General features: G+C 38.2%; 40 protein-coding genes and 1 rRNA gene. 20 read left to right on the top strand and 21 right to left on the bottom strand.

Features of this window, described 5'->3' with window-relative positions; translation table 11 throughout:
• Window positions 1–154: 154 nt before the first annotated feature.
• A 5S ribosomal RNA gene (gene rrf / locus A7A78_RS08340) occupies window positions 155–263 on the top strand.
• Between the two features lie 99 nt (window positions 264–362).
• Here the strand turns inward: rrf and A7A78_RS08335 are convergent.
• The 14 genes from A7A78_RS08335 to A7A78_RS08270 all read right to left on the bottom strand — a co-directional run bounded on the left by A7A78_RS08335 (window position 363) and on the right by A7A78_RS08270 (window position 17,473).
• On the bottom strand, window positions 363–587 hold the full coding sequence (locus tag A7A78_RS08335) for a DUF6095 family protein (protein WP_068762003.1): 225 nt from the start codon (window positions 585–587) through the stop codon (window positions 363–365).
• Window positions 580–1,395 (bottom strand): N-acetylmuramic acid 6-phosphate etherase, encoded by an 816-nt coding sequence (murQ, locus tag A7A78_RS08330; RefSeq protein ID WP_068762002.1) that lies wholly within the window; start codon window positions 1,393–1,395, stop codon window positions 580–582. The genes A7A78_RS08335 and murQ overlap by 8 nt, the downstream gene beginning before the upstream one ends.
• A 26-nt stretch (window positions 1,396–1,421) precedes the next feature.
• A complete protein-coding gene (locus tag A7A78_RS08325; RefSeq protein WP_068762001.1) occupies window positions 1,422–2,219 on the bottom strand; it encodes a DUF4249 domain-containing protein in 798 nt (265 codons plus the stop codon).
• A 4-nt stretch (window positions 2,220–2,223) separates the two neighbouring features.
• Window positions 2,224–4,584, bottom strand: coding sequence for a TonB-dependent receptor (locus A7A78_RS08320; RefSeq protein ID WP_068762000.1), 2,361 nt, complete (start codon window positions 4,582–4,584; stop codon window positions 2,224–2,226).
• Window positions 4,585–4,648: 64 nt separating this feature from the next.
• Complete coding sequence (locus tag A7A78_RS08315) at window positions 4,649–6,877, bottom strand: NADP-dependent isocitrate dehydrogenase (RefSeq protein ID WP_068761999.1); 2,229 nt, start codon at window positions 6,875–6,877, stop codon at window positions 4,649–4,651.
• 750 nt (window positions 6,878–7,627) lie between these two features.
• Entirely contained in the window at window positions 7,628–7,978 is a 351-nt protein-coding gene (gene rplS, locus A7A78_RS08310) for a 50S ribosomal protein L19 (RefSeq protein WP_068761998.1), read from the bottom strand.
• Window positions 7,979–8,116: 138 nt separating this feature from the next.
• The gene (locus A7A78_RS08305) at window positions 8,117–9,916 is read right to left on the bottom strand and encodes a DUF885 domain-containing protein (protein WP_068761997.1); all 1,800 of its coding nucleotides are present in this window, start codon (window positions 9,914–9,916) and stop codon (window positions 8,117–8,119) included.
• Between the two features lie 119 nt (window positions 9,917–10,035).
• Window positions 10,036–10,473: a hypothetical protein gene (locus tag A7A78_RS08300; RefSeq protein ID WP_068761996.1), complete on the bottom strand. Its 438-nt coding sequence runs from the start codon at window positions 10,471–10,473 to the stop codon at window positions 10,036–10,038.
• A 63-nt stretch (window positions 10,474–10,536) separates the two neighbouring features.
• Window positions 10,537–11,211, bottom strand: a complete 675-nt coding sequence (trmD, locus tag A7A78_RS08295; protein ID WP_068761995.1) for a tRNA (guanosine(37)-N1)-methyltransferase TrmD — start codon at window positions 11,209–11,211, stop codon at window positions 10,537–10,539.
• Window positions 11,211–11,705, bottom strand: coding sequence for a hypothetical protein (locus A7A78_RS08290; RefSeq protein ID WP_068761994.1), 495 nt, complete (start codon window positions 11,703–11,705; stop codon window positions 11,211–11,213). Before A7A78_RS08290 ends, trmD begins: the two co-directional genes overlap by 1 nt.
• Before the next feature lie 45 nt (window positions 11,706–11,750).
• Window positions 11,751–12,926, bottom strand: a complete 1,176-nt coding sequence (locus A7A78_RS08285; protein WP_068761993.1) for a DUF748 domain-containing protein — start codon at window positions 12,924–12,926, stop codon at window positions 11,751–11,753.
• Window positions 12,927–13,049: 123 nt separating this feature from the next.
• A complete protein-coding gene (locus A7A78_RS08280; protein WP_131811120.1) occupies window positions 13,050–14,408 on the bottom strand; it encodes a cadherin repeat domain-containing protein in 1,359 nt (452 codons plus the stop codon).
• An 89-nt stretch (window positions 14,409–14,497) separates the two neighbouring features.
• Complete coding sequence (locus A7A78_RS08275; protein ID WP_068761991.1) at window positions 14,498–15,946, bottom strand: glyceraldehyde-3-phosphate dehydrogenase; 1,449 nt, start codon at window positions 15,944–15,946, stop codon at window positions 14,498–14,500.
• 138 nt (window positions 15,947–16,084) lie between these two features.
• Window positions 16,085–17,473 (bottom strand): S1C family serine protease, encoded by a 1,389-nt coding sequence (locus A7A78_RS08270; RefSeq protein ID WP_068761990.1) that lies wholly within the window; start codon window positions 17,471–17,473, stop codon window positions 16,085–16,087.
• Between the two features lie 376 nt (window positions 17,474–17,849).
• Here A7A78_RS08270 and dapF point away from each other — a divergent pair, with 376 nt between their 5' ends.
• The 4 genes from dapF to A7A78_RS08250 all read left to right on the top strand — a co-directional run bounded on the left by dapF (window position 17,850) and on the right by A7A78_RS08250 (window position 21,024).
• Window positions 17,850–18,623, top strand: coding sequence for a diaminopimelate epimerase (gene dapF / locus A7A78_RS08265; RefSeq protein WP_068761989.1), 774 nt, complete (start codon window positions 17,850–17,852; stop codon window positions 18,621–18,623).
• Window positions 18,620–19,156, top strand: coding sequence for a GNAT family N-acetyltransferase (locus tag A7A78_RS08260; protein ID WP_068761988.1), 537 nt, complete (start codon window positions 18,620–18,622; stop codon window positions 19,154–19,156). Before dapF ends, A7A78_RS08260 begins: the two co-directional genes overlap by 4 nt.
• 26 nt (window positions 19,157–19,182) lie before the next feature.
• The gene (mltG, locus tag A7A78_RS08255) at window positions 19,183–20,226 is read left to right on the top strand and encodes an endolytic transglycosylase MltG (protein WP_068761987.1); all 1,044 of its coding nucleotides are present in this window, start codon (window positions 19,183–19,185) and stop codon (window positions 20,224–20,226) included.
• Window positions 20,227–20,376: 150 nt separating this feature from the next.
• Window positions 20,377–21,024, top strand: a complete 648-nt coding sequence (locus A7A78_RS08250) for a peptidoglycan-binding protein LysM (RefSeq protein ID WP_068761986.1) — start codon at window positions 20,377–20,379, stop codon at window positions 21,022–21,024.
• A 3-nt stretch (window positions 21,025–21,027) separates the two neighbouring features.
• Here the strand turns inward: A7A78_RS08250 and A7A78_RS08245 are convergent, their stop codons facing one another.
• The 4 genes from A7A78_RS08245 to dnaA are packed head-to-tail and all read right to left on the bottom strand — an operon-like array spanning window position 21,028 to window position 25,116.
• Window positions 21,028–21,741 (bottom strand): SAM-dependent methyltransferase, encoded by a 714-nt coding sequence (locus A7A78_RS08245; protein WP_068761985.1) that lies wholly within the window; start codon window positions 21,739–21,741, stop codon window positions 21,028–21,030.
• A 7-nt stretch (window positions 21,742–21,748) separates the two neighbouring features.
• On the bottom strand, window positions 21,749–23,128 hold the full coding sequence (locus A7A78_RS08240; protein WP_068761984.1) for a PQQ-dependent sugar dehydrogenase: 1,380 nt from the start codon (window positions 23,126–23,128) through the stop codon (window positions 21,749–21,751).
• 53 nt (window positions 23,129–23,181) lie between these two features.
• Window positions 23,182–23,634, bottom strand: a complete 453-nt coding sequence (locus A7A78_RS08235; RefSeq protein WP_068761983.1) for a low molecular weight protein-tyrosine-phosphatase — start codon at window positions 23,632–23,634, stop codon at window positions 23,182–23,184.
• A gap of 54 nt (window positions 23,635–23,688) precedes the next feature.
• Entirely contained in the window at window positions 23,689–25,116 is a 1,428-nt protein-coding gene (gene dnaA, locus A7A78_RS08230) for a chromosomal replication initiator protein DnaA (RefSeq protein ID WP_068761982.1), read from the bottom strand.
• A 205-nt stretch (window positions 25,117–25,321) separates the two neighbouring features.
• Between dnaA and A7A78_RS08225 the strand changes: the two genes are divergently transcribed.
• Window positions 25,322–25,717, top strand: coding sequence for an acyl-CoA thioesterase (locus A7A78_RS08225; protein WP_094746082.1), 396 nt, complete (start codon window positions 25,322–25,324; stop codon window positions 25,715–25,717).
• 49 nt (window positions 25,718–25,766) lie between these two features.
• On the opposite strand, the gene A7A78_RS08220 is transcribed toward A7A78_RS08225, so the two are convergent.
• Genes A7A78_RS08220 through ribD form a run of 3 tightly spaced genes read right to left on the bottom strand, consistent with a single transcriptional unit; the run spans window position 25,767 to window position 28,354 of the window.
• Window positions 25,767–26,399 (bottom strand): IMPACT family protein, encoded by a 633-nt coding sequence (locus A7A78_RS08220; protein ID WP_068761980.1) that lies wholly within the window; start codon window positions 26,397–26,399, stop codon window positions 25,767–25,769.
• Between the two features lie 36 nt (window positions 26,400–26,435).
• Window positions 26,436–27,308, bottom strand: a complete 873-nt coding sequence (locus tag A7A78_RS08215) for a DMT family transporter (RefSeq protein WP_068761979.1) — start codon at window positions 27,306–27,308, stop codon at window positions 26,436–26,438.
• Window positions 27,305–28,354, bottom strand: coding sequence for a bifunctional diaminohydroxyphosphoribosylaminopyrimidine deaminase/5-amino-6-(5-phosphoribosylamino)uracil reductase RibD (ribD, locus tag A7A78_RS08210; RefSeq protein ID WP_068761978.1), 1,050 nt, complete (start codon window positions 28,352–28,354; stop codon window positions 27,305–27,307). Before ribD ends, A7A78_RS08215 begins: the two co-directional genes overlap by 4 nt.
• A gap of 28 nt (window positions 28,355–28,382) precedes the next feature.
• On the opposite strand from ribD, the gene A7A78_RS08205 reads away from it, so the two are divergent.
• The 14 genes from A7A78_RS08205 to A7A78_RS08140 all read left to right on the top strand — a co-directional run.
• On the top strand, window positions 28,383–28,868 hold the full coding sequence (locus tag A7A78_RS08205; RefSeq protein WP_068761977.1) for a GNAT family N-acetyltransferase: 486 nt from the start codon (window positions 28,383–28,385) through the stop codon (window positions 28,866–28,868).
• A gap of 96 nt (window positions 28,869–28,964) precedes the next feature.
• A complete protein-coding gene (gene prmC / locus A7A78_RS08200) occupies window positions 28,965–29,813 on the top strand; it encodes a peptide chain release factor N(5)-glutamine methyltransferase (RefSeq protein WP_068761976.1) in 849 nt (282 codons plus the stop codon).
• A gap of 93 nt (window positions 29,814–29,906) precedes the next feature.
• Window positions 29,907–30,497: an LOG family protein gene (locus A7A78_RS08195; protein WP_068761975.1), complete on the top strand. Its 591-nt coding sequence runs from the start codon at window positions 29,907–29,909 to the stop codon at window positions 30,495–30,497.
• A 96-nt stretch (window positions 30,498–30,593) separates the two neighbouring features.
• Window positions 30,594–31,298 (top strand): MIP family channel protein, encoded by a 705-nt coding sequence (locus tag A7A78_RS08190; RefSeq protein WP_068761974.1) that lies wholly within the window; start codon window positions 30,594–30,596, stop codon window positions 31,296–31,298.
• Window positions 31,299–31,380: 82 nt separating this feature from the next.
• On the top strand, window positions 31,381–33,375 hold the full coding sequence (gene ligA, locus A7A78_RS08185; protein WP_068761973.1) for an NAD-dependent DNA ligase LigA: 1,995 nt from the start codon (window positions 31,381–31,383) through the stop codon (window positions 33,373–33,375).
• A gap of 58 nt (window positions 33,376–33,433) precedes the next feature.
• A complete protein-coding gene (locus tag A7A78_RS08180) occupies window positions 33,434–33,952 on the top strand; it encodes a DUF6913 domain-containing protein (RefSeq protein ID WP_068761972.1) in 519 nt (172 codons plus the stop codon).
• Between the two features lies 1 nt (window position 33,953).
• Window positions 33,954–34,829, top strand: coding sequence for a 4-hydroxy-tetrahydrodipicolinate synthase (gene dapA / locus A7A78_RS08175; RefSeq protein ID WP_068761971.1), 876 nt, complete (start codon window positions 33,954–33,956; stop codon window positions 34,827–34,829).
• Window positions 34,830–34,966: 137 nt separating this feature from the next.
• A complete protein-coding gene (locus tag A7A78_RS08170; protein WP_094746084.1) occupies window positions 34,967–35,779 on the top strand; it encodes an outer membrane protein assembly factor BamD in 813 nt (270 codons plus the stop codon).
• Window positions 35,780–35,791: 12 nt separating this feature from the next.
• On the top strand, window positions 35,792–36,121 hold the full coding sequence (locus tag A7A78_RS08165) for a DNA-directed RNA polymerase subunit omega (RefSeq protein ID WP_207489348.1): 330 nt from the start codon (window positions 35,792–35,794) through the stop codon (window positions 36,119–36,121).
• Window positions 36,122–36,190: 69 nt separating this feature from the next.
• Window positions 36,191–37,417 (top strand): bifunctional phosphopantothenoylcysteine decarboxylase/phosphopantothenate--cysteine ligase CoaBC, encoded by a 1,227-nt coding sequence (coaBC, locus tag A7A78_RS08160; RefSeq protein ID WP_068761968.1) that lies wholly within the window; start codon window positions 36,191–36,193, stop codon window positions 37,415–37,417.
• Window positions 37,410–38,300: a type IX secretion system protein PorD gene (gene porD, locus A7A78_RS08155; RefSeq protein ID WP_068761967.1), complete on the top strand. Its 891-nt coding sequence runs from the start codon at window positions 37,410–37,412 to the stop codon at window positions 38,298–38,300. Before coaBC ends, porD begins: the two co-directional genes overlap by 8 nt.
• Window positions 38,301–38,405: 105 nt before the next feature.
• Window positions 38,406–40,058, top strand: coding sequence for a DNA repair protein RecN (gene recN / locus A7A78_RS08150; protein ID WP_068761966.1), 1,653 nt, complete (start codon window positions 38,406–38,408; stop codon window positions 40,056–40,058).
• A 72-nt stretch (window positions 40,059–40,130) separates the two neighbouring features.
• Complete coding sequence (locus A7A78_RS08145; RefSeq protein ID WP_068761965.1) at window positions 40,131–40,949, top strand: enoyl-ACP reductase FabI; 819 nt, start codon at window positions 40,131–40,133, stop codon at window positions 40,947–40,949.
• A 144-nt stretch (window positions 40,950–41,093) separates the two neighbouring features.
• On the top strand, window positions 41,094–43,340 hold a 2,247-nt coding region (locus A7A78_RS08140; RefSeq protein ID WP_131811119.1), incomplete at its 3' end, for a choice-of-anchor J domain-containing protein.

Raw genomic sequence — 43,340 nt, 5'->3', positions numbered from 1 at the left:
CAAACTCTTTTTTTAAGCAAGGTTCAGCTTTTCCCCTATTGTTTGTTTCCCTATGTCAAGATATTTTCCCGGCGGATGCTGGGGGGCATTAGTAGATTAGGAACTTGGATTAGTACAGACTAATCCCTACAACCTGATCCCTAATACCGATAACTAAGGTGGTTATAGCGACGGGGCTCACCTCTTACCTTTCCGAACAGAGAAGTTAAGCCCGTTTGCGCCGATGGTACTGCATCTCGTGGGAGAGTAGGTCGCCGCCTTCCTTTAAAGCCTTCACCATTTATTTGGTGAAGGCTTTTTTTTATGGGATAAAGAGAAATTTTCTAATTAGTCTAAACGGGTAGGGAAAGTATACGGGAAAGTTAAAAGATGGACTTCAAAATAGTATTTATCCCTTTAAAACAAAGATAAATAGCACCTGCACCAGCTATAATTCCAAAGAAAAGAAACACATAAAACATAAACGTTTCTTTATTCAAAAATGAAAGAGTTAATAGATATGGGCTCAAAAAGAGCAAAGGCAATGCGAATGCCATAAATTTTAAACCCTTCTTCAATAAATCAAAATCTGTGTGTTCTTTACCCATTTTGAAAATTGTTTATTGCGTTGCGAACATTTTTATGTTTTTCTAAAAGTACTTGCGCTTCTCTTTCTGAAACATTCAATTCTTCCATAATCATTCGTACACCGCGATCCACAAGTTTGTTGTTGCTCAATTGCATATCAACCATTTTGTTTCCTTTTACTCTTCCCAGTTGAATCATCGCAGTGGTTGATATCATATTCAAAACTAATTTTTGAGCCGTTCCAGCTTTCATTCGCGAACTTCCAGTAACAAATTCGGGTCCAACCGTAACAACGATTGGAAACTTTGCTGTAACCGCCAAAGGGCTTCCTTCATTGCAAGTTATACAACCTGTGAAAATATTGTTTTCATTACATTTCTTAAGTGCTCCAATTACGTAAGGAGTTGTTCCCGAAGCTGCAATGCCAATAACAATATCTTTTTTTGAAATGTTTTCTTTCTGAAGATCTTGCCAACCTTGGTTTTCGGAATCTTCAGCAAACTCTACGGCTTTACGAATGGCGGTGTCGCCACCTGCTATCAAACCGATAACTAAATCGTACGGAACACCAAAAGTTGGCGGACATTCACTGGCATCTACAATTCCCAAACGGCCACTCGTTCCTGCGCCTATGTAAAACAACCTTCCTCCATCCTTTAATTTTTCAACTACTTTTTCGGTAAGTTTTTCAATCTGGGGAAGTGATTTTTCAACAGAAAATGCAACGGTTTTGTCTTCGTTGTTGATGTTTTGAAGCAATTCGGAAACGCTCATTTTTTCCAAATGATTGTATTTTGAATCGGATTCCGTTGTTTTAATAAAAGACATATTCAAATTTACGATTAAAAAAATGGTTATTGAACAGTATAATTAAGTGTAGAGACTTCTGAAACCCTAAAATAGCCCAACGGATAATTATCAGGATTTGTTTCGTTTATAATGTTGCCACGAACGGTTGCTGGCTGTGTTTCAAAAGGACCACCACCGCCTCCAGTTTGTTGTAAAAGGATAAACATAAAGTTATAATACGCTTCACTTACGCCGTAAATATTGAACTGTACTTCGTCAGCGGGCGCTAAATCTTCAACCAAATAATATCCAAAGATGGTATTTCCATCAAAAAACTCATCTTTATAAACGTCTAAAACGTCACCTCTTTCTGAGAGTCCTTCAAAAAAATAAAAGTTTTGTTCGCCTGCTGGATCGGTGAAAAATGCTTTTAGCTCAATATCTTCCCCTGTAAAACCACCATCATCACGCTGTTCAACAAATTCCAAAGGGGAAACAGTGTAAAGCGTTTCCGTGGCTGTATAGGTTTCTTCTTTATAAAGTATAGTCAATTTATATTCTATGTTCAATTGAAGCGCAATGCTTGACACGTAAACGCCGTCTTGGGTATAATTAAAAGGATAAACAATACCATTTTCGTCCGTGACGGTGATTGATGCATCAGTAACAAAAGGAACATCATTATCAAAAAAAGGCGCAGTAGTGGTTAACCTGACTGCTGCACTATTACTGCCATCTTCCCAAACATTCAAATTTGCTTCTACTACCAACCTCGGTGGTGCATCATTAAGCTCAACATCAATTACATCTTCACAGGAAGTAACTATTCCGAAGAAAATCACCAATAAAAATAACTTCTTCATACTCTTAAAATTTAAAATTATAGGTTACCGAAGGGATTATCCCAAAAATGGAAAGCCGAACGGCTTCATTTTGATTAATATCAGTGTTTTCGCGAAACGATACGGAAGCCGCATTTTTACGATTGTAGGCATTGTAAATGCTGAAAACCCATTCACCTTTCCAGCGTTTTGTGCTTTCTGGTTTTGGTGTCCAAGTTGCGGAAAGATCCATACGGTGAAAAGCAGAAAGGCGACTGCTGTTTCGGGCTTCGTAAACCGGAACAACCACACCGTTGTATTCATATTGCCCTTCCGGATAAGTTGTTGGTATTCCTGTTTGGAAAATGAAATTTGCGCCAAAAGACCATTTATTGGTAAGTTCATATTGTCCAGTTACAGAAATATCGTGCGTTTTGTCCCAGGCCGAATTGTACCATTCACCATTGTTTATTCCAGTTTCTATAGGTGTTCTTCCAGGTGTTTTTTGTTCACTTTTTGAAAGGGTATAAGCAATCCAACCTTGCAATTTTCCTGTGTTTTTCTTGAAAAGAACTTCAAGTCCGTAAGCTCTTGCTTCACTTTTCAGCAGAATTTGTTCCACCGCGTCGTTTGCAATTAAATCGGCATCGTCCACATAATCCAAACGATTTTTTACCTTTTTGTAAAAAGTTTCCACTTCGAGGGAATAATTTTTGAAATTTCTGAAATACCCCAATGCCACTTGATCTCCCAACTGTGGTTCAATATATTTTCCGCTCGGCGCATAAATATCAAAAGGCGTCGGGGAAGTGGTGTTGCTGATTAAATGAATGTATTGGATCATCCTGTTATAGCTCGCTTTTATGGAAGAATCGTCATTCAGCAAATAGGAAATTGCAAAGCGCGGCTCCAAATTGGCAAAAGATTTTATTGTTTCACTTCTGCTGAACGAAACGGTATCTATGGGCGTTGCTTTTTGATAAATATCCAAACTTGGATTGTAAATTATCGGGTTGTCGTTTTCGTATAAAAACAGTTGGTCTTGCCCCAAACGGTTGAAAGTAGATAAACGAAGCCCAGCCTGTACCGAGATTTTATCTGAAAGATCTATTTCGGCATCAACGTAAGCTGCGTTTTCCCAAGCGTATTTATCAGTAAGTTTAAAAGAATTGATTCCAGAATCTTCCGTAGTTGGCGTTACATCACCTGGATTGAATTTGTAATAAATACTGTTGATTCCGTAGCGCAAATCTACGTTGTTTGAAATGTAATGCGAAAAATCATACTTCAAATTAAAGTTTCGAATGCCGCTATCAAAATCGAATTCCACAAATTTTAGTTCCAAACCGTAATAATAATCTGAATAAATCAAAGATAGATTCGAAAACAATTTATCTGAAAAAAGATGGTTCCAGCGTAGGTTTAGGGTTGTATTTCCAAAGCTATTCGCGAAGCTATCAGAGATTTCAAAAACATCTCTTCCAAAATAACCGGACAAATAAAGGCGATTATTATCGTTTAGGTTATAACTAAGCTTGGCATTCAAATCATAAAAGTATGCTACATTATCATTGTCGAAAAGAGGCAAAAACAAGTGCGCATAGCTACTTCTTCCTCCAATCAAAAACGATGCTTCGTCCTTTTTTATGGGGCCTTCCAAAAGCAAACGGCTGGCGACCAATCCAATCCCGCCGCTGGCATGATATTCCCGCTTGTTTCCGTCTTTTTGGTAAATATCCAAAACTGAAGAAATTCTTCCACCATAACGGGCCGGAATTCCGCCTTTGTAAAGCGTCAAATCTTTAATGGCATCTGGATTAAAAACCGAAAAGAAACCGAACAAATGCGAAGAATTGTAGAGTGTAGCTTCATCCAACAAAATTAAATTTTGATCAGCAGCGCCACCGCGGACGTTAAAACCGCTGGCGCCCTCGCCCGCACTCGTAACTCCGGGAAGCAGCGTTATTGCTTTGATAACATCAACTTCACCCAAAACCACAGGAATTTTTTTAATGGTTGTGGTGGAAAGTGTGTTGGCGCTCATTTGCGAACTTCGCACATCTAGTCTTTCGTTATCGGTTTCTATCACCACTTCATCCAGACTTTCAGTGTCGGTGGCCAATTCCAAATCTTTTTTTATGTTTTCGGCCAGGGAAATTTGAATTTTTTGTGAAGCAAAACCAATGCTGCTATAAACAATTTCATAATCACCTTTGGGAAGTGTAATGGAATAATAACCGTACTGATTGGTTACTGTCCCCGTTTGCAGGGAAGGGATGATAACATTTACACCAATCAAAGTTTCGCCTGTATCCGCTTCAGAAATTGTGCCGCTGATAGTAAATTTTTCCTGAGCGAAGGTTGTAAAGCTTCCGAGAAAAAGTAGAAAAGTTAGTATTTTTTTCAAATGTTTGATTGTTATATATAAAAAAACCTCCAGCTGTACTGAAGGTTTTAAAACGGTTAGATTATTACTTTATTTCTGAAAGTATGCTATTAAAAGTTTTGCTCGGTCGCATCGCTTCCGAAACCAGCTTATCGGTTGGTTCGTAATAACCACCAATGTTTACTGAATTTCCTTGAACGGCGATCAATTCATTATTTATTTTGGCTTCGTTTTCTTTTAATTCTTTTGCGATTGGAGTGAAGATTTTTTTCAAATCTGCGTCTTTGTCTTGTTTTGCAAGCGCTTCCGCCCAATACATCGCCAAATAGAAGTGGCTTCCGCGGTTGTCCAGTTCCTTTACTTTTCGTGAAGGTGATTTGCTGTTTTCGAGATATTTTTCGGTGGCTTCATCTAAAGCATCACCTAAAACTATAGCTTTTGGATTATCGTATTTTGTGCCTAAATGTTCCAAAGAAACAGCAAGCGCTAAAAATTCACCCAAAGAATCCCATCGAAGATGGTTTTCCTCCAAAAATTGCTCAACGTGTTTAGGAGCAGAACCTCCTGCGCCTGTTTCAAAAAGACCTCCGCCATTCATTAATGGAACGATTGAAAGCATTTTTGCACTCGTGCCCAATTCCAAAATAGGGAAGAGGTCAGTTAAATAGTCACGAAGTACGTTTCCTGTTACAGAGATTGTGTCTTGTCCCGCTTTTACGCGTTCCAAAGTATATTCAGTCGCTTTTTCGGGAGAAAGGATTTTAATTTCAAGTCCTTCAGTATTGTGATTTGGAAGGTATTTATTTACTTTTTTGATGAGTTCGGCATCGTGGGCACGGTTTTCATCCAACCAAAATACAGCTGGATTTCCGGTTGCCCGCGCACGCTCAACTGCAAGCTTTACCCAATCTTGAACAGGTAAATCCTTTACTTGGCACATTCTCCAAATATCTCCTTTTTCAACCTTGTGTTCAATAATCACTTTTCCGGAAGCATCCAAAACCTGAACTTTTCCGTCTGCGGAAATTTCAAAAGTTTTATCGTGGCTTCCGTATTCTTCGGCTTTTTGAGCCATTAAACCTACGTTCGGAACGGTTCCCATTGTGGTTGGGTCAAAGGCTCCGTGTTTCTTGCAGAATTCTATAGTGGCTTCGTAAACACCTGCGTAACTGCTATCAGGTATTACAGCTTTAGTATCGTGAGATTTCCCATCAGGTCCCCACATTTTGCCAGAGTTGCGGATCATTGCAGGCATAGAAGCATCAATAATAACATCACTTGGCACATGTAGATTTGTGATGCCCTTGTCGCTATTCACCATTGCCAAATCTGGATTTTCGGCCATTATTTTTTTAATGTCCTGAAGAATAGCGTCTCTTTCGTCTTCGTTTAATTCGGAAAGTTTGTTCTCCAAATCGCCCAAACCGTTGTTGGCATTAACCCCTAATTTCTTAAAAGTATCGACATATTTTTTGAAAAGATCCTCAAAATAGACTTTCACCGCATACCCAAAAATAATCGGGTCGCTCACCTTCATCATTGTTGCCTTCAAATGAACAGAAAACAATACTTTCTTTTCTTTTGCATCTTTCACTTGTTCTTCCAAAAAGTTTATCAATGCTTTTTTGCTCAATACTGTAGCATCTATGATTTCGTCTTTTAAAACTTTTAAATTATCCTTTAAAACCGTTTTATTTCCATCATTTTCTACTAAAACGATACTCAAAGTATCATCAGCAGCCATCGTCAATGATTTTTCATTGTGAAAGAAATCACCGTGCTGCATTGTGGCAACATGGCTCTTACTATCACTACTCCAAGCGCCCATACTGTGAGGATGTTTTTTAGCGTAATTTTTTACGGCTTTTGGGGCGCGACGGTCGCTGTTTCCTTCACGGAGAACAGGATTTACTGCGCTTCCTTTTACTTTGTCATATTTTGCCTTTATTTCTTTTTCTTCGGAAGTAGTAGCAGTTTCGGGGTAATCTGGAATATTGAACCCTTTCTTTTGAAGTTCTTCAATGGCTTCATTTAACTGCGGAAGGGAGGCGCTAATATTAGGAAGTTTTATGATGTTTGCCTCTGGGGTTTTTGCAAGCTCTCCCAATTCTGCTAGATCATCATTCACCCGTTGTTCTTCTTTAAGAAACTCAGGAAAAACGGCCAATATTCTTGAAGCAAGTGAAATATCACGACTTTCAAGTTTGATGTTTGCAGGTGAAGTAAACGCTTCTACAATAGGTAAAAAAGAATGGGTTGCCAAAGCCGGGGCCTCATCGGTTTTGGTATATATAATTTTGGAAGATTTTGTCATTGAAGTGTTTTTTTGAATAGAATATTTGAAATTTTAAGGAATGCAAATATAGCGATTTGGAAGAGCTTCTGAAAGGAGTTTATAAGTTTAGGAGTTTAAAAGTTGAGGGGGTTGAGGAGTTGAGGGAAATTAAAAAAATAAGTCATTAGTTCAACTCTAAACTTCTCAACCCCTCAACTCATCGAATGAAAAGTATCTAAAACAAGAAAAGCCATATCACTGTATAAATACATTGTGATATGGCTCCTTGTAAAGTAAACTTTTACCGACCAATTCACCGGAGCGAATTCTGGGCAAGTTTATTATACCCTTGCGATCGTTGCTTACTTACACGGGTTCAAAATTTTGTAATTTGCATCTTCCGTGAGGTTAATGCCATTTTCAAAAAACTGACCCAAAAACTTTTTTCAATCTCAATACTAATAATCTAAAGATCGTGAGTACCTCAAGCAATCAAAAAAAGCCTGTAAAGTGTTTTCTTTTTATTTTTTCAAACTTTTAGAGGCTAACCGTCTTGCGAGCGTTAGCTTCATAAGCGATTTGAAAAAATGGTGTAAAAGAACGTTACTTTATTTTATCATCTTGGTTGTTATGCCGTTTTGATAGTGCTAATATAGAACGGAAAATTTGATATGCAATATTTTGTAAGTCTTTAAAAATCCACAGTTTACAAACAAGCGTTGTGAACAATTGTTCATAAAAAAAGCCCTGTAAAAACAGGGCTTTTGATAGTTTTCAACAAAGAATAAACTACATACGTTTTTCTTTGATACGAGCTTTTTTACCTGTAAGACCTCTAAAGTAGTAAATACGAGCTCTACGCACGCTACCTTTTTTGTTGATCTCAATTTTTTGAAGGGCTGGCATGTTAAGTGGGAAGATACGTTCCACACCAACTGTACCGCTCATTTTACGAATTGTAAAAGTTTTGGTAATACCTGTTCCTTTAACTTGGATTACAACACCTCTAAAGAACTGGGTTCTTGTTTTTTCACCTTCACGGATTTCATAGTAAACTGTAATAGTATCACCAGCTCCGAATTCAGGAAATTCTTTCTTTGTTACAAATTCGTCTTGTACAAATTTTATTAACGCTTCCATTTTGTTAATTTGATAAGGTTTAAATTAAAACAACGTTCGCGGTTCTCGCCAGAGGTTGGATTAAGTGGGTGCAAAATTAATCAATTAATCTTATGAAGCAAGGTTTTGTTTCTTTTTTTGCTTCTTAAAGCTTTAGGTTTATTTGGAATCCGTAATCCATTTGTCAATCTTGTTTTCAAGCAATTCCAAAGGAACACAACCCGTTTCCAAAACTTGGTTGTGGAATTCGCCTATTTTGAATTTGTCGCCCAATTCCTTTTCAGCTTTATGGCGAAGTTCCAAAATCTTTAATTGCCCAATTTTATAAGCCAGTGCCTGTCCAGGATTTGCCATATATCTTTCTATTTCGGAAACTATTCCAGCTTCTGGCTCGGCTTCGTTTTCCAAACAATATTGAATGGCTTGTTCGCGTGTCCAGCCTTTGGAGTGCATTCCTGTATCAACAACCAAACGCACGGCACGGTGCATTTCTGCGCCCAACATTCCGAAGTATTGATAGGGATCTGTGTAAAGACCTAATTCTTTTCCGAGTGACTCGCTATAAAGCGCCCAACCTTCGCCGTAACCGCTGTAGAAAAGAGTTTTGCGGAACATTGGCAAGTCGTCATTTTCCTGTGTTAATGAAATTTGATAGTGATGCCCTGGAATGGCTTCGTGCAAAAACAAAGATTCATCACTGTACACATTATATTCTGAAGCATTTGGAATTGGAACATAAAAAATTCCAGGACGCGTACCGTCCAAACTGCCGGGGTTGTACTCGGCACTTGCAGAATTTTCACGGAACTTTTCGGTCTGTTTCACTTCAAAAGCAGTTTTCGGTTTTTTGTCGAAAAGTACTTCCAGCTTTGGTTTCATTGTATCGTAAATAGCATAGAAATGATCAATAATTTGCTGCGGTTCTTTGTACGGCATCAATTCTTTATTGGTACGCACAAAATTGAAGAACGCTTTTAAATCACCTTTAAAGCCAATCTGTTCCTTCACTTTTTCCATTTCTGAAGAGATACGCGCCACTTCGCTTAAACCCAATTGGTGGATTTCATCGGCGGTCATTTCTGTGGTTGTGTACAGTTTTATTTGGTGTTTGTAATATGCTTCTCCATTTGGTGTTTCTGCAATTCCAGTGGTAGCTCTTCCTGCTTTTAAATAATCTCCGGCCATAAAATCGTGAAGGCTTTGATAAGTGGGAACAATTTTTTCGGAAACCATTTTTGAATAGGCTTCGGTAAGTTGTTTTTGGTCTTCTGCAGAAAAGTTTTCAGGAAAGTTTTTTACAGGTGAATAAAATAGATTTTTTTCCAAATTGGGTTCTGTCATTGCTTTTAACTGAGGAACCACTTTTACAATTAACGACTTTGGAAGCACATAACCTGCCGCCATTCCTTCCTTCATTCGGCTTTCTGCAGAATTTAACCAAACCACATACCCATCCAAACGCTTTAGCCAATTGTTGTAATCTTCCACGGTTTTGAAAGGTTGCGCGCTGCTGCCGCTAGCCAATTGCCCCATCATCAAATTAACGGACCACATTTGGTCAATAGGAAAATAGGTGCTGTTTTTGAAAGTGAGCGCTTCAAGGTTTATGTTGCATTCCCACAGCAAAATATCCTTGCTCATCTTTTCGGTTTCGCTTAAATCTGCATCGTTAAATTTTGATGCTTCTTCCTTGTAGTGGGTATAATATTTTTTCAATTCAGAAGTATATTCATCTGAAAGGAAATTTGGGAAACTGTCGTTGTAGCGTGTATCACCCGAAAATGTTGCGTTTAACGGATTTAATTTTAATCCTTCTTGGTAATAATTGTCGAGTATTTTGTTGAAATCTGCGCTCACGTTAGTGTTGGTTTTTGTGTTCTCTTTTTCTTTTGATTCGTTTTTACAGGCAGTGAAAAGAACGACTGCGAGTAGTATTATTATAACATGGTTGGTTTTCATTATATATTGGTTTTGGTTAGTTTAATGTATTTCTATGTAAAATTATTTCTTCGTTCAATGATTAAATTAAAAACTTCTTGCGCATTTTTTATAAATTCTAATCTCCTATTTTGGTCATACTAATGATATTCAATTGCTAAAGTAAATAACTTAAACGAAAAGGGTTTTTCATAATTTATTAAGATTGTACCAACATCATTGGAATATTTTTTCAGAATTGGTTCAGGTAGTGATTTTATTCTATAACTTTTTATGTGTTTACCAAAAAATAGATACTCGACATATATACGTTCGGTTGAAATAGCATAATATGTTTTTGACCTTCTGTATCGGTGTAAAATTAGATGGATAATTCCGCCAAATGCGCTTGCTAATAAAAAGATTATTCCAAAAATTTTAAAAAAAGTAGGTGTATTGTTTGTCCAAACAACGATATTCCAAATTAAAGCAAAAATTAAAGAAAGAAGTCCGGAGAATACAAGAAGAAAAATATGTGTTTTATTTGATTTATTTTTTTCAGGTTGACCAGTCCACAAAACTGTTTCTTCTTCTTTCAAATATTTATCAAACTTACTCTTCAAGATTTACTTTTTAATTTGTGGTGTTTGATTTTTTAGCAACTATTCTAATAAATCCGGCCTACGCTCCTTAGTGCGCTTATAAGCCTGCTTTTCGCGCCATTCTTCAATTTTTCCGGTATTGCCGCTGGTGAGGATTTCTGGAACTGCCCATCCTTTGTATTCCGCAGGGCGTGTATAAACGGGTGGCGCTAATAAATCGTCTTGGAAGGAATCTGTCAGTGCGCTGGTTTCATTTCCCAAAACGCCTGGAATCAAACGTATCACGGCATCACAAACTAAAGCCGCGGCAAGTTCGCCACCGCTTAAAACGAAGTCGCCCACAGAGATTTCACGGGTAATAAAATGATCACGCACACGTTGGTCCACGCCTTTGTAATGCCCGCACAGAATAATAATATTTTCCTTTAGCGAAAGTTCGTTGGCTGTGTGTTGGTTAAAAGTTTTACCATCGGGCGTCATATATATTATTTCGTCATAATCCCTTTCGGCCTTTAGTTCTGAAATACATTTATCAATAGGTTCAATCATCATAACCATTCCGGCGCCACCGCCAAATTGGTAATCGTCAATTTGTTTATAGGCGTTGGTGGACCAATCGCGAAGGTTGTGGGTATTTATTTCCACGAGCCCTTTTTCAATGGCGCGTTTTAAAATTGAAACCTCAAACGGACTTTGAAGCAACTCTGGAAGAACGGTAATTATGTCAATTCGCATTATAGGAATTCTTTTTTCATCTTGCAGCGGTCTATGGAACCTTTGGCGCGTTCCAAAACACCTTTGTCCAAGGTGTCCATGGCGCATTTTTTATAGTAATCTATCGCTTCGTCCAATTTTCCCTGCTGTTCAAACATAATTGCGTATTCGTTGTAAATGGTGGATTTTGTAATCCCGGGAATATTTATGGCAGTGTCCAGCAATTCTTTCAATTCGTCATATTTTCCCAAAGTGGAGAGAAGTACGGAATAGTTGTAATATACGGGCGGATACATAGGGCTTTTTTCCAAACAGAGTTTGTAGAGGGTTTCGCCTTTTTCAAATTCCTTGAATTTTACTTCATACAGATAGCCTAAATGGTTATAGGCTTTCCCAAAGTTTGGGTCCATATCAATTATTTTTTCAAGCTTGTTTGTGGCTTCGTCGAAAAAACCTTCTTTAATGTCTGTATTGGCTTGATTAAGCAGTTCCTCAAGTTTGGTTAGATGGTCCATTTTTAGAAAATTTAGAGTTACAAAAATAGGTAATTCCTGCTGAAACTATCCTTTTTTAGCTTCTCGTTCTTTCTTTCTTTGCTCACGTTTTTCCTCTCTTTCCTTTTTGCGGAGCTCCCGTTTTTGTTCACGGGTAATTTCACCATCCTTAAAGGCGTCCTTAAAGTTAATATCGTCATCTACCTCTCCGGTAAATGCCTTGATCCACGCATTCTTAAATATATTGAAAACAGTGGGCCAGACACCTGCCTCCACATTGTTTAAATCTCCCTCAAAAGGAACTTTGGTTGCTAAAGTATCGGTACCTTGGTTTTTCAGAATAAATTTGAAGAACCCAACGAAACCTTCCCACAAAATTTCAAGAAAACCATCGCCCTCGCCAATTAGTTTGGTATCTGTTAAGAGCGGTTTTACATAGCCAATAAGGTGTCCATCTGCAATGGCGACTTCGCTGTAAACCCCAAATGTCCCTTTGTCAAAATCGATGCCCGCATAATAGTTTGTAAAATCGTTGAGTGCCGTTGCTTCTGCATTTTCCAAGGAAAAGGAAAGATCCATATCTGGAATTTCCTTTACCAAATTCATATTTCCTTCCAATGAAACTTTTCCCTTACCTATTGAAACGCCACTGGCGCGGATGGGCGAGGGGAGAATGCGCTCCTTTTCTACCACATTGCGCAGGTTATCGGCGGTGAGTTCAAGTTTGTCTATTTGAAGATCTATATTTGGTTCTGCAGAAAGTTGCACAAAAGCCACTTTGCCGTCGTGCACTTCAAAATGGTTAATATCTATGGGAACTATATCTGTAAGCGCTTTGGTCCAATCATCAACATCTGCATCGCCACTTTCTTCCTTTTGGTCCTCAAAAACATAAATCACTTCTGGGCTGGTCATTATTATTTCGCTTACAATTTTACCTTTAAAAAGTGATTTCCACTCAATGGAAATATCGCTTTTGGGAAAATTCAAAAATGGAACCTGCGATTCTGCGGTGCCTTTGCTTAGGTACATTCCGTTTATTACATAAGCCCCGCGAATAAGGGCAATGTCTACATCTTCAACTTGCCCATAATAGCCGGGAATGTCTGCCAATACTTTATTGATGTTGTTTTTTACAAGCGTGGGAAGGTAAAGGCGAAAGGCAATTAGTAGAATTAGGATTATAATTGGAACAGTATATCGTTTCTTTTTAAAGCCTCTTCTTATTGTCGTTTCTGACATATTTCTGAATTAAATAATTTTAACAAATTTGATTGAAACTATGGAAATTTTCAGTTAATGAAGTCATAAAAAAATTCCCGTCTTGGCGGGAATTTGTATTAATTTTAATTACGACTGAAACTTTTATAGACTACAATTACCGTCTTTAATGTCTTGTTTTGTTGGGTTGTAGGCGTTACTTTCAGTTATAAAAGAAGGAAGATTACCTGAAACACATAAATCTGTTAGCGCGCAGAAATCTGATAGATTTGGATTTTGCCAAACTACGAATTGCTCCAATACCTCCATAAGGTTGTCTAACCCATTTAAACTTTGAAGGCTTTCATTATTTTGTATAAATATTTGGGAATTGATATTATTAATGCTTTCTAATCCCGATAAATTTGTTAAAGAAGTATTTTCAGAAATCTCTAAATAAACGCTTGCTCCAATATTTCTTAAACCATTTAAATTAGTTAATAAATCGTTCTCTAAAATACGAATCTGATTAATGTTACTATTTATATTTTGGAGAGCATCTAGATTATTCAAAAGTGGATTTTTCTGAATAACAATATATCCACTCAGTTCTGTAAGTGCGGATAAGGCATCAATATTTTGCAGGCTGTTGTTGAAAGAAACATTTAAACTTCCTGCAAATCTTATATTGTGCAACCCTTCCAAATTTGAAACGCTCATTGATTGAACTATTAAATCTCTTTCCACTGATGTAATATTATGCAAGCCATTAAAATTTGACAAAGAAATGTTCCCTATGATTCCTAAAGTTCTATGAATAACAGTTAAACTGCTTAGACTTTCTAATGTAGATAAAACAGGATTTTCGTAAATATTAAGGCTACTACCTATCTCCGAAAGGTTTCCAAGACCTATGAGGGTTTGTAATTCTCCATTGTATGAAATGACAACTTCTCCACCTACAAATGTTAGTGGCTGCAATGGTGATAAATCCGTAATATTTGAATAAATTGAACCCAAGTTGTAACCAACAATCAAGTATCCCGTAATTCCAATATAGTTGTGTGATCCAAATTCATCAACTTCTGCTTGCGTTGATAATTTAACGTTTCCGTCGTAGATGTTTTCTTCATTAACATCATTTAAAGATATTATTACCTGCGCATTTTTAAAAATAACTCCATTCGAAACCCTTATTGTAGAAGTGATCGTTGGATTTGTTTCAAAATCGAAAAGCGTTCTATTAGCAACTTTCAATTCACCTGAAGATGCATCAATAGAAAATGCCCCAGCCGGATCTTGTTCTGTAATTGAAAAAGTAATTGAGCCTTCATTTGTGCTTCCAGAAACAACTCCAATTACTTGCCCATTTGCAGGGTTTTCATCCATTGTTTTTGAAAAATCTGAAGTTGTTACTGTTATTTCCGAAGGGTTTGGATTATCGTTATCTTTTGAACAGTAAGAAAATATGGAAATTGAAAAAAGAAACAAAATTGAAAAACGATTATTCGGTAAGATTCGCATTATTAAAGAAATGTTAAAAATTAAGTATTCGAATATAAAAAAATCCCGCTACAAGCATAGCGAGATTTTTTATTTATAGGTATTTTTTATTAATAGTAAGTATATCTCCTAACCTGCGCAATATACTTTGCCAAACGAATAACTTGGTGGCTATAACCGTATTCGTTGTCATACCAAACATAAAGCACCACGTTTTTACCGTCTTCTGTAACGATTGTTGCATTGCTATCATAAATAGCCGGAGCAGAAGAACCAACAATATCGCTTGAAACAAGCTCATTGCTTAAAGAGTATTTTATTTGCTCTACCAAATCGCCCTCCAAAGCATATTTTTTCATTGTGGAATTAATGCCGTCTATAGAAGTAGGAGTGCCCAATTCAAGATTCAAAACCACCAAAGAACCGTTTGGAACTGGAACGCGAATTGCATTACTTGTAAGTTTACCAGCCAAAACGGGCAATGCTTTTGCAACTGCACTTCCAGCGCCAGTTTCGGTTATTACCATATTTAGCGCTGCAGCACGGCCACGGCGGTATTTGCTGTGCATATTGTCAACCAAATTCTGGTCGTTTGTATATGCGTGAATGGTTTCCAAATGTCCACGAACCACTCCAAAAGAATCCTCAACGGCTTTCAAAATAGGGGTGATGGCGTTTGTGGTACATGAAGCTGCTGAAAAAATATCAACTGTATTTGGGTCGTATTCGTTTTGATTTACACCGTGAACAATGTTCGGCACCCCTTTTCCGGGAGCGGTAAGCAATACTTTTGAAGCGCCTTTAGATTTTAAGTGTCTGCTTAATTCCTTGTCATCACGGAAAGCACCGGTATTGTCGATAACCAAAGCATCTTCAATTCCATATTGTGTGTAATCAATATCCTCAGGGTTGTTTGCTGAAATGATATGAACGGTAGTTCCGTTGATGATCAACGCACTGTTTTCAAGATCTGTGCGTACAGTTCCTGGGAAATCTCCATGAACGGAATCATACTGAAGCAACGAAGCTCTTTTGTCCAAAACAGTTTGGTCCATTTTTCCACGAACCACAATGGCGCGAAGGCGAAGTTGGTTTCCTTGGCCAGTTCTCGTCATAAGCTCACGTGCCAATAAACGTCCGATACGTCCAAAACCGTAAAGAACAACGTCTTTTGGAACGATATTTTTGGTTTCTTTGGCGTTTTTCAATTTATCTGAAACGAATGCCAAAGCGTTTGAATATTTATCGTCTTCCAAATGGAATTCATAGGTAAGTTTGCCGATGTCCAATTTTGCCGGTGGAAGATCCAAAGTTTTGATGGCCTGCGCAATTTCAACAGAGTCGAAAATTGATATTGGCTTTTGAACGAATTCGCCCGCATATTCGTGAAGGTTTAAGATTTCACTCACGTTGCGGTCGATAAGTTGGTTGCGGAAAAGTACCAATTCAATGGACTTGTCGTACCAAAGGTCACTAATGATTTTAATAAATTCTACTGAAGCTTTTCGGCGGTCAGTTTGAAAAGACAGTTCTTTTTCATAAACGTCATCAAAACTCATAAGGAAGGATTTTTTAAGGGTTTAAATTTGGTGCAAAAATACTTATTTCAATCGTTGTGGAGAAATAAAAACCAAAAATAAAAACACCGCTGAAAGTTTTGATTTTCAGCGGTGTTTTGAGTGATTTCTAATTATATTTTATCTAAAAATAAAAGAATTTATATTGCCGGCAGTGTCCATAAAAGTCATTTTTATGGGTGTTCGGTAATCGCGCTGGCTCATAATTCGTTTTACGTCATTTATGTTATTCACTACTTCGTCATTTAATTGGGTGATTATAATTCCTTCCAATTTATATTGGGCAACATCAGGGGTTAAAGCTCGGGTTACTGTCACTCCGTTTTTCAATCCGCGGGCTTTAAGTTCAGCTGAAGTAGTGTTTTTGACTTCCAAGCCCAAATCGTCAATTGAAAAAGTTTCTAATTTCACAAGCGTTACGGGAATTGTTTTTTCGTTTCCGTTGCGCACAACCGTTACTTCAACAACATCATTCGGTCTTTTTGAACCGAGATACCCAGCCAAATCGGCAAATTTATTAACCGTTACGCCATCAAGTTTTTTAATTATATCGCCTTCTTTAATTCCACCCTTATCGGCGCCACTACCTTTTTCAATACCACCAACGTAAACACCTTGGGTTTCGTCAACGCCTAGTTTTTTCGCTAAATCGGAATTCAAATTCCCTACTTGTATTCCCAAAATTCCGCGCTGTACGTTTCCGTATTCCAAAATATCCTCAATCACTTTTCGGGCGTTATTTGAAGGAACTGCAAAGGAATACCCCACATAACTTCCCGTTTCAGAAGTAATGGCAGTATTAATCCCAATCAATTCGCCACGGGTGTTTACCAAGGCACCACCGCTGTTTCCGCGATTCACCGCGGCATCTGTTTGAATAAAAGACTGTGGATTACCGTCAAATTGGTTTAAATCACGCGCTTTCGCACTAATTATTCCAGCAGTAACGGTTGAGGTCAGGTTGAAAGGATTTCCCACGGCAAGCACCCATTCGCCAATTTTCACATTATTGGAATCGCCGAAAGGAATAAATGGAAAATCATCGTCGCCGTCAACTTTTATCAAAGCGATGTCTGTGTTTGGATCGGTGCCAATAAGTTTTGCCGTGTATGTTTTGTTGTTATTCAGCGTAACCTCAAGATTTGAAGCGTTAGCGATTACGTGATTATTGGTAACAATGTAACCGTCCGGCGAAATAATCACACCACTACCGCTACCTACCATTGCGCGCGGTTGGCCGCCACCCTGAAAATACTCCATAATATTTGTGGGCTGCCGGCTCACCGTTGTGTTTTTTACGTGAACAACGGCATGCACGGTTTTATCAGCGGCTTCGGTGAAATCTGTATTCATACCCTCGGCCGTCGAGGAAAAGTTTGTGGGAATGTAGTTTGAAGTTTGTTGTGGAGCGAAGGAAATAGTTTCCTTTTTTTCGAAGAATTTGTAGCCGCCAAGTGTGATTGCACCTGCGAATAGCGCTACAAGAAATAAACGGATTGTTTGTTTCATTGTAATAAAATTTTAATTAATACTGATTTAAAATAATTCAAAAACTTAATGTTCAAGTTTTGCATTTTTAAACTGTTTTAAAGGTTTCAGTCCTGAGAAGAACGGAGGAGGGAAACCCTTTTTGAAGAAACATTTTTTTAAACACTCCCACAAATTTAACAACGATGGAACGAAAAAAGTATGCCACAAAGCGGTATTTAACTTCTATTTAACGTGAAAATTTTTCTGAAAACCCAGTTGGGCATAATATTTTATATGGATAAAAACTCTCACAGTAGCGTCTTATCTTTTTTTTGGAATTTGGAATTTGTTTTTTTTGTGATTTTACTATCTCGTGGGCTTTGTCCACGAGGTAGTTTGTTATCTTTGCGCAGTTATGGAATTCACCTTTTATAAATACCAAGGCACGGGCAACGATTTCGTTATTATCGACAATCGGGAAGATTTTTTTCCGAAAAAGAATACCGAACTTGTAGCCAAAATCTGCGACCGCCGTTTTGGGGTTGGCGCTGATGGCCTGCTTTTATTGGAAAACCATCCTGATGCAGATTTCAGAATGGTTTATTATAATAGCGATGGCAACCTAAGTTCTATGTGCGGAAATGGCGGACGGTGTATTTCTCATTTCGCAAAATTCCTCGGTATCATTTCTGAAAAAACCACCTTTGAAGCAGTGGACGGAATGCACGAAGCTACGGTTAAAAACGATTGGGTTTCCCTTAAAATGAACAATGTTGAAAAAGTAAATGTTTCTGAAAACTTTACTTTCTTGAACACAGGCTCGCCACACCACGTTGAAATTGTTACGGAACTTCAGGATTTTGATGTTTTTACAAACGGAAGAAACATTCGAAATAAAACCTATGGAAAAGAAGGTTCGAATGTAAATTTTGTCGAACAAAATGATCACGCGATTTTTTCAGTCAGAACCTATGAAAGAGGCGTGGAGGACGAAACGCTTTCTTGTGGCACTGGAGTTACAGCTGTTGCAATTGCAATGTTTGAAACTGGCAAAACTTCAGAAAATAAAGTGACATTAAAAACGCCCGGCGGAGAATTACAGGTTCGTTTTGAAAAAATTGGTTCAGGTTATGAAAATGTATATTTGGAAGGTTCGGCAATACAAGTTTTTAAAGGAATCTGGAAATGAAAACACTAAAAGGCGAGCATATATTTTTGCGGGCTCTCGAACTTTCCGATTTGGATTTTCTCTATAATTTGGAGAACGATGAATCGCTTTGGGAAGTGAGCAACACCACAACTCCGTATTCAAAATATATTCTGAACCAATATCTTGAAAACAGTCATCGCGATATTTACGACGTAAAACAATTGCGGTTGGTGATCTGTAAAACTGAAAATGAAGCAGTTGTTGGATTTATAGATTTATTCGATTTTGATCCAAAACACAACAGAGTAGGGGTTGGCATCGTTATTTTTTCAGAAGAAGATAAACGAAAAGGCTTTGCTTCGGAAGCATTAAAACTTACTTGTGATTATGCTTTTTCACATTTAAACGTGCATCAGGTTTTCGCAGGAATTACGGAAGAAAATAAAGGAAGCATTCTGCTTTTTGAAAAGACTGGTTTTGAAAAAACGGGCGTTAAAAAAGACTGGATTTTTTCCGAAGGAAAATATAAAGATGAATATTTATATCAGTTGATTAGCCAATTCGCTAATTAGCAGATTCGCTAATTGAAAATTTTAGAATGTATATAAAAAAAATATTGCTGATTATTGTGTTGCTTGGCGCCGTTGGAATGGGCGCTTTTGCTTGGTATGTTTACAACACTGCTTTTTCCGGAAATACAGCTTTCAACAATAAGGAAGCGCACGTATTTATTCCCACAAATGCAACAATTGATGATGTGGTTGCAGAATTGGAGCCGCTTTTAAGAGATACCGAATCTTTTTATGCAGTTGCGGATCAAAAAAAATATTCAGGAAATGTAAAACCAGGCCATTTCATCTTAACAAAGGGAATGACCAATAACGATATTGTGAATGTTTTGCGCAGCACAAATATTCCAATAAATATCAAATTCAACAACCAAGAGCGATTGGAGGATCTTGCAGGGCATATTTCAAAACAAATTGAAGCAGATAGTATTTCATTGTTGAAATCTATGCGAGATCCACAATTTTTGAAGGAAGAAGGTTTAAGCGAGGAAACCGCCCTGTGTCTTTATATTCCGAATACCTATGAGTTTTATTGGAATAGTTCAGCAGAAACTTTTCGCAATCGAATGAAAACCGAATATGAACGATTTTGGAATGAATCGAGAACCCAAAAAGCAAAAAATCTAAATCTTTCAAAAGAACAAGTAATGGCGTTGGCCGCAATTGTTCAAAAGGAAACCGCAAAAGTGGATGAAAGATCACGAGTTGCAGGTGTTTATGTGAATAGATTGAAAGTTGGGATGTTGCTCCAAGCCGATCCAACTGTTATTTACGCCCTGAAAAAGGAAAGTGACGACTATAACCAAATCATTAAAAGAGTACTTTATGCCGATTTGGAACTGGATTCGCCATACAATACCTATAAATATGCAGGGGTTCCACCGGGACCTATCACAATGCCGGACATTTCTTCTATTGATGCAGTATTGAATCCCGAAAAGCACGATTATTACTACTTTGTGGCAGATGTTACCAATTTCGGTTACCATAAATTCGCAAAAACCCTTGCGCAGCACAATGTAAATAAAGTGGAATATGTGCGTTGGGTAAATAGTCAAGGGTTGAATCGTTGATTTTTTTAATTCTTCTGCAATCCCTTTAAAAACGGGGGTAATTTTTCTTTTCACATTACTTTAACAGCCTATAAATCAGATTTTTAAAAAAAGGATTATCTTTGCCCGCTGAAACTAGGATGTAATTTTACATCTGAATTTTAAAATTTGATGAAAAAAAGAATATATCTAATTGCAGTATTACTTGTTGTTACCGTACTAGTAGGGACAGGTTTCATTTCAAAAGATGGCTACGATTTTTCCGTTTTTAGTACAGAAGGATTGGAGTTAAATTATAATGTTCCCACAGAAGCAGAGTTTACCCCACTTATTGCTCCTGTGACTCCAAAATTCTATTTGTTTTTGGGGAAATCTTATGTAGGATTTAAAGAAGCGCTTGGTTTTAAGGAATCAAGAGGAGATTACCAAATTGTGAATGATTACGGCTATATGGGGAAATACCAATTTTCCCGAGCTACCTTAAGAATGATGGGAGTAAAGAACACTGATAATTTTCTATATGATACTCGCCAACAGGAAGCAGCTTTCTTGGCTTATACTTCTTTGAATAAATGGGTACTTCGGAATGATATTAAACGTTCCGTGGGAAAAACCATAGGTGGTGTAAAAATTACCGAATCAGGAATTTTGGCAGCTGCGCATCTTGCGGGCGCAGGGAATGTTCAAAAATTTTTAAGAAGCGGTGGCGCTAATGGGTTTGAAGACGCAAACGGTGCTTCAATTCGTTATTATCTAAGAATGTTTTCAGGTTATGATACTTCGCACATTGTGCCAAACAAGAAACCAAGGGTAATGTAAACTTTATCCATGAATGATAAACAAGGTGGGTCTTTTATGAAGGTCCACCTTTATTTTTTTCCACAGACTCGCCGGCGCAGTTTTTATGTATTCAGAAGGCAAAGTAATGTCGCAGGCCACACAAATTCTTGTTTGTGGGTTGAGGTTTTCAATCAGGCTTTGTAGCATTTGGTTGTTGCGGTAAGGCGTTTCAATGAAGAGTTGTGATTGGTCAAAATCTTTTGAAAGCTTTTCCAAACGTTTGAGCTCCGCTTTTCTTTCACCTTTATCAATGGGCAAATAACCATTAAATGCAAAATTCTGCCCGTTAAAGCCGCTGGCCATCATTGCAAGTAATATAGAAGACGGTCCAACTAACGGTACTACTTTTATGCCTTTTTCGTGAGCGTAATGTACGGCCCTTGCTCCGGGATCTGCAATTCCTGGACAACCGGCATCACTTATAACCCCAACGTCAAAACCCTCCAAGCAGGGATTTAGCATAGGGGAAATTTCTTCCGGTTTTGTGAACTTATTTATTTCCTGAATTTTCAGAGAAGACTGTTGCTTTTCCGGAACAATGCTTTTTATGAAACGACGCGCATTTTTTTCGTGTTCCACAATATAATGATCAATTTGTTCAATTGATTTTTTTACTGAAACGGGAAGCACGGCCAAAGGGGGTATATCTCCCATTGGGCATGGAATTAAATATAGATTTCCTTTTTTTGTGGTCATTCAGAAACTATTGGACCATTAATTTTTTAACTGCCGTTTGTCCTTTTTCCGAAGTTATTTTCACAAAATAAATACCGGAATTCAAACTTGAAACGGAGATTGTCTTTTCGTTAGTTGAAAGATTTTCTTCGGAAATTACTATACGTGCCCCGATATCATAAAGTTGAATATTTTGAATTTTACCACCGTTTAAAGTGAAAGAGACATTTGTTGAAGTTGGATTTGGAAGCATCGTTAAAGCGTTTTCCATCGAAAAATCTTCAGTTCCTATAATTGGTTCCGCTACTATTTTATATATAGCCCCTCCTATGTCAATTATATAAAGTTCTTTATTTGCATCTTCCCCAAAAGAAACCCAATTGCCGGAAAAATCTCCATAATCAACTAAACTTCCAGAACTATCCACAGAGCCAATAAGCCCGCTGCAGTAATCTGCAAAAAAATAAAGACCTTCAATTTCAGGATGCGCCGAGCCTCTATAAACATAGCCTCCCGTAATGGAACAACCATTTGAATGGGAATATTCTGCAATTGGAAATGTTAACTCAGACTGTGGCGGGCAATTTGCCGTATTGAAAGGGTGGTTGCCCTCATAACAGCGCCATCCGTAATTTAGTCCCGCTTCGGACCCAGCAACACGGTTTATTTCTTCCCAATTGTTTTGCCCTACATCTGCAATCCAAAGATTGTTTTCTGTAAAATCAAAAGAGAAACGCCAAGGATTTCGCAAACCATAGGCCCAGATTTCCTTTTTTATTCCCGGATCTGGATTTCCCGCATACGGATTGTCGGCCGGAATTCCGTAATTGTTTCCCCCTGAAGGGTTATCAATATCAATGCGCAATAATTTCCCCAAAAGTTCAAAAATATTTTGGGCTCTATTTCCGGGATCACCACCGCTTCCGCCATCTCCTGATGAAATATAAAGATAGCCATCAGGCCCAAAAGCCAAATTACCGCCATTGTGGTTTGAAAATGGTTGTGCGTACCCTATAATTGGCAGTTCGGAATTTTCGTCAGCCAAATCTGGATTTCCGGAATCCACAGAAAACCGTGAGACTTGTGTATCGCCATTGGGTTTTGTGTAATTCACATAAAAATAGCCATTATTGGCATAATCTGGGTGAAATGCAAGCCCAAGAAGTCCACGTTCGTTACCACTTGAAATAATGCTGGAAATGTCAAGATAGGGAACTGGATTTACTGTCCCGTCACCCTGTATAATTTTAATTTTTCCTCCCTGCTCAACTACAAAAAGGCGGTCATCATTAACGTGTTGCAAATTTAGGGGATCGGAAAAACCATCTTTGAAAAGTTCAATATCCACATTTTGGGAAAAAATAGAGGTGGAAGAAAGAAATAAAAAAGCGAGGAGAAATTTTTTCATAGTAAATTTTTTAGGGAAAGTACTAAAATAAGCAAATCAGCCGGATATATTCGTTAAAGTCGATTTGCAATTTGTTCGCAGGCTTCGTCCAGCATGCTGAAAACGTTTTCAAAACCACTATCTCCACCAAAATAGGGGTCGGGAACATCCACGTTTTCCCCGGGGAAAATTTCATCGAGAATCAGTTTTACTTTTTCTCTTTGCGAATCGGTTTGGGCCATTGCCAAAACATTTTCTTTGTTGGAATTATCCATCACATAAATAATATCAAAATCATCAAAATCCTTTGCGCTGAACTGTCTTCCACGTTGATTGGTGATATCTATATTGTATTTTCTTCCAACGGCAATACTGCGTTTATCGGGTAAATCGCCCACGTGCCAATGACCCGTTCCAGCAGAATCCACAACCACTTTTGAAGTGTCAATCTTGGATTTTAAAATGCCTTCCGCCAAAGGGGAACGGCAAATATTGCCAAGGCAGACCATTAAAATTCGAGTTTGCATTTTTGGAAAAATAAATGATTTTTATTCCGAATAAAAGTAAGGAATCTAAAATGACTAAAGCGTCAACTTTTTGTTAAGGTCTTCCACATACTTGCGGAATTGCTTATCGGTAGTTGAAAGATTGTCAACCGTTTTGCAAGCGTGAAGTACGGTTGCGTGATCGCGTTGCCCAATTTGTGAACCGATGGAGGCAAGGGATGCTTTGGTGAATTTCTTAGCAAAAAACATTGCTAATTGGCGTGCCTGCACGATGTGCCTTTTACGGGTCTTTGATTGAAGTGTATCTACATCCATCTGGAAATAATCACTCACCACTTTTTGGATGTAGTCTATGGAAACTTCACGTTTGGTATGTTTCACATAATTGTCAACAATCTTGCGCGCAAGATCAATGGTGATTTCCTTTTTGTTAAAAGAGGAATGGGCGATCAATGATATAATGGCGCCTTCCAGTTCGCGAATGTTTGTTTTGATGTTGTTTGCCAAAAATTCCACTATATCCTCAGGCATTTCCACGCCATCGCGGTACAGCTTGTTTTTTATGATTGCAACGCGGGTGTCGTAATCAGGATGGTTCAATTCTGCAGAAAGTCCCCATTTGAAACGGGAAAGCAATCGTTGTTCAATGTCAATCATATCAACCGGTGCTTTGTCACTGGTTAAAATAACCTGCTTGCCATTTTGGTGTAAATGATTAAAAATATGGAAGAAAACATCCTGTGTTCCAGCCTTTCCGGAAAGCAGTTGAATGTCATCAACAATCAATACATCAATAATTTGATAGAAGTGAATAAAATCGTTGCGATTGTTCTTTTTAACCGATTCAATATATTGCTGCGTAAACTTTTCCGCGGAAATATACAGCACGGTTTTTTCTGGGTATTTATCTTTTATATCAACTCCGATAGCATGGCCCAAATGTGTTTTTCCCAAACCGACACCGCCAAAAATAAGCAATGGGTTGAAAGAAGTTCCACCGGGTTTGTTGGCCACAGCTAAACCTGCAGAACGTGCCAATCTATTTGATTCACCTTCAAGAAAACTTTCAAAATTATAATTGGGATTTAGTTGCGACTCAATTTTTACGTTGCGAATACCAGGAATTACAAACGGATTTTTCAGTTCCGGGCTTTTGTTTTTCAAAGGCACATCAACTTCCTGTGATTGCAGGTTGCTTCGGTTTGAACTTGGTATTTTTTCGGTGAAAGGTTGCTTGTTGCCGTATGTATTTTCCATCTTTATGATGTAAACAAGTTTGGCAGTTTGGCCCAATTCCTTCGTAAGTGCAACTTTTAGAATCTTAACGTAGTGTTCCTCAAGCCATTCGTAAAAAAACTTGCTAGGAACTTGAATACTAAGAGCATTGTCTGTTAACTTTACCGCTTTAATGGGCTCGAACCAAGTTTTGTATGCTTGCGAAGTTATGTTATCTTCGATAAAAGCCAAACAATTGTTCCAAACCGATTCCGCAGTTTTGCTCATAGTTAAAAGTTGTGTTTTTTGTTTTTTAAAAGGTGTGGTCAAAAAATAGGGGATGGAGTGTTTCCGGGCTATTTCCTAACAGTGCAAATATGTGAACAAAAAAGTTATAAAAAAAACTACAATAGGGTTGAATTTTTAGTTTTTTTTTCCCATACTTCCCTTTCGATAAAACTACAAAAAAACTTTTTGTAATTAACACAAAATTTTGAAGAATACACTTACACAGATTAGGGTTCGCTATGGCGAGACAGACCAGATGGGTATTGTTTATTACGGTAACTATGCACAGTACTTGGAGCAAGGTAGAACCGAATGGCTCCGCGAGCTCGGTTTTTCATATAAATGGATGGAAGCCAACGATGTACACCTGCCTGTTGTGCATTTAAGTATTGATTATAAATTGCCTGCTTTTTATGATGATTTGCTTACTGTAAAGACAACTTTGAAGCAATTGCCAACTGTAAAAATTGAATTTTACTATGAAATTTATAATGAGTCCAAACAACTTTTAATCACTGCGACCACTGTTTTGGTTTTTGTGAACAGCACCACAAAAAAGTTGATGAAGGCACCACAGTATTTATTGGAAAAACTTTCATAAAAAAAGACCTTAAAAAATCCCAAATCCCAAATCCCAAATAATAAAATTTTTAAATTTTGGAATTTGGGATTTGTTTTATTGTGATTTCTATTTTGTGGGTATTTTCAAACAACTCAAAAATGCGGTCGGCTTCTTTTTTACGAACGGCAATTTCAAATTCGCAATCCAGTTCCATTTTTTGATTGACGAGGTTGAGGTCTTCGTCTTTGATTATCCGCATTACGGTATTCATTTCGGGATATTCAAATTTTAAAAGAAAGGTTTCATCGATAGTTCTTTCTACTATTTTACAATTTTCCAAAGCCATTTGGGCGGTTGTTTTATAGGCTTGGATCAAGCCACCCACGCCTAGTTTCGTACCGCCAAAATATCGCACCACAGCAACCAAAACATTCGTTATTTCAAAAGATAACAATTGTCCATAAATAGGCATTCCAGCACTGTTTGAAGGTTCGCCATCATCGTTGGCGCGGTAATGCTCGTAGCTTTTTCCGAGCTGCCAAGCATAGCAAAAGTGCCGTGCGGAATGATGCTGCTTTTTAAGTTTTTCGATGTGTTCTTTTACATTTTCATCTGAAAAAACTGGGAAAGCATAGCCAAAGAATTTACTTCCTTTCTCCTTAAAAAGAACTTCTTTTGAAGGTTTTAAAATTGTTTTATATGTGTCTTTCTCCGTATTCAATATTTTCTTCTATTTTTTCAGCAGTCATCCCGCACCCTACCATTTTTCCAAGGCAATAAACAAAATCCCAAGAATAGCCAGCCCAATCCCTATCCAATTTTTCGGCAATAATTTTTCTTTGAAAAGTAAAATTCCGACCAGGGTCGAAAACATTACAATCGCAACATTGTTAACCGTAAAAATTCCTGAGCTTTCCAAAATATCGCTTCGCAGTGCTTGTACCAAAAAATAGACGGAAAAGTAATTGGGGATACCGAGTCCAATTCCGCCCAAAACGTTTTTAAACTGAAATTTAAACTTCCCCTGAACTGCGTGAAAACACAAAAGTAGAATTCCCAGGATTGCTGCGGAAGCAAAGATGGTGGCAGAGAAAATAGGTGTGTCATTCTTGGCTACATGTTCCCCTTCCAAATATTTTATGGCAGTGTCAATAATTCCGCTGCCCAAAAAAACCAATATGGGAAAGATGAAATTGGACGTTTTTATTTTTAATCCATCCTTTGTTTTGATGGAAGCGAGATAAACAGCCATCAACGCTAAAACAATTCCGAGAAATTTTAAAATCCCTAAACTCTCTTTATAGTAAAGCAACCCGAAAACCACCGGAATCACAACGCTCATTTTTGTAGCCACCGAAACTACCGAAAGTCCGCTGCGTTGTGTGGTAAGCGCCATTAAATTGAAAACCGTTATAAATAAAGCGCCCAAACCTAACGCAAAGGGAAACCAGGAATGTTGTGCAATTGCGGCAATATTTATTTCATTCTCCTGAAAAAGTAACCCGCAACAACAAGCCACCAAATAATTTACAACAATAGCGTGCAAAGTGTTGATTTTAAACTTTGAAAAAAGCTTGAAAGCCACAAAAATTATCGTGGAAGAAAGTATGCTAAGCGCTAGTGCTATCAAGTAGTTGTGTTTTTATAAGTTCGGAAAGTATCTTCTTTTATTTTTTCTTCGGAAACCATAATTCCTTTAAAAGTCGGGGCTTTTGTTCCTTCGCTGAAATTAGCAGTTCCCATAAAAACAAACGCTTCGTCCCAAAGATTTGCGTCAATAAAAGATTGCGATGTCTTCGCGCCGCCTTCAATTATAACGGACTGAATTTCTCTTTTGAAAAGCGCTTGGCAGATTTGCTGCGGAATTTCTTTGGGAAAATCAATCTTTTCCAAATCTAAATTTTCTGAAATTTTTGTTTCCTTTTCATTGAAAACAATGGTTTTAGCAGTTCCATCAAAAACTGAAAAATCTTGAGAAAGTTTTAAACTTCTGTCAATAACAATTCGCACAGGATTTTCTCCAGCCCATTCGCGAACCGTTAGCGATGGATTATCCTGCAAAACAGTATTCGTACCAACTAAAATAGCCTGTTCATCCGCGCGCATTTTATGAACCAATTGCCGCGAAAATTCATTTGTAATCCAAATGGGTTTTATTTCGTTTCGGGATTCATTTTTGGGGGAAATAAAGCCATCAGCAGTTTCAGCCCATTTCAGAAAAATATAAGGCCTCTTTTTTTGGTGAAAGGTGAAAAAACGTTTGTTCAGCTCATCACATTCATTTTCCAAAATGCCTACAATTACTTCGCAACCAGCCTCCATTAGTTTTTTAATGCCGCGCCCTGCAACTTTTGGATTTGGATCCAAACTGCCTACCACTACTTTTTTAATGCCGCATTCAATAATCAAATTGGCGCAGGGAGGTGTTTTCCCAAAATGGCTGCACGGTTCCAAACTCACGTAAATAGTTGCCCCTTTCAATAAGTTCGCTTCGCTCACGTTCGCGATGGCGTTAACTTCCGCATGCGGTTGTCCTGCTTTATAGTGCCAACCTTCGCCAATAATTCTGTCATTATGAACAATCACGCTTCCCACCAACGGATTTGGATAGGTAGTTCCCAGCCCATTTTTGGCCAGTTGTGTGCAACGCAACATATATTTTTCGTGTATCTTCACAGCGTAAAAATACAAGGATTTAATTAGAATGAACACACCAATAATCCGTCTTATTGAAAAGAAGGACAATCCACAAATTGCCAAAGTGATACGCAGCGTTTTGGAAGATTTCAACGTGCCGAAAGTGGGTACTGCTTATGCCGATAAATCTTTGGATTGTATGTTTGAAACCTATCAAAAACCCAAGGCCGTTTATTTTGTGGTTGAAGAAAACGACAAAATAATAGGCGGCGCTGGTATTGCCCAACTTGATAATTTTGAAGGCAATATCTGCGAGCTCCAAAAAATGTATTTTCTTCCCGAAGCTAGAGGCAGGGGAGTTGGAGCGCAAATGATGGAATTTTGTTTGGCAAAAGCGAGTGAGTTTGGTTTCGAAAAAATATATCTTGAAACCATGGAATATATGACCCACGCCCAAAAACTATACAAACAAGCTGGTTTTGAATATATAGATTGCGCAATGGGCGACACGGGCCATTATTCCTGCCCGGTGCATATGATTAAAACACTTTAAAAAATCAAACCCCAAATATTAGAAACAAATGTCACATTGAGTAGCCCGTCCTGAGCGTAGTCGAAGGGCAGTCGAAGTGCTTTCGAAAAAATAATTTTGAATTTAGCAGAACTAAAAAAAAACTTCACCACAACTCTTTCAGGAATTTATCCTTCGGAAGAAATACAATCGTTTTTCAACATACTTTCTGAAAAATATTTAAATCTTTCGAGAATAGAAATTGCGTTGAATCCCGAAAAGGAAATCTCAAAAGAAGATGCCGAAAAATTTCAGGCAGCATTGCTTCGCCTAAAAAATTACGAGCCCATTCAATATATATTAGGAGAAACAGAATTTTTCAGCCTTCCTTTCAAAGTAAACCAACACACCTTAATTCCCCGCCCAGAAACGGAGGAATTGGTTGAATGGATTTTAAATAATTCAGAATTCAGAATTCAGAATTCAGAATTTTTAGACATTGGCACTGGTTCCGGTTGCATTGCTATTTCACTTGCTAAAAACCTTCCTGATTCCAAAATTTTCGCATTGGATATTTCCGAACAAGCTTTAAAAGTTGCACAGCAAAATTCAGAACTAAATGAAGTAAAAGTTGATTTCATTCAAGCCGATATTTTAAAAACTAAAACGCTTCCGAAGCAATACGATGTTATCGTTTCCAATCCGCCATACGTTCGCGAACTGGAAAAAAAGCAAATGCAACAAAACGTTTTGAAGTATGAGCCTGATTCAGCCTTATATGTTAAAGATAAAGACCCATTACTTTTTTATCGAGTCATTTCCCAATTGGCAAAAAACCATTTGAAGGCCAATGGAAAATTATTTTTCGAGATTAATGAGTACCTTGCTGATGAATTGACCGAGCTTTTAAAAATCGAAGGATTTCAAAATATTGAAATAAAAAAGGACATCTTCGGAAAAGACCGAATGTTGAAATGTAATATATAAACCTCTGCGAAACTTCGTGTTTTCTCTGTGTAGCTCCGTGAAATAGCTATAACGCAGAGTTGCTCAGAGAACCGCAGAGTTACTCAGAGAAAGATGAACAAACTTGAAAAAATATGCGTTTTCTGCGGCAGTAGCGACGGCAACGACCTCGCGATAACAGATGCTGCTAAAAAACTTGGTGAAATCTTCGCTGAGCGTAATATCAGTCTTGTTTACGGTGCCGCGAAAATAGGAGTAATGGGCACCATTGCCAAAAGTGTTTTGGATAACAATGGAAAGGTTATCGGCATTATCCCCAATTTTTTAAAGAAGAAAGAAGTTGTGCATCTTGGGCTTACGGAGCTCATCACTACTGAAAATATGCACGAACGCAAACTAAAAATGCAGGAAGCAAGCGATGGTTTTATCGCGCTTCCAGGTGGAATGGGCACGCTGGAAGAGCTTTTCGAAATTATAACTTGGCTTCAGTTAGGGCTACATCAAAAGCCAATCGGGTTACTGAATATAAACGGTTTCTACAATGATCTTATAAGAATGCTCGAAACCATGGTGCGCAAAGGCTTCCTTTCCATGGACAACTACAATCTGCTTTTGGTAGATTCCAGCCCAAAAGGACTTCTTAAAAAAATGGAGGAATTCAAGACACCGCAGCTTCCAAAGTGGCTGAATTCTGACAGAACATAACGTATTATCAACATTTTAACCTTCCTTTTTAACAAATTTCTTTTAATAGACTCATTTTCCTAAATTTAAGTTGTCTAACCTCTTAAATAATTGAAAATGAATTCATCAAAAAAGTATTTTGCCGAAGCACTCGGCACCTTTGCATTAGTTTTATTTGGCTGTGGCGCTGCAACTATTGCTAGCGTAACCCATTCTGGTCCTGCCGGAATTGGGCTTTTGGGTATTTCCCTCGCATTTGGTTTTGCAGTTTTGGTAATGGTTTATACCATTGGCCCCATTTCGGGCTGTCACATTAACCCAGCAATTTCAATAGCTATGCTAGCTGCGGGAAAACTCTCCGCAAAAGATACCGTTGGGTATATAATTTCGCAATGTATAGGAGCCATTGCAGCGGCAGGTTTACTGTATGTTTTGGCTACCGGAAGTGCTGGCTTTTCAATGCCTGAATGGGGCTTAGGCGCTAACGGCTGGGGTCCTGGTTATCTCGGGGAATACGATATGAAGTCTGCGCTAATTGCAGAATTTGCATTCACCTTCCTTTTCTTAATGGTGATTTTCGGAGCAACTGCTTCCAAACATACTTCGCCAATGATGGCAGGGCTTGCCATTGGTATTTCCTTGGCATTGATACATATGGTTGTTATTCCAATTACGGGTACCTCCGTGAATCCCGCGCGTAGTTTGGGCCCAGCGCTTTTTGCTGGCGGAATGGCACTTCAGCAGCTTTGGCTTTTCATCGTTGCGCCAATTGCTGGCGGACTTTGCGCAGCCTTGGTTCGCAATATATTTTTGGATGATTAATTGCTAATAATTTGTTGAAAATTTCATTAATAACCTCACCGTTTTTAAAAAGCTGTGAGGTTTAAAATTTTATATTTGTTCTATGGACATTCAACAACAAATCAACTCTCTTCGCAAAGAGCTTCGCGAACATAACTACAACTATTACGTACTCGATACACCAACAATTTCCGACTTTGAATTTGACCAAAAACTAAAGCAACTTCAAGAGCTGGAAAAAGCGCATCCCGAGTTTTATGATGCCAATTCGCCAACTTTAAGGGTTGGTGGCGAAATAACCAAGAATTTTGAAACCGTACCGCATACTTACAGAATGTTTTCCTTGGACAATTCCTATTCAAAAGAAGATTTGGAAGACTGGGAAAAGCGTATCGAAAAAATGGTGGACGGCAAAGTGGAATTCACTTGTGAACTTAAATATGACGGCGCATCCATCAGCCTAACTTATGAAAATGGAAAGCTGAAAAAAGCAGTGACCCGTGGCGATGGTTTTCAGGGCGATGACGTTACCGCAAACGTAAAAACCATCCGTTCCGTGCCGTTACAATTGAAAGGCGATTACCCGCCCTTGTTTGATATTCGCGGTGAAATTGTTCTTCCTTTTGAAGGTTTCGCAAAGATGAACGCCGAAAGGGTTGAACTGGGCGAAGAACCTTACCGAAATCCAAGAAACACAGCTTCGGGAAGCTTAAAACTGCAAGATAGTTCCGAAGTTGCAAAGCGTCCTTTGGACTGTCTTTTATACAGTTTGAAAGGCGAACGGCTTCCTATAAAAACACAATTTGAAAGTTTAGATAAAGCTCGAGAATGGGGTTTTAAGGTTCCCGAAGCAGCCAAACTCGCCAAAAATCTGGATGAGGTTTTGGAATTTGTAAATTATTGGGATGTTCATCGTCACGAATTGCCATACGAAACCGATGGGATAGTGGTGAAGGTGAACAATCTGCAACAACAGGAAGAGCTGGGTTATACTGCAAAATCGCCACGTTGGGCGATGGCATATAAATTTAAGGCAGAGCAGGTTTCCACGGTATTAAACCAAATAACCTATCAAGTTGGAAGAACTGGCGCAATCACGCCCGTAGCAAATTTGGAGCCCGTTGAATTGGCGGGAACAATTGTGAAACGTGCTTCATTGCACAACGCAGATCAAATTGAAAAACTAGATATTCGCGAAGGCGATACCGTTTTTGTTGAAAAGGGAGGCGAAATAATTCCGAAGATAATTGGAGTGGATTTTACACAGCGCGATCCAAATTCTTCACCAACAGATTATATAACCGAATGTCCCGAATGCGGAACTACTTTGTTCCGCACCGAAGGCGAAGCCCAACATTATTGCCCAAATGCAGAAAGTTGTCCGCCACAGATTATCGGGCGTATTCAGCATTTCATTTCGCGAAAGGCGATGGACATTGAAGGTTTGGGTGGTGAAACCGTGACACTTTTAGTGAACAATGGTTTGATAAATAATTATGCGGATTTGTATCTTTTGAAAGAAGAACAGATAATTCCTTTGGAACGCATGGCGCAGAAAAGTGCCGAAAATATGATAAAAGGAATTGAGGCTTCAAAACAAATTCCTTTTGAAAGAGTGCTGTTCGCCTTGGGAATACGTTATGTTGGCGAAACAGTTGCCAAAAAACTGGCAAAGCATTACAAAACCATCGATGCCTTAAAAAATGCTTCCGAAGAGGAATTGACAACCGTTGATGAAATCGGCGAACGAATTGCCCAAAGTGTAGTTTCCTTTTTCGCTTCCGAAGAGAATATTGAAACCATTGAACGTTTAAAGAATTATGGCGTTCAATTGGAAATTTCCGCAGAAAAACTCGCCAATCAAACGGATGTTTTACAAGGAAATACCTTTGTAGTTTCCGGCGTTTTTACAAAAGTTTCTCGTGATGAGCTTAAAAAATTGATTGAAGATAACGGCGGCAAGGTTTCCAGTTCCATTTCGTCCAAAACAAATTATGTGGTTGCGGGCGACAATATGGGGCCGAGCAAAAAAACAAAGGCGGAGAGTTTGGGCGTTTCAATTATTTCCGAAGATGATTTTTTGCAAATGATTTCTTAATTGAAAGCAGAAAAGCGTTGAAAAAAACTATTTTTGCCACACAAGAATTGGGCGTTCCATGTTGAAAAAAGTAAAACATCATTCCTTAAAAAAACACACCGAAAAAAACTTGACCGAGCGTGATATTTCACAAAGGAATACATCTTTAAAGTATTTGGGTTTTTTGGTGGACGAAGCTTTTTTTGACGATTTTGAAATGCTTTATGAATTTGGAAGAGAACTTGGTTTGCAGCGGAAAGATGTGAAACTTTTCACTTTTGTGGAAACGAGAAGAAAAATTCCATCGCTTCGGCAAAACCAAATAACCAATAAGGAATTTACGTGGCGCGGTGAAATTCACAACCAAAACGCACAGGAATTTCTCGATTTTCCGTTTGATGTTTTGATTGGCTTCTATAAAGAAAAGCACAGATTTTTGAGTGCAATGGTTGCACAGAGCAAAGCGAAATTTAAAGTAGGTTTTAATGATGCTGATGAGCGGCTTTTCGATTTACTTATAACTGTTGACCTGCAGCAACCGGAAGTTTTTAAAAGTGAGGTAAAAAAATATTTGAAAATATTTAAAAAAATAGATTGATATGAAAGAATTAGTAGGAACGGGCGTAGCACTCATCACACCTTTTAAAAGTGATTTTTCAGTAGATGTGGAAGGGCTTAAAAATGTGGTGAATTTCAATATTGAAAACGGAATTGACTATTTGGTGGTTTTGGGAACCACTGCCGAAAGCGCAACACTTTCAAAAGAAGAAAAGCAAGTTGTTATCGATACAATAATTACTGCAAACAATGGGCGGTTGCCTTTGGTTTTAGGAATTGGTGGCAACAATACCCAAGAGGTTATTTCTGAAATGAATACCCGTGACCTTTCAGCTTTCACGGCAATTCTTTCGGTTTCGCCATATTATAATAAACCTACGCAGGAAGGGATATACCAACACTTTGCAGCGATTGCTAAACAGGCTCCCTTACCGATAATTTTATATAATGTTCCAGGTAGGACAGCTTCAAACATGCTTCCAGAAACGGTAATTAGATTGGCAAATGATTTTGAAAAGATTGTTGCCATAAAAGAAGCCGCGGGCGATATTGTACAGGCAATGAAATTGATTTCCGGTTGCCCAAAAGATTTCTTGGTAATTTCAGGCGATGATATGGTAACGCTGCCAATGATTCTTGCTGGCGGGGCCGGAGTGATCTCGGTTATTGGCGAAGGTTTTCCAAAGGAATTTTCAAAAATGGTGAAATTAGGCTTGGATAGAAAAGTTGATAAAGCTTATGAAATTCATTATAAAATAGCTCCGGCAATTGACTATATTTTCGCTGAGGGAAACCCTGCGGGGATTAAGTCTGTTTTTAAATCATTAGGAATTTGTGGCGATACCGTAAGGCTTCCTTTAGTGGGGGTTAGCGACAGTTTGAGAACCAAAATAGATTCTTTTACCAAAAATTTCTAAAACCGTTCTTTTCCACTTATGCGTTAAATATTTCAAAAGGCTTGCAAATAATAGGCTTCAGAGCAATATTTTAGCCAAAGAATAAGTTTGTTCAATCATGTTTAATTTCCTATTTTTGCACGATGTTTTTTAAGCCCATGCGATTACCACTTTTTATTATACTTTGTCTTACTATCCTTCTTTCCTCTTGTAGCCAATACCAACGGGTGCTTCGGAAGGATGATATGGGCAAAAAATACACCTTTGCAGATTCCCTTTACAAAAAAGGCAAATACAAAAAAGCACTAAAGTTGATGGAGCAGATTGTGCCTGCTTACAGGGGAAAACCACAGGGTGAAAAACTGATGTTCATCTATGCCAACACTTATTACAATCTAGAGGACTATTATCTTTCGGGGTATCAGTTTGAGCGTTTCACGCAGGCATATCCACAAAGTGATAGCGCTGAGGTAGCTTCATTTAAGGCGGCAAAAAGTTTTTATCAGCTTTCGCCAAGATATTCTTTGGATCAAAAGGATACTGATAAAGGACTTGAAAAATTGCAGGAATTCATTAACAAATATCCCAATTCAGATAAAAGAATGGAGGCTAACACATTGGTTGCCGAGCTGAGGGAAAAATTGGAAAAGAAGGATTATGAAGTTGCCATGCAATATCTTAAACTTGACGATGGTCTAAAAGCGGCCATTGATGCGTTTGATAACTTTATTACAGATCATCCCGGTTCCAAGTATAGAAAAGATGCTTTTTACGGCAGATTTTTAGCAGCTTATAAACTTGCAATAAACAGTGTGCCAAGTTTAGTTCAAGAACGACTTATTACCGCAAAAGGATATTACAACAGTTTTATAAAATATTACAAGGATACAGATTTAGGGCCTGAAGCAACAGAGATCTATCAGGATATAGAGAGCAGAATTGTAGCCCCAGAAACAGAACCCACTATTTAATTAATTTTTATTATGGATATTAAAAATTCAGATGCACCAATCAATACCGTTACATTAGACAAAAACAGGATTGATGAACCAACAAATAATATTTATGAAGCAATTTCGATTATCTCGAAAAGAGCTTCACAAATAAACGGTGACATTAAAAAAGAACTTCTTGAAAAGCTTGATGAGTTCGCCACTTACAACGACAGTTTGGAAGAAATTTTTGAAAATAAGGAACAAATTGAGGTTTCAAAATTTTATGAAAAACTTCCAAAACCACACGCTTTAGCCGTACAAGAGTGGTTGGAAAACAAAATCTACTACAGAAATACTGCTGACGAAGTAGTAGAGTAGTAAACTTATTCGTTAAAAGTTAATAGTCTATTTGGCTTTAACTGTAAACTATAAACCAAAACATAAGAAATGTCTGTTTTGAACGGGAAAAATATCTTGCTTGGCGTTACCGGCGGGATTGCCGCGTACAAAGCAGCTTTTTTAGTTAGGCTTTTAGTGAAAAAAGGAGCCAATGTAAAAGTTGTGATGACATCTTCTGCTAAAGAATTCGTTACTCCGCTCACGCTTTCAACTCTTTCAAAAAACGAAGTGTTTTCTTCTTTTACAAATGAAGAAAACGATTCCGATAGCCATCGGGAGCTCCGATGGAACAATCATGTGGAATTGGCTCTTTGGGCAGATTTGTTTTTAGTGGCTCCAGCTACCGCAAACACACTTTCCAAAATGGCGAATGGCACCAGCGACAATTTGTTGCTGGCTTGTTATCTTTCAGCGAAATGCCCAGTTTATTTTGCTCCAGCGATGGATTTGGATATGTATGCGCATCCAACAACCGCAGTAACTTTTGAGAAATTGAACAGCTTCGGAAATATTCAAATTCCGGCTGCTTTTGGCGAACTTGCCAGCGGTTTGGTAGGGCAGGGCAGAATGGCCGAACCTGAGGAAATTGTTTCTTTTTTAGAAAATGATATTCTGAAAAAACTTCCTCTTCGCGGCAAGAAATTTTTGATAACCGCCGGACCAACGTATGAAGCTATTGACCCAGTCCGTTTCATCGGAAACCATTCCAGCGGAAAGATGGGTTATGCAATTGCTGAAACCGCTGCACAGCTTGGCGCTGAGGTTGTTTTGATTTCAGGACCTACGGCTTTAAAACTTGAAAATGATTTCGTAAAAATCATTCACGTTACTTCAGCCGAAGAGATGTATAAAGCTGCGCATGAATATTTCGGAAAAATTGATGTAGCCATTTTAAGCGCTGCCGTTGCAGATTATCGTCCATCGGAAGTTGCTTCGGAAAAAATTAAAAAGAAAGACACGGAATTAACACTTCGTCTTTCAAAAACCAAGGATATTCTTGCTTCGCTTGGCGAAATAAAGAAAAATCAATTCTTGGTCGGTTTTGCGCTAGAGACAGAAAACGAGGAGGAAAACGCAAAATTGAAACTGAAAAAAAAGAATTTAGATTTAATTGTGTTAAATTCGCTTCGGGACAAAGGCGCGGGTTTTCAAACAGACACCAATAAAATTACTTTGATAACCAAAGACAATAAAGTGCTTCCTTTTCCTGTTAAACCTAAAAAAGAAGTAGCAAAAGATATTTTAGAATATATTATAGAACAGACAAATGCGTAAAATTTTACTTTTCTTATTATTTAGTGTTGCTGTGTTTTCAGTAAACGCCCAAGAACTTAACTGTACCGTAAACATTGACGCCGAACAAACCGGCCAACCTAATTTGCAAATATTCCGAACACTTGAAACCCAATTGCTGGAATTTGTAAACAAAACAAAATGGACTGACAAGGAATACAAAAACCAAGAACGTATAGATTGCAATATGACTTTGGTGATAAGCCAATATGATGGCGATACTTTTACAGCTACACTTCAAGTGCAATCTTCGCGACCTGTTTTTGATTCTACCTATGATAGCCCAGTTTATAATTATTACGATAAGCAAGTAAGCTTTAATTATAAGGAATACGAACCGTTGAATTTCAATATGAACAGTTTTGGTTCAAACTTGGTTTCCGTGGTGGCATTTCACATATATACCGTTTTAGGTTTGGATGCAGATACTTATATGCCAAATGGAGGCGAGCAATATTTTGAAATTGCAAAACAAATAACAAACACGGCAGCTTCAAGCAACTTTCAAGGATGGAAAGCAAATGATGGTACCCAATCAAGGTTCCGTTATAATGATGCCTTGCTTTCATCTGTTTATAAAGAATTTCACGATGCAATGTACCAATATCACCGTGAGGGCTTGGATATTATGTCCACAAACCCAAAAGATGCAAAACAGAAAATTGCAGAGGCCATCAACAAACTGAAAGGCATTAATGACAGACGCCCAAACTCCTTTTTGGTCCGTACCTTTTTTGATGCAAAAAGTGATGAAATTCAGGCTATTTTCAGTGGCGGGCCGCAGGTTGATATTACCAAGTTGGTTGAAAACCTGAACAGAATGGCGCCTACTAAGCAAACCAATTGGGCTGAGATAAAGTTTTAATTATTTAAAGGAACTTTTCCTCCTTTTATTTATCGCTTTTCATTTAATGTTATTGACTTTTATATAACATCTTTTCATTATTTTTAAGTTTCAAAACCCAATTTAGTGATAACTACTCTCGCCATAAAAAACTATGCGCTTATTGAAGACATTCGCGTGGATTTTAATGAGGGCCTAACTATTATTACTGGTGAAACGGGCGCTGGAAAATCCATACTTTTAGGGGCATTGGCGCTTTTGTTGGGAAAACGTGCCGATTTGGGAAGCGTGAAGGATGCGTCAAAAAAATGTATTGTTGAAGGGCATTTTTCCATTGGGAATTATGGTTTGGAAAACGTTTTCGAAGAAAACGACTTGGATTATGAACAGCAAACCATCATTCGCCGTGAAATCCTGCCCGGCGGCAAATCCCGCGCTTTTGTAAATGACACGCCGGTTGCGCTAACGCAGTTGCAGGCGCTTTCCCCATATTTAATAGACGTTCACAGCCAGCACGAAACTTTGGAAGTGGTTTCGGAAAATTTTCAAATGGAAGTGATTGATGCATTGGCCGGGAATGGCTCACTTTTGAAATCATACAAAGAGCAATTTGAGGATTTCAAAAAGACTTCCGAAGCACTTTCCGCTTTGAAACTTCAAAAGGAAAATGCTTCCAAAGAATTGGATTACAACACTTTTCTGTACAATGAATTGCAACTGGCAGTTTTAAAAAAAATAAACCAGCAAGAGCTTGAAGAATCATACGAGACATTGAACAATGCGGAGGCAATTCAAGAAGCACTTGCCAATGTAAACCAACTTTTAGACGCCGAACAGATTGGCACTTTGCAAAGCGCAAAAGAAGCGCGTATTGTTTTGGGGCGCATAAAAGAATTTTCAAAAACATTCGAGGATTTTTGGCAGCGTTTAAACAGCGCGATTATTGAGTTGGAAGATATTTCTGCGGAAGTGAATAATTCCGCCGAAAAAATTGAGGCAGATCCCGAAATGCTTTTTCAGGTAAATGAAAAATTGCAGACACTTTATAAATTACAGCAAAAACATTCCGTTTCCAGCGTTTCGGAATTGATTGAAATAGAGCAGCAACTTGAAGAAAAAGTGAATACTACTTTGGGCTTGGACGATAAAATTGAAAGTCTGGAGAAACAGAAAGTTGAACTTAAAAAAACGGCATTAAATACAGCTGATTTGCTTCATAAAAAAAGGGAAGAAGCTATTCCTACGCTTAAGAAAAAATTGGAGGAAACATTAGTGCCTTTGGGTTTACCGAATGCGCGGTTTCAATTTGAGCTTTCTCCTTCGCAAGAGTTTAAAAGCAATGGCACCGATGTGCTGCAACTATTGTTCACCGCCAATAAAGGCTTGGCTTTTGGGCCTTTAAAGAAGGTGGCTTCCGGCGGAGAAATGAGCCGGATAATGTTGTCGATAAAATCGGTTTTAGCAGAATATAAAAAATTGCCGACCATTGTTTTTGACGAAATAGATACCGGTGTTTCTGGCGAGATTGCAAATAAAATGGCCGATATTCTGCAAAAGATGAGTTTAAAGATGCAGCTTTTAAGCATTACACATTTGCCGCAGATTGCCGCCAAAGGCGACCATCACATAAAAGTTTATAAAGAAGATAATAATGAGGTGACTGCCACTCACTTAAAAATTTTAAATGAAGACGAACGCATTGTAGAAATAGCACAAATGCTGGGAGGAAAAAATCTTTCGGAAGCTGCAATAGCTAATGCAAAAGAATTATTGAATTAAAATGTATCTTTACTTTTTTAAATTCAAGTTTGAAAATACGAGAAACTATTCAACCATAAAACATCAAATACCATGTCGTATAATTTATTAAAAGGAAAACGGGGAATCATTTTTGGAGCATTGGATGAAAATTCAATTGCATGGAAAACAGCAGAACGCGTGCACGAAGAAGGAGGTAAGTTTGTGCTGACCAACGCGCCCATTGCCATGCGAATGGGGCAGATAAAGGAACTTGCTGAAAAAACCAATTCTGAAATTATTCCTGCCGATGCAACAAGCATGGAAGATCTTGAAAACTTGGTGGAAAAAGCAACAGAAATTTTAGGAGGCAAATTGGATTTCGTGCTTCACTCTATTGGGATGTCAATCAATGTTAGAAAAGGAAACCATTACACAAGTCAGAATTATGACTTTACCCATAAAGGTTGGGACGTTTCCGCAGGCTCTTTTCATAAAACAATGCAAGTGCTTTATCAAAAAGACGCTATGAACGAATGGGGGAGCATTATTGCGCTCACATATATGGCTGCACAGCGCGTCTTCCCTGACTATAATGATATGGCAGACAATAAGGCATATTTGGAGAGTATTGCGCGCAGTTTTGGGTATTTCTTTGGAAGGGATAAAAAAGTACGCGTAAACACTATTTCACAATCGCCCACACCAACCACTGCCGGACAAGGGGTTAAAGGATTTGATGGTTTTATTAGTTACGCTGATAAAATGTCGCCATTAGGTAATGCAACCGCTTTAGATTGTGCAAACTATACCGTTGCTATGTTTAGTGATTTGACCAAAAGGGTTACACTTCAAAATTTATATAACGATGGCGGATTTTCCAATATGGGTGTAAGTGATGCCGTAATGGAAGCATTTGTAGAAGGAAAGTAATTTTTTAGATACTTTAATACTGAATCCCGCTCATATTTTGAGCGGGATTTTTTTATGAAATATGATTAAGTGGGGTTGATTAATTTTTTGTCGTTAACATTTTTTTAGATACTTTTAGGGGCATATTAACTAAATTATATTTTCATGAAAAAATTTACATTACTAATTTTTGCTTTCTGTAGTATTATCGCTACAATGGAAGCGCAATTTATTCAACCTAACACTTCTATTTATAGTTCAAGGAGTTTAGGTGTTGAAAACAGACAAGAGCCTACGGTTTCTTTAGAACAATTATTGTTAAGAATTAACAGTAATGAAAACCAAGCTGGCTTAGATTTACAACAATTTACTGCTGCTGAAAGACAAGTATTGAGTGCTTATTTTAGAGGGCAGAACGGTGGAAACAGAGCTCCACAAGCAACTCTTCTTACAGAAGGATTTGATGACATCACCACTTTGCCTGGAGCTGGTTATAGCTTTGTGAATGTAAGTGATGCCGTTGGCCTTACTGATTGGTTTCAAGGAAATGAAACGGTTTTCCCAGCACAGTCTGGAGGACCAACTTCATATATAGGAGCCAATTTCAACAACACTGGGGGGACAATCATTAATAACTTTATGATTACACCAATACTCAACTTAGAGAATGGTGATGAGATTACTTTTTGGACAAGGTCTCCAGATGCAAGTACTTTCCCTGATAGATTAGAAGTTCGTATTGACCCTACAGGTGCCAATACAGACCCTAGTGGGCCTGCAAGTGTTGGTTCTTATACTGAATTATTGCTTGAAATTAACCCAACTTTAGTGGTTGGAGGTTATCCGGATGTATGGACTGAGTTTACCGCCACTGTAACTGGTCTTGCCGGAGCTGTAGATACAAGAGTTGCTTTTAGATATTGGGTTACCGATGCGGGGCCTTTCGGGAACAACTCGGATTATATAGGTATAGATACTCTTACAATTGAAGAAGGAGCCGGAGGTGGCGGAGGCGGTGTCTCTATTGTATATGCAAAGGATGGTGGTTTTTGTACTAGTGGAGATTTTGGTTCTTTCCCTGTAGATGGACCTTACACAATTGCTCCTGGTAATAATGTGCCTTCAGCTGTTTTTGCTGGAGATTTTGATGGATCAGGCACTTTATTTGGCCTTAACAATGATAATGTTTCATTGGTTTCAATAGATACTGCAACAGGTGCTGAAACAGTTATAGGGCCTTTAACAAATTTAGCCACAGGAGATACTCCTACTGGCTTAGCGTGGAATGAGGCAAATGGAACAATGTATGCTTCAAGTTTTGGAGGAGGTTCTGGAACAAATATCTATACTGTAGATCTTACAACAGGAACTTTAACTCTTATTGGTGCGGCTTCAAATCCTTCAGGAATATGGTTAGCTATTGATAATAGTGGAAATGCTTTTATGGCAGATCTTGATGATAATTTATATTCAGTAGATCTTACAACAGCAACTTCTTCATTGGTTGGTGCGTTAGGTATTGCAATTAACTTTGCACAAGATGCAGATTTTGACCCAGCAACAGGAATTTTGTACATGGGTGCATATGTTGGAGGTGGAGTTAATCAGTTCTGTTCTGTAGATACAACAACAGGAGCTGTAACTCAATTAGGAACTGTAAATGCAGACTGTGCTGAATTGACTATTGTTGCTATTGAAGGCGATGGTGGTACCGGCGGTGGTTGTTCTATAGTTAGTGACTGTAACTTGAGTGATGTTACACCAGATGATGCAACTAGCCCAGATGTTTGGGACAGACCGTTTGCTGATGGTACTTGCTGTTCTGGATTAGGTCCTGTTTCTTATGATGTTTACGGTCCATTTACTGTAGATGTTACTGGACTTTATACTATAGATAGTGATCAAGACGGAGGCAACTGGGATGGTTATATCTTTTTATACGAAACCTGTTTTGACCCACTAGACCAAACTACTAATTTTGTAGCTGGAGATGATGATGGACCAGGAGGTATTGGAACATCACAGATTTTGGATATTAACCTTACTGTAGGTACTGAATATTATTTGATTACTACTGGATTTGCCGCTGGTGACTTTGGTGCTTTTACAAATACAATTACAGGTGTTGGTACAGCTAGCTGTGGCGGTCCTGTTGTTACTTATGACGATTGTTCCGGTGCCATAGCTTTGGCTTGCGGGGACAGTGTTACGGGCGAGACGTTGACGGCTACGGATTCTGGCGGGAACGCCGCTCCGGACGTTTTCTATAAGTTCACGGGTACTGGTACGCCACAATTGGTTACCATTTCCCTTTGTGCTGCTACGGACTATGATTCATTGCTCCGCGTTTTTGATGACTGCGACCTTCTGAACGAGCTTGCGGTGAACGATGATTTCTGCGGCCTGCAGAGC

This window comes from Aequorivita soesokkakensis (genome assembly GCF_001641085.1).
Classification (GTDB): domain Bacteria; phylum Bacteroidota; class Bacteroidia; order Flavobacteriales; family Flavobacteriaceae; genus Aequorivita; species Aequorivita soesokkakensis.
Note: the sequence above shows the minus strand (reverse complement) of the source record. Positions and strands in the feature narration are given on the sequence as shown.

Bases quoted from the DNA above. Each gene is read 5' to 3' on its own strand.
- A7A78_RS08270 (WP_068761990.1), bottom strand. From the start codon at position 17,473: ATGAAACAAACAATCCGTTTATTTCTTGTAGCGCTATTCGCAGGTGCA.
- A7A78_RS08285 (WP_068761993.1), bottom strand. From the start codon at position 12,926: ATGTCAGAAACGACAATAAGAAGAGGCTTTAAAAAGAAACGATATACT.
- A7A78_RS08235 (WP_068761983.1), bottom strand. From the start codon at position 23,634: ATGCAAACTCGAATTTTAATGGTCTGCCTTGGCAATATTTGCCGTTCC.
- porD (WP_068761967.1), top strand. From the start codon at position 37,410: ATGCGTAAAATTTTACTTTTCTTATTATTTAGTGTTGCTGTGTTTTCA.
- A7A78_RS08275 (WP_068761991.1), bottom strand. From the start codon at position 15,946: ATGAGTTTTGATGACGTTTATGAAAAAGAACTGTCTTTTCAAACTGAC.
- A7A78_RS08180 (WP_068761972.1), top strand. From the start codon at position 33,434: ATGTTGAAAAAAGTAAAACATCATTCCTTAAAAAAACACACCGAAAAA.
- A7A78_RS08205 (WP_068761977.1), top strand. From the start codon at position 28,383: ATGAACACACCAATAATCCGTCTTATTGAAAAGAAGGACAATCCACAA.
- dapF (WP_068761989.1), top strand. From the start codon at position 17,850: ATGGAATTCACCTTTTATAAATACCAAGGCACGGGCAACGATTTCGTT.
- A7A78_RS08280 (WP_131811120.1), bottom strand. From the start codon at position 14,408: ATGCGAATCTTACCGAATAATCGTTTTTCAATTTTGTTTCTTTTTTCA.
- trmD (WP_068761995.1), bottom strand. From the start codon at position 11,211: ATGCGAATTGACATAATTACCGTTCTTCCAGAGTTGCTTCAAAGTCCG.
- A7A78_RS08190 (WP_068761974.1), top strand. From the start codon at position 30,594: ATGAATTCATCAAAAAAGTATTTTGCCGAAGCACTCGGCACCTTTGCA.
- A7A78_RS08170 (WP_094746084.1), top strand. From the start codon at position 34,967: ATGCGATTACCACTTTTTATTATACTTTGTCTTACTATCCTTCTTTCC.
- A7A78_RS08315 (WP_068761999.1), bottom strand. From the start codon at position 6,877: ATGACAAAATCTTCCAAAATTATATATACCAAAACCGATGAGGCCCCG.
- ligA (WP_068761973.1), top strand. From the start codon at position 31,381: ATGGACATTCAACAACAAATCAACTCTCTTCGCAAAGAGCTTCGCGAA.
- A7A78_RS08335 (WP_068762003.1), bottom strand. From the start codon at position 587: ATGGGTAAAGAACACACAGATTTTGATTTATTGAAGAAGGGTTTAAAA.
- A7A78_RS08290 (WP_068761994.1), bottom strand. From the start codon at position 11,705: ATGGACCATCTAACCAAACTTGAGGAACTGCTTAATCAAGCCAATACA.
- mltG (WP_068761987.1), top strand. From the start codon at position 19,183: ATGTATATAAAAAAAATATTGCTGATTATTGTGTTGCTTGGCGCCGTT.
- A7A78_RS08305 (WP_068761997.1), bottom strand. From the start codon at position 9,916: ATGAAAACCAACCATGTTATAATAATACTACTCGCAGTCGTTCTTTTC.
- A7A78_RS08250 (WP_068761986.1), top strand. From the start codon at position 20,377: ATGAAAAAAAGAATATATCTAATTGCAGTATTACTTGTTGTTACCGTA.
- rplS (WP_068761998.1), bottom strand. From the start codon at position 7,978: ATGGAAGCGTTAATAAAATTTGTACAAGACGAATTTGTAACAAAGAAA.
- A7A78_RS08245 (WP_068761985.1), bottom strand. From the start codon at position 21,741: ATGACCACAAAAAAAGGAAATCTATATTTAATTCCATGCCCAATGGGA.
- A7A78_RS08195 (WP_068761975.1), top strand. From the start codon at position 29,907: ATGAACAAACTTGAAAAAATATGCGTTTTCTGCGGCAGTAGCGACGGC.
- A7A78_RS08240 (WP_068761984.1), bottom strand. From the start codon at position 23,128: ATGAAAAAATTTCTCCTCGCTTTTTTATTTCTTTCTTCCACCTCTATT.
- dapA (WP_068761971.1), top strand. From the start codon at position 33,954: ATGAAAGAATTAGTAGGAACGGGCGTAGCACTCATCACACCTTTTAAA.
- murQ (WP_068762002.1), bottom strand. From the start codon at position 1,395: ATGTCTTTTATTAAAACAACGGAATCCGATTCAAAATACAATCATTTG.
- A7A78_RS08165 (WP_207489348.1), top strand. From the start codon at position 35,792: ATGGATATTAAAAATTCAGATGCACCAATCAATACCGTTACATTAGAC.
- A7A78_RS08325 (WP_068762001.1), bottom strand. From the start codon at position 2,219: ATGAAGAAGTTATTTTTATTGGTGATTTTCTTCGGAATAGTTACTTCC.
- dnaA (WP_068761982.1), bottom strand. From the start codon at position 25,116: ATGAGCAAAACTGCGGAATCGGTTTGGAACAATTGTTTGGCTTTTATC.
- A7A78_RS08145 (WP_068761965.1), top strand. From the start codon at position 40,131: ATGTCGTATAATTTATTAAAAGGAAAACGGGGAATCATTTTTGGAGCA.
- A7A78_RS08260 (WP_068761988.1), top strand. From the start codon at position 18,620: ATGAAAACACTAAAAGGCGAGCATATATTTTTGCGGGCTCTCGAACTT.
- coaBC (WP_068761968.1), top strand. From the start codon at position 36,191: ATGTCTGTTTTGAACGGGAAAAATATCTTGCTTGGCGTTACCGGCGGG.